The 56,703-nt window shown below is 41.5% G+C and carries 33 protein-coding genes; 7 read left to right on the top strand and 26 right to left on the bottom strand.

The genetic code is table 11. The features are described 5' to 3' along the window. Positions 1 to 56: 56 nt before the first annotated feature. The 15 genes from W7W_RS0121235 to W7W_RS0121315 all read right to left on the bottom strand — a co-directional run bounded on the left by W7W_RS0121235 (position 57) and on the right by W7W_RS0121315 (position 28,904). Positions 57 to 1,070: a SusC/RagA family TonB-linked outer membrane protein gene (locus W7W_RS0121235; RefSeq protein WP_162097983.1), complete on the bottom strand. Its 1,014-nt coding sequence runs from the start codon at positions 1,068 to 1,070 to the stop codon at positions 57 to 59. A gap of 202 nt (positions 1,071 to 1,272) precedes the next feature. Continuing rightward, complete coding sequence (locus W7W_RS0121240; RefSeq protein ID WP_010665624.1) at positions 1,273 to 2,241, bottom strand: FecR family protein; 969 nt, start codon at positions 2,239 to 2,241, stop codon at positions 1,273 to 1,275. 264 nt (positions 2,242 to 2,505) lie between these two features. Next, entirely contained in the window at positions 2,506 to 3,087 is a 582-nt protein-coding gene (locus tag W7W_RS0121250) for an RNA polymerase sigma-70 factor (protein ID WP_010665625.1), read from the bottom strand. Positions 3,088 to 3,161: 74 nt separating this feature from the next. Continuing rightward, positions 3,162 to 6,017 (bottom strand): FAD-binding and (Fe-S)-binding domain-containing protein, encoded by a 2,856-nt coding sequence (locus W7W_RS0121255; protein ID WP_010665626.1) that lies wholly within the window; start codon positions 6,015 to 6,017, stop codon positions 3,162 to 3,164. Positions 6,018 to 6,275: 258 nt separating this feature from the next. Next, positions 6,276 to 7,961 (bottom strand): SusD/RagB family nutrient-binding outer membrane lipoprotein, encoded by a 1,686-nt coding sequence (locus W7W_RS0121260; RefSeq protein ID WP_010665627.1) that lies wholly within the window; start codon positions 7,959 to 7,961, stop codon positions 6,276 to 6,278. A gap of 21 nt (positions 7,962 to 7,982) precedes the next feature. After that, entirely contained in the window at positions 7,983 to 11,087 is a 3,105-nt protein-coding gene (locus tag W7W_RS0121265; RefSeq protein WP_010665628.1) for a SusC/RagA family TonB-linked outer membrane protein, read from the bottom strand. A 275-nt stretch (positions 11,088 to 11,362) separates the two neighbouring features. After that, the gene (locus W7W_RS22665; RefSeq protein WP_010665629.1) at positions 11,363 to 13,225 is read right to left on the bottom strand and encodes a serine hydrolase domain-containing protein; all 1,863 of its coding nucleotides are present in this window, start codon (positions 13,223 to 13,225) and stop codon (positions 11,363 to 11,365) included. Between the two features lie 36 nt (positions 13,226 to 13,261). Next, complete coding sequence (locus W7W_RS0121275; protein WP_010665630.1) at positions 13,262 to 14,431, bottom strand: exo-beta-N-acetylmuramidase NamZ family protein; 1,170 nt, start codon at positions 14,429 to 14,431, stop codon at positions 13,262 to 13,264. A gap of 93 nt (positions 14,432 to 14,524) precedes the next feature. Then, positions 14,525 to 16,303 carry a RagB/SusD family nutrient uptake outer membrane protein gene (locus W7W_RS0121280; protein ID WP_010665631.1) on the bottom strand — a complete coding sequence of 593 codons (1,779 nt, stop codon included), beginning with the start codon at positions 16,301 to 16,303 and terminating at the stop codon, positions 14,525 to 14,527. Between the two features lie 13 nt (positions 16,304 to 16,316). Then, positions 16,317 to 19,553, bottom strand: a complete 3,237-nt coding sequence (locus W7W_RS0121285) for a SusC/RagA family TonB-linked outer membrane protein (protein WP_010665632.1) — start codon at positions 19,551 to 19,553, stop codon at positions 16,317 to 16,319. Positions 19,554 to 19,597: 44 nt separating this feature from the next. Then, positions 19,598 to 21,457: an outer membrane protein assembly factor BamB family protein gene (locus W7W_RS0121290; protein WP_010665633.1), complete on the bottom strand. Its 1,860-nt coding sequence runs from the start codon at positions 21,455 to 21,457 to the stop codon at positions 19,598 to 19,600. Between the two features lie 49 nt (positions 21,458 to 21,506). Next, positions 21,507 to 22,658, bottom strand: coding sequence for a dipeptide epimerase (locus W7W_RS0121295; protein ID WP_010665634.1), 1,152 nt, complete (start codon positions 22,656 to 22,658; stop codon positions 21,507 to 21,509). Between the two features lie 10 nt (positions 22,659 to 22,668). Further along, positions 22,669 to 23,835: a C40 family peptidase gene (locus W7W_RS0121300; RefSeq protein ID WP_010665635.1), complete on the bottom strand. Its 1,167-nt coding sequence runs from the start codon at positions 23,833 to 23,835 to the stop codon at positions 22,669 to 22,671. 457 nt (positions 23,836 to 24,292) lie between these two features. After that, on the bottom strand, positions 24,293 to 25,843 hold the full coding sequence (locus tag W7W_RS0121310) for a RagB/SusD family nutrient uptake outer membrane protein (protein ID WP_148660924.1): 1,551 nt from the start codon (positions 25,841 to 25,843) through the stop codon (positions 24,293 to 24,295). A 28-nt stretch (positions 25,844 to 25,871) separates the two neighbouring features. Then, entirely contained in the window at positions 25,872 to 28,904 is a 3,033-nt protein-coding gene (locus tag W7W_RS0121315; protein WP_010665637.1) for a SusC/RagA family TonB-linked outer membrane protein, read from the bottom strand. An 873-nt stretch (positions 28,905 to 29,777) separates the two neighbouring features. Here W7W_RS0121315 and W7W_RS0121325 point away from each other — a divergent pair. Further along, on the top strand, positions 29,778 to 31,001 hold the full coding sequence (locus W7W_RS0121325; RefSeq protein WP_010665638.1) for an exo-beta-N-acetylmuramidase NamZ family protein: 1,224 nt from the start codon (positions 29,778 to 29,780) through the stop codon (positions 30,999 to 31,001). A 188-nt stretch (positions 31,002 to 31,189) separates the two neighbouring features. Here the strand turns inward: W7W_RS0121325 and W7W_RS0121330 are convergent, their stop codons facing one another. From W7W_RS0121330 to W7W_RS0121380, 10 genes are all read right to left on the bottom strand, one after another. Next, positions 31,190 to 32,299: an acyltransferase family protein gene (locus tag W7W_RS0121330; protein ID WP_010665639.1), complete on the bottom strand. Its 1,110-nt coding sequence runs from the start codon at positions 32,297 to 32,299 to the stop codon at positions 31,190 to 31,192. A 311-nt stretch (positions 32,300 to 32,610) separates the two neighbouring features. Continuing rightward, positions 32,611 to 34,206: a beta-N-acetylhexosaminidase gene (locus tag W7W_RS0121335; RefSeq protein ID WP_029510719.1), complete on the bottom strand. Its 1,596-nt coding sequence runs from the start codon at positions 34,204 to 34,206 to the stop codon at positions 32,611 to 32,613. Between the two features lie 369 nt (positions 34,207 to 34,575). Beyond that, on the bottom strand, positions 34,576 to 36,024 hold the full coding sequence (locus W7W_RS0121340) for a sodium:solute symporter (protein ID WP_010665641.1): 1,449 nt from the start codon (positions 36,022 to 36,024) through the stop codon (positions 34,576 to 34,578). A 238-nt stretch (positions 36,025 to 36,262) separates the two neighbouring features. Continuing rightward, positions 36,263 to 37,780 carry a glycoside hydrolase family 10 protein gene (locus tag W7W_RS0121350; RefSeq protein ID WP_010665642.1) on the bottom strand — a complete coding sequence of 506 codons (1,518 nt, stop codon included), beginning with the start codon at positions 37,778 to 37,780 and terminating at the stop codon, positions 36,263 to 36,265. Positions 37,781 to 37,968: 188 nt separating this feature from the next. Further along, positions 37,969 to 39,831 carry an MFS transporter gene (locus W7W_RS0121355; protein WP_010665643.1) on the bottom strand — a complete coding sequence of 621 codons (1,863 nt, stop codon included), beginning with the start codon at positions 39,829 to 39,831 and terminating at the stop codon, positions 37,969 to 37,971. Between the two features lie 48 nt (positions 39,832 to 39,879). Further along, positions 39,880 to 42,342 carry a glycoside hydrolase family 9 protein gene (locus W7W_RS0121360; RefSeq protein ID WP_010665644.1) on the bottom strand — a complete coding sequence of 821 codons (2,463 nt, stop codon included), beginning with the start codon at positions 42,340 to 42,342 and terminating at the stop codon, positions 39,880 to 39,882. A 316-nt stretch (positions 42,343 to 42,658) separates the two neighbouring features. Next, positions 42,659 to 43,993 (bottom strand): SpoIID/LytB domain-containing protein, encoded by a 1,335-nt coding sequence (locus W7W_RS0121365; protein ID WP_010665645.1) that lies wholly within the window; start codon positions 43,991 to 43,993, stop codon positions 42,659 to 42,661. A 12-nt stretch (positions 43,994 to 44,005) separates the two neighbouring features. Further along, positions 44,006 to 44,971: a DUF4922 domain-containing protein gene (locus tag W7W_RS0121370; RefSeq protein ID WP_010665646.1), complete on the bottom strand. Its 966-nt coding sequence runs from the start codon at positions 44,969 to 44,971 to the stop codon at positions 44,006 to 44,008. A 2-nt stretch (positions 44,972 to 44,973) separates the two neighbouring features. Beyond that, on the bottom strand, positions 44,974 to 46,446 hold the full coding sequence (locus tag W7W_RS0121375; RefSeq protein ID WP_025007127.1) for a glycosyltransferase family 2 protein: 1,473 nt from the start codon (positions 46,444 to 46,446) through the stop codon (positions 44,974 to 44,976). 19 nt (positions 46,447 to 46,465) lie between these two features. Further along, a complete protein-coding gene (locus tag W7W_RS0121380; protein ID WP_025007126.1) occupies positions 46,466 to 49,534 on the bottom strand; it encodes a golvesin C-terminal-like domain-containing protein in 3,069 nt (1,022 codons plus the stop codon). A 570-nt stretch (positions 49,535 to 50,104) separates the two neighbouring features. Here W7W_RS0121380 and W7W_RS0121385 point away from each other — a divergent pair. Next, entirely contained in the window at positions 50,105 to 50,941 is an 837-nt protein-coding gene (locus tag W7W_RS0121385) for a hypothetical protein (RefSeq protein WP_010665649.1), read from the top strand. Between the two features lie 41 nt (positions 50,942 to 50,982). Then, positions 50,983 to 51,816, top strand: a complete 834-nt coding sequence (murQ, locus tag W7W_RS0121390; RefSeq protein WP_010665650.1) for an N-acetylmuramic acid 6-phosphate etherase — start codon at positions 50,983 to 50,985, stop codon at positions 51,814 to 51,816. A gap of 151 nt (positions 51,817 to 51,967) precedes the next feature. On the opposite strand, the gene W7W_RS0121395 is transcribed toward murQ, so the two are convergent. After that, a complete protein-coding gene (locus tag W7W_RS0121395; protein ID WP_010665651.1) occupies positions 51,968 to 52,696 on the bottom strand; it encodes a FadR/GntR family transcriptional regulator in 729 nt (242 codons plus the stop codon). 871 nt (positions 52,697 to 53,567) lie between these two features. Here W7W_RS0121395 and W7W_RS0121400 point away from each other — a divergent pair. From W7W_RS0121400 to W7W_RS22670, 4 genes are all read left to right on the top strand, one after another. Next, positions 53,568 to 54,872 (top strand): site-specific integrase, encoded by a 1,305-nt coding sequence (locus W7W_RS0121400; protein ID WP_010665652.1) that lies wholly within the window; start codon positions 53,568 to 53,570, stop codon positions 54,870 to 54,872. An 89-nt stretch (positions 54,873 to 54,961) separates the two neighbouring features. After that, entirely contained in the window at positions 54,962 to 55,723 is a 762-nt protein-coding gene (locus W7W_RS0121405; protein ID WP_148660990.1) for a hypothetical protein, read from the top strand. A gap of 178 nt (positions 55,724 to 55,901) precedes the next feature. Next, a complete protein-coding gene (locus W7W_RS0121410; protein ID WP_010665654.1) occupies positions 55,902 to 56,213 on the top strand; it encodes a helix-turn-helix transcriptional regulator in 312 nt (103 codons plus the stop codon). Positions 56,214 to 56,303: 90 nt separating this feature from the next. Next, positions 56,304 to 56,703 (top strand): DUF6291 domain-containing protein (locus tag W7W_RS22670; RefSeq protein WP_010665655.1); only part of this gene is annotated, 400 nt, incomplete at its 3' end.

Below are 56,703 nucleotides of genomic sequence, written 5' to 3' on the forward strand. Positions count from 1 at the left end.
ATGAATGCCTTAAATATCAAGGAGTTTAATGATTGTATAAATATTTTGTCATGTACTTAGAAATTTTGTACACCATAATATCCATCATAAGTAATGGTTGGTTTAGACTCAAATTTTCCGGATTTAGTTGTAACCAAAACAACCCCATTGGCAGAACGTGACCCGTAAATGGCAGCCGAAGCAGCATCTTTCAATACATCAATTGACTCAATATCAGAAGGATTGAGAAAATCAATATCCCCGACAGGTATTCCATCAACTATAAATAAAGGAGAAGCATCTCCTGTGGTACCTAATCCCCGAATATTAATTCTGTAGCCAGAGCCCGGCTGACCCGAAGTTTTAACAATCTGCATCCCTGCAGTGTTTGATTTGAGGGCATCTATTGCAGAAACTGTATTCTGTCGAGTCAGTTCTTCTGTATTAACCTGGGAGGTTGCTCCGGTAATTAATTTCTTTTTCTGAGTTCCGTAACCTACAACTACCACTTCATCCAAACCCATAATTTCTTCTTCCATGGTTACTTCCAACCTAGTCTGGTTGCCCAACACAACTTCCTGGCTTTTCATTCCAATAAATGAGAAAACAAGAACGTCTGAATCGACAGGAATGGAAAGTTCAAAAACCCCGGACATATCGGTAATGGTACCAGTTGTAGAACCCTTTACGGTAACGGTTACTCCTGGAATGGACTCTCCTTCAGCATCAACTACAACCCCACTTATGACTTTCTGCTTATCGTCTTGAATCCCGGGCAGTTGAGTCGATTTAACAGGGCTTATAGCTATATACTTATCAAAAACTTTATAAGAAAGATCAACTTCAGATAAAACGATGTTCAATATCTGGAAAATGGTACCTCTTTCAACATTTATATCAAAAGTCTTGTCAAACGTCAAATCTTCACTCCTATAAAAGAAATGAAAATCACTCTCATTCTCTATTTTCTTAAAGATGGTCTCTAATGAAGAATCTTCAATTTTCAGGGATAACTTCTTCTCCTGACCATAAATTGAACTAGCAAACACCTGGGTAACGCCAATAATCATCAGTATAACAACAACTTTCATAATCTTAAATAACCTTTGTAACTCAAAACAGTTACTACAATTCTCTGTTTTTTTCATACATTTGTAATGTTTTGGATTAATGCAATTCGTTTGCTGATGTAAAATTCAAAATGCAAGAAACTCATTGTTTCGTGAGGGAGTTGGGAAATACTGGTACTATTTTCCACTCCCTTTTTAAATTTTTGTTTTTTACCATAGGCAATTATTTTATGAATACTACACTTGGTTCTGTATCATTTATTTTCATCGAATAATCGATGTCGGTAGTGTATTTAAGTATTTCAAAAATCTGATCGATGGGCTTGTTTTTTAAAATAGCCCCGGTGTATCGGACTTCTTTTAAAGTGGGATCCTGAAATACGATATTAAGATTGAACCAATGCTCCAGTTTTTTAGCAATATCTCGCAATTGCTGGTTTTCGAAATATATTATGCCATCTTTCCAGGATGTAAGCATTTTTGTATCAACTTTCTTCTCAATTTTCAATATTTTGCTTTCCCTATCAAATGCTGCATTCTCATTTGGATTTAAATCTGCCAGAATACCTCCGGCACTGTCTTCAATATTTACTTTTCCTTCAACAAGGGTTACATTGATGGTTTCTGCGCCTTCAAATGCTTCTACATTAAAGCTAGTACCCAACACATTGACATTAAGGTGAGAAGTAGAAACAATAAATGGTTTTTTTTCATTTTTCTGAACCTTAAAATAAGCTTCTCCCTCAAGTTCAACTCTGCGATTCCTATTGTCAAAAGCGGTAGGATATTTCAACTTTGACCCCGAGTTTAACCATACATGAGTGTGGTCACTAAGAATCACTTCGGCAGTTTCTCCATACGGAACTACAATTTCATTAAGGGATGAGGCATTTGAAGGAATATTGAGCCAATACAAAAAAAATGATGCCCCACCGGCCATAAATGCAAGAATAATTAAGGCCGCATACCTAACAAAAGTCGAAAGAATAAAACGCCTTGTGTGTTTATTTCTATTCTGGATTTGGAGAATCGTGTTAAAATTTTTGAAACCCAAATACGACCAAGTATTTTTGAGACGGTTGTATTCTTCACGGTTTTTCTCATCCAATTCAATCCAATTAATCACTTCCTCAATCTCCCCACTGTCTGTAAGTGAGTTATCAACAAATTTCTGTAGTTTTTCTCGATCCATTTACTATCCGGTTTTATATAGTAGTACGCTGGGAAAAGAAATACCCTATGATTTTTTTACCTTTTTTTTTAAAAAAAACACCACTTCAAGAAGAAAACAAGAAAAAAAATGAATTCATAAAATATAAATCCAACCACCAACAAGCTAATCAAATTAGCATAATCCAACACATTAACCCACGATAAGGAAAGCTAATCTAATTAAAAAGTCCGGTAAAACACCACAAAAACACTCGTCATACAACATATCTGTTGTATGACACATTTATTGAAGCCAAAAAAAAACTAAGAGTGAAAGATAACCTTTCAGAGCTTCTCTAAATATTTTTAAGCATTTGGAAATGTGTGCCTCCACAGTTTTGAGTGAGACATCCAACTCGACAGCAATTTCTTTGTTCTTCTTATTCTCAAAGCGGCTAAGTTCAAATATTCTTCTGCTGTGAGAAGGTAAAGATTTTAAAGTAGCCTGAATGATTCCACTTATCTCATCAAAAATCATCGGAGAGGTATCAAGTTCATTCAACGAATTCTGATTAACACAAAGTTCACGGTATTTAAGATAATCTGAATGCTTCCTAACCACCTTCAAATGATCCATTTTTTTCAGACAAAGATTCTTCGCAATGGAGTAAAGCCAGGCAGATAAATTCTCAATGTTTTCAAGTTTTTCTTTTTTTTCCCATACTACTGAAAACAAATCCTGCACTACATCTTTCGAGGCCTCATTGTTGTTAAGATAATGTAGTGAAAAATAATACAGGCGCTCATAATAGGACGAAAACAGCAAACCGAAGGCCCTCTCATCACCACAGCTTAATCTTTTCAACAGCTCTTTTTCGCTAAACATATACATCAAACAAGCTTAAAACTCTCAAACATTCAAGTTCTATCAAAAATTTTAAATCCCATCTTAGAACACCTCTAGTCCAAAAATCCTTTTTTATAAATCTGTGTCGCCTCATCCACCAAATAAACAATCGATTTATAGGAAATTCCGCTGTGCAGGGATAAACCTATTTCACAGGTACGACTGGTGCTGTATCCACACTCCACATCATCGGGCAGTTGACGCCTCAGAGGTTTAAGCGCTGATGCATTCAGTTCGGGATGTGTAAACCCACGATCGCCCGCCCAACCACAACAACCAACTTCATCCGGAACAATCACCTCTTCTGCACACATCTGTGCTACCTGAAGCAATTTACTTTCCAACCCCATTTTTGTACTACTGCAGGTAGTGTGTATGGCAATTTTTTTATTTAGTTTTTTAAAATGAAGCCTGTCCGGAAAGTATTTCAAGATAAACTCCACCGGTTCATAAAGATCCAACTCGGAAGAAAGCGTCTCCTTCATCCTCAATAAACAGGGACTCATATCGCAATAAACCGGATATTTCCCGTTTTGGGAAGCTTTAAGCAATGCCTGGTCAAGTTCTCTGGCTTTTCGCAATCCCTGTTCTTTAAAACCTTTACTATCGAAAGCCATTCCGCAGCAAAGATTCTTCAAACCCTCAGGAAAAACTACATTAAACCCGGCTTTCTCCAGTAATTGACGAGTCTTCTCCACCACCGTCATCTCTTTGCCATAATCGACCGACTTACCCATGGTACGATTGATACAGGTGGGAAAATAAACCACTGTATCCTCCGTTAAGTCATGCCCATTAGACTCATAGACTGAAAAAGAGGGTCCTCCATGGGGCATATGCGGGTTCCATAAAGGAATGCGATGCCCCGACACTTTAAACAAAAAACTGGAGACACCAGACATAACCTTAGTCCCCAAAACCCTATGAGCACCACCAACAACTCCCAGAACAAATCTTCCTGACAAAGTAACCGAACTCATATGATTTGCAATCCAGGAGGCAACCTTGTTGCCCGTAGAAGAATTGCCATCAAACCGGAGATCTTTAATTAATTTCCCGGTGTTTATATCCACAGGACATGCCAACTCACAAAGGCCATCGGTAGCACACGTGGCATCGCCATCGTAGTTGTATCTCTTTTTAAGCTCCGAAAGTCTGTCTTTGTCCTTGCCCTCCAAGGACAATCGATGCATTTCGCGATAGGCCACAATGCGTTGTCTGGGCGTAAGTGTGATCCCACGGGAGGGACAATTGATTTCACAAAATCCACACTCTATGCAATTGTCTATTAAATCATGAGCAACAGGAAGAGGTTTCAGATTTTTTAGATGAATCTCCGGATCGTCATTTATTATGACTCCGGGATTAAGTATTCCACGAGGATCAACCACTTCCTTAATCTTTTTCATCAGATCATAAATGTCCTCCCCCCATTCCTCTCTTACAAAAGGAGCCATATTACGTCCGGTACCGTGCTCGGCTTTCAAACTTCCGTCATATTTGTGAACCACCAACTTCACCAAAGCCTCCATAAATTGGCGGTACCTTTCCACACCAGACCGGTTGTTAAAATCGGGCATCATGACAAAATGGATATTGCCATCCAACAAATGCCCCCAAATCACATACCCCTCATACCCGAACTCTTCTATAAGTTTTTTAAGATCTACCAAAGCATCCCCCAGAACATCAGCCCTGAAAGCCAAATCTTCAATAATACAGGCCGTACCTTTGGGACGGGACGCCGCGGCAGAAGTAAAAAGCCCCTTGCGAACTTTCCAGAGCCTGTTATACTCATCCTTATCAGTAGTAAATTCCACCGGGTAAACCGTATCAAAAAAGCTCAGTGCCTTTTCAATTTCCTTCATCCGGATGTTTAGCAAATCCTCCTCTTCCGCAGATGTTTCAACCAACAAGGCAACAACCTCTTCATCCAGCGTTTTGAGCACCGGAGGCATCCCAGACTTATTTTCAACAGAGCGCAAAGCATTACGATCCATCAGTTCGGCAGCACTTACACTACAGCCCCGCAATGGCAGAATAGCCTCACAAGCCGATTTGATATTTTTAAAAAACACCATGGAAGTAGCTTTTAAGCCATATTCTCTGACTGTTTTAAAGCTTACTTCAGAAATAAAGCCCAAAGTCCCCTCCGACCCAACCATCAGATGCTGAAGAACATCAATGGGATCTTCAAAGTCAATGAGTGAATTAACGCCATATCCACAAGTATTTTTTAATTCAAACTTATGCTGGATTTTCTGCCTGACTGCTTCATTTGATTTAGCAGATTTACTAAGAGCCGTTAACTGACTCAACATGTCGGAGTGAGTTTCTTCGAAGCATCTCCGCGATTCAAGATCACCGGTATCAAGCACTGTGCCATCAGCCAAAACCATACGCATGCTTTCAACCGTATTATAACTATTGTACCGTATTCCATAACTGGCTCCACTGGCATTATTGGAAACAATACCCCCGATGCGGGCCGAATTGATTGAAGCCGGACTTGGCCCCAGCTTATGGCCATAGGGTGCTAAACGAGCATTTGCAAGCCCTCCGGAAATTCCGCTTTGAAAACTGGCATATTTTCCGTCCGGGGAAATTTTAAAATCCGAAAAGCCGTCACCAGTATCAATAAGTACTGAGTTGGTTATGGTTTGTCCACTTAAACTGGTGCCCCCTGATTTAAAGGTGACGGGGATATTATACAGAGAACAAAGTTGAAGTACGCCCACCATCTCATATTCTGATTCAACTTTTATTACCATATCCGGAATCAGCCTGTAGAAGCCGGCATCGGTCCCTTTGGTAAGGGTATATAAAGCGTCGGTATAGACTCTGGATGCCGGTAGAATACCGTTTAACTGTTGCCGGAACCTCTGCAAAGTAGTCTTATTATTTCCCATATATTCAAATAGTTAACTAATGCCTTACAGCAAACACATTATTGTTCGAGCTTATTTTGGCCACAAAACAAGGCAGTCAAAACCCCGAAAGAATTACTTTCAATAAATCATTATTGGATTGTCACTAAAAGTTAATCACTTGAACAAAGTTATAATACTTATTATATATTACATCTGTATAAGTTTGTTTTTTTGACCTTAAAGAAAAAAGAGCTGCCTTAAAAAGACAGCTCTCTGTAATCAAACCTTGTTTCAAACTTACTCAGCCCACCATAGCTTGGTGTCTTGTACATCCGGTCCCTGTCGACCAATAGCAACCTCCAGATTGTCTAAATTTCGGGAATACGCATTGGTTCCGTATCGCATACGCTGCGGGTAATGTCCCGAGATATCCCCAAAACCAAATATATCGGAATCTGAGACTCCGTCAGCCAAACTGGCAGGATAGCCCAAATCTCTGACCACTGCCCAGGCATGGAAGCCTTCGGTATAGTAAGCCAGCCATCGTTGAATCGCTATTTTCTCCAGATCATTGGTCCCATCCAGGGTTGCCATGGATGAATTGGCCATGAAATCATCAATCTCAGCAGGATCAACACCCCACAAAAGCATGGCCTGGCGCAGTCCCATCTGGTAGTGAGCATTGGCATCACCAGAGCCCACTCCACGAACAATAGCTTCTGCCTGAAGAAGATGAGATTCTGCCGTTGTGACAACAATCTCAGGCGCAATTGGCTCTTCTTCGCCTTTATTTTGAATAATATATTGGGCAGGTTTACTAAATAAATCATACCGGGCATAGTTGCCCATTTCTCCCCTCAATCGCACAGGCTGCCCAACATAAAAAGTATCAGGATCCATCGAAATTACCGATTCTCCGTTTTCATTGCTGGCTTCGGTATAAACGGCTCCGGCAGCATCAAGAGCTGATAAAATAAAGTTTTTCCGCTTCAAATACAAAGCTTCGTCGTCACTATCTGGCCAAGGAATGGTTATTTCGCCCCCAACCGCCGGTTGGGCATATTTCGACAGCCTGGGGTCATCATAGTTCTGCAAATAATTTATCACTTCCTGGCTAACTGTCCAATCCGACCCTGCACCGAAATTATACCAAACATCTCCATAGGCAGCACTGTTCCACTGACTTATTTCAATATCCTTTGACATAAGCGCATTGTCCCCTTCATCAGCAAGCAAAGGGGCAGATAATGCTTCATTAATTGCAGGTTGAGCAAAGTCAGCACCGGGAGCGCCAAGTGCCTTAAGCGCAATACGTAGTTTAATAGTATTGGCCAGACTTTTCCATTTTTGCAGGTCACCACCATAAAACAAATCATTCTCGCCCAGATCTTCATCGGTCTCCCCCGTACTTGTTGCATCACCAATAGCATTCATCGCAGCATCCAGGTCATTGATTATTCCCTGATAGATGGCCTGATGTGTGTCAAATTTTGGCAATAGAATATCCAATTGCCCCGTTTCGGAATAGGGAATTTCTCCAAAAGTATCGGAAAAATATTCATAGAAAAGACTTTTTAAAACCAAAGCCGTAGCATGCGCCAATGGGTTTTCACGATCGCCTCCGTCACCTGTTACCTGAAGAAAAGTAACAATAGTTCCGGTATAACCCTCGAAATAATCCCAGGCTGCATCGGTATATCCTCCACTGTAGCTATAACCCAACTCACCGGACCACCATGAAGAGGAGTGTCCAAAACAAAAATGACCTGCATATCTGTCGGCATGAATCAAGTGCGCTCTCCAGTAGGGGTACCGATCCGGAGCCATCAACTTAACCTGACTCTTGGTAATAAAATACCGGGCTGAGATATCATCTCCACTAATGGCAGATGGATTTTGGTTAATTTCAGTAAAATCATCTGTACACCGAGGAAGTGTTACACAGGCCAAAATCCCGATTAATATGAACTTATATATTTTCATAATTAATTATTTTAAGCACGATTAAAACTTAAGATTAACATTGAACCCCAAACTTCTGCTTGATGGCAGCGGATTATAAAGGATACCCTGAGAGAAACTACTGGTACTGTAACTCAACTCGGGATCAAAGTTGTCAACCTCTTTGTAAAGGAAGAATAGATTCCGGGCGACGACGCCAACGGAAGCAGACTTAACAAAGCCATTTCCTAACAGAGTGTTTGGCACATTCCAAACCAGAGAGGCCTCTCTCAGTCTTATATTTGTCTGATCATAAACATACTCCGAGCCAATGCCAGCAACACTGCCCCAGTACTGCTGTGCAGTAATTCTGGAATCATTAGCTACATAACTGCCATCTTCCTGTTCAACAACAGCATCTAAAACAACCCCATCTTCACGATACTTCAGGGTGCGCTCGCCAGCACCGCTTGCATCAAGTGAAGCATCGGTTCCTGAATAAACCTCGCCACCTATGCGGGCATCAATTAAAAACCTGAGCGTAATATTTCTGTATTTCAAAGTATTTGTCAATCCACCAACCCAATCAGGCTGATAATTTCCAAGTTTCACTTTTTCGGTAGTGGCTCTTGGACGGCCGATTTCGTCAACAACAAGTTCACCATCATCATTTCTCAGCCAATCGGTTCCGTAAATATCACCAAATCCACCACCAACTGTTCCCTGAACGATAATATTTCCACTATTGGTTTCACCGAAAGGATAAGTTTCTGTCCCTGGAATCAACTCATTAAGTTCATTTTTATTTGTGGAAAAATTAACCGATAGGTCCCACGACAAATCAGGAAGATCCAACGGTGTGCCCCCCAACAAAATCTCAAAACCTCTGTTTTCAATTTCACCTACATTGCTAACACGGGAAGAGTATCCTGTTGATGCTGAAATAGGAACAGCGAAAATCAAATCCTGGGATTTGATATTATAAAAACTAAAATCGGTATAAAGTCTGTTATAGAAAAACCTGAATTCGCCTCCAAATTCAAGAGAGGTAACTTCTTCCGGCCGAAGGTCAGCATTATTTTTTTGACTGCTTCGGCTCATAGTTGTAAGCCCAAGATAAGAACCAGAAGCATCATCAATATAGTAAATATCATTCAGCATATAAGGATCCGTGTCGTTACCTACCTGCGCCCAGCTTAAACGAAGCTTCGAATAGGTAAGTGCAGGTGTTTCTATATCCAGAAGTTCATTTAATAATACAGAGGTACTAAGTGATGGATAAGAATAAGAACGACTGTCCTCAGGTAAGCTGGATGACCAATCATTTCGAAGTGATCCCTCGAGATAAAACCAGTTGTCAAAACCCAAACTGGCAGTACCATAAAGCGAATTAATCTTCTTCTTGCTTAATGGAGAATATCCATAAAAGACCAGCTCAGAAATAGAAACAGGAGGTCCCTCAGGAATCCGGAAATCTTCCCCGTTAATCCGCATACTCCTGTTATCTGTGTACATATGGTTTCCACCAAAAGTAGCATTCAGGTTAATATGTTCAGTAACATCATGTTCGAACATAAATAAAAAGTCGGCATTGGTTTCACTGGTTTGGTATTGATTATAACTAAAGCGTCCCCGATCATAATACCAGTGTCCGTATGCCTCAAGGTTTTCAATATTTTGTTTTACGAAATCGGATCCAACTCTGACGAAGGCAGAGAGCCAATCCGTAAATTCATATTGAACCTTTACAAATCCTGTAAAACGATTCCGCCAGTCCTCTCTGCGGTCGTTGAACATCATCCAGTATGGATTGGCCCCCAAAGAAGAATGAGAAACAGCCCGCAATGTTTCCGGATTCTGATAATCGCGATAGTCGTCAATTGCAGCATTCCGTGGAATGGAATACACATAAGCCATCACCCCTTCGGTACCAAGTTTAGGGCGGTTTTCTCCATGTTGATGAAAATAAGTAGCTTTAGCATCGATGGTCAATTTATCACCCATTTTGGCAAACCCCCTAAGATTGAAATTATGCCGGTCAATGCCGGAGTTAGGCAAAATTGAAGTGGAATGCGTGTTGGTATAAGAAAACCTGACATTTGCGTTTTCCACTCCCCCTTCGAGGGCCAGGTTGGTAATCAAAGTCTGCCCAGTTTCAAAAAAATCTTCAACATTAGACGGCTGTGCAGTATAAGGTTGAGCTTCTCCGGTCCAGTAGAGCTTTTGAGAACCATCCATCATTGGCCCCCAACTGCCTCCGGCCTCTTTCAAGTCCAGAAGATTATCTGGTACATATCCCTGTGTCCCCTGTCCATATTTATTTTGGTATTCAGGCAACACCAATGGACGCTCAAATGTCAGGCTTGAAGAAACTGAAACCCCTAATCCCTTCTGAGCAGAGCCTTTTTTGGTAGTAATCAAGATTACCCCGTTAGCGGCACGGCTACCATAAAGGGCTGCAGCATTTGGCCCCTTCAATACAGAAATGGATGCCACATCGTCCGGGTTAATATCAGAAATCCCGGTACCATAATCTGTTTTCGAATAAGATCCCACATCATTGGAATTAGCTGTCCCATAACCAGAATTGTCAATGGGAACCCCATCCACTACGTAAAGAGGTTGGTTGTTCTGGGAAAGTGAGTTATTCCCACGAATAACTACACGGGAACCTCCTCCCGGGCCAAACGCCCCCTGAGTAATAGTAACACCAGCAACTTTACCAGCCAGGGAATTCATTACGTTTGTTTCTTTTACTGTCGACACTTCATCGCTTTGAACTTCAGTCACAGTATAACCAAGAGATTTTTTTTCACGCGAAAGCCCCAATGCAGTGACAACCACCTCATCCACATCAAAGACAGTGGATTCCATCTGAATATTGTAAGTACCAGGTGTGCCGGGAACAATTTCCTGCTTGGCAAACCCAATAAACGAAAAAACAACGGTTGCTTCTTCGGAAATACTTAATGAATACCTGCCATCCAGATCGGTAATGGTTCCATTGGTGGTACCTTTCTCAACTACCGAAACCCCGGGAATAGGTTCACCGTTGGAACTCTCGGTTACTACTCCTGAAATCTCAATTTGCTGAGCAGCAATAAATCCGGCATACAACAACAAAAGCGTTGTAATGAACCATTTTTTCAAAAAAAGCTTCTTTTTCATAAACCTGATTTTTTAAATTAAGAAAAATCCAGTAGTCAATTTAAGCCTTTTATCAGATACATGTCTTTTTTATTTAACTTTTTTTGTTTTCAGAGTGCTTTTTTTAACATTTTCAATTAATTTGGTCCAAACTCAAGGTCCTACCCTTACAAAACCCCATAACTTCCTCTAGAGCAAGAGTAAATAGGAAAGAAATTTAATATCCGGAGAAAAAAGGAAATAAGAAGATTCACAAAACTTTTCAAATGCACCACTTCTGCAAATGGCACAGAATGTTAATTTGCCTCCTCCAGGACATCATATAATATTTGCTGAATTGCAGTGCGAACATTGAGATCGTAAAGCGCAACATTCTCTCTGGTGGGAAAAACTCTGTTTGAAAGAAATATATACAACACCCGGTAAGCAGGATCCATCCATACAAAAGTGCCTGTAAAACCGCTGTGCCCAAAACTGGCAGCAGAGGCACTTCGGGCTGGATAGGCTTCATCTATTTCCTTTGAATCATTATTCAGCAGAGGTTTATCAAATCCAAGCCCCCGTCGATTTTCATTTTCCGGAAATTGAACACAGGTAAACTCATTCACTACTTGCTCAGGGAGAAGCTGCTGACCACCATAACTGCCTTTATTGAGATACATTTGCATCAACTTTCCCAGATCATTGGCATTGCCAAACAATCCGGCGTTGCCACTTACTCCGCCAAATACAGCAGCCGCTTCATCGTGGACTCGCCCGTGAACCTGACTTTCGCGATAAAACAGATCCATTTCGGTGGGAGGAATCTCACCTTTGGAAAAACCCTTCTCCAGAGGATTGTAAACGAGTCTGGAAGCCCCCAATGGTTTGAAAACCTCAGAGTAAAGAAGTTTTTCGTACGACGTCCCTGTAATTTGAGAGATCATTTCAGGATAGACCAAAAAAGAGAGTCCCGAATAACGGTATTCAACATAAGGAAGGAGTCTTGAACGACGAATCATCCGAAAGATCTTTTCTTGAAACCTTTCTTTTAAATAAAGATGCTCATCGACTTGGTAAGGAAACCCTGGAGAAGCTTCCAACCGATAAAAGCGCCGTTTGAAACGTCCCTCCCGTTTCGTTTCCCGCCAAAAACCAAGATAAGGGACTAATCTGGCCTGATGGGCTAGTATTTGCCGCAATGTAAGTGTATCTTTATTGGAGCGGTGGAAAAGCCTGTTCTTCCAATCTTCCCAATAATTGGAGAACGGCCGGTCAAGATCAAGCACTCCGGTACCAGTCAACTGCATCAGGAGTGGCAGGGGGCCGCTAATTTTGGTAACCGAAGCAAGGTCATACAAATCGGTATCCTGCACTTTTACCCGTTTATTATAGGTGTGATAACCATACGACTTACGGTGGATAACCTTTCCATCAACTGCCATCAGAATCTGGCACCCGGGAAAAGCTTTCAGGGCCATAGCATGCATTACCACACTGTCAATTCGCTCATTCAAACGCTTTCCGTCCAGGCCTAAAGAATCGGGATGCGCATATTCAAAACGGAGGCCACCTCTTTTGTCTATCCCATGCCCTTTAGGATACTTTCCCGCGAGCTCCGTTTGTAATTTTCCATGAATGCCTATGCCCCCAAAAAGTGCCTGGGCAGCATGGTCCTGGCTTATGGAATCGTTCTCTTCACTCAGCAACAGGACTTCAGCGGAAGACAAGCCGTCCCATTTCTCAAGGGCTTCAGCACTTCCAAAAAAGACGACCACTGTCGGATGCTCTTTAACGAAATCTGCAACAGAGTACCTCACGGTTGCATCATCACAGTCAGAATTAATTCCCAGAACCAACCGTTTCTTTTTATTTTCTGATTCACGAAGTAATCTCTTCTCCAGCATACTGTCCAACGGAAAAGAATCCACGTCCATTTCCTGATAATCCAGCATTCGATCACCGAAATGACTCAGTTCCCCTGCAATAAAGCAGGAAAACCAACTTTCTTCCAACCCTGTAAATGGAATAATTTCATCCTTGTTTTTAAGTAAAACTAATTGATAAATAGATTCAGGTATGGAGTCGTTCTTCTCTTCAATAACGATGGTGTCATTCAATGAGAGCAGATTCACAGTAAAATATAAAAAAACAAATACCAGAAGGAGAAGCCGTTTCATCGCAGAAATATTTTAAAAATAAACCAATACAGGTTGCTATTCCTCATAAAGCAAATAGGATCTTCGCTGCTTTTTAAATTGTTCAACATCATCTTTCCACATCGCCTTAATCTCTTTGGCGGATTTTCCCTGCATAATCATTTGTCGAACGTAATCAACACCTATCAGCTTTTCAAAAAAAGGACGAAAGAAATGGCTGCCCATATTCAGATTATTGTAAGCATCAATAACATACGACAAATCTATGCCTTTCTTAAATATTTCCTCATTGGATAAATCCGAAAGATCCACCCCATAGCATTTTTTATCCAACTGGGGAGGATTTTTAGCCCCCGGCACACTTCTGGGGGTGAAGCTAAAATCATATCCTTTCATGTTTGGATGTCCGTAAACCTGGAAAGGTTTGGAAGTCCCGCGTCCGAGGCTGACGGGAGTCGCTTCAAAATAGCAAGTTGAAGGATAAAGATAAATAGATCTCATGTTGGGAAGATTGGGTGATGGCGCAACAGGCAATTCATAGAGCGTTTGGTGGGTATAGTTATCGCAGGCAATGACTTCCAGTTCGCATTCCCGATTTTCAGGCAACCACTTTTCTCCATTTACCATACGCGCAATTTCCCCTAAGGTCATACCATGCACAACAGGAATGGGCAACCAACCGACTCCCGACTTATGTTTCATATCCAGAATTGGTCCATCCACATAATGACCGTTCGGATTTGGCCGGTCAAGAACAATCATTTTCTTTTCATTCCTGGCACACACATCCATTAGCTTTACCATAGTAACATAGTAGGTATAAAATCTAAGCCCTACATCCTGAATGTCAACCAGCAAAACATCGAATCCACCCAAAATCTCCTGATCAATTTCTCCCTTATTCCCTCCATATAAAGAGAAAATGGGGAGTCCGGTTTTTTTATCCACCGAATTGGCCACATGTTCTCCTGCATCAGCTGTTCCTCTGAAACCGTGTTCGGGAGCAAAAATGCCTTTCACATCAAACTCATTTTTCAGTAAAAAATCAACCAGGTGCTCATCTCCGACCAATCCGGTGTGATTGGAAAATACTGCAATGCGCTGATTCTCTAAAAGCGGAAAATACTCAGACGATCGCTCCGCACCTACAACCACCTGACCTATAACAGAGTGATTAGCACAAAGCATAACGAACAACCCCAACAAAATAAAACCTAGTCGTTTCATATAATTTCTTTAAAAACAATCTACCAACAAAAATAAATTAAGGCAGAATCCTGAACTACAGGATTCCACCTTAATAATAATCAATTCATGCTTTTACCAACCTGGATTCTGCTCTAGTGTTACTCCGTTTTCTTTATATAAAGCAATCTCATCAGTAGGCAATGGATATAAATAATCTCGTTCATCATAAGCTCTCACTGCTGAAGGATCATCAGTAGGAATAATATATCCGGCAGTACCTTCCCTGTCAAGATTGACACCATCCAGATCACTTAAATCAATCTGAGTATCCGCATCAGCGACATTTTCATTAAACCACAAAACAAAGGCTTCCTTATCAAGCCATGCTCCCATGTTCAATTTTGTGTTCAGCGTCATGTCGGCATATTCCAGCTTTTTCCAGCGTCGTAAATCATCATAACGTTTTCCTTCCCAGACCATCTCAACTCTCCGTTCGCGTCTGATTTCCCAAAGCAAAGAAGACACATCAGCATCCCTGTTAGGATCATTGATTACCATACCATTCACAGACAAATTATTTCCGTCAAAAGTAACCAAAGGCATATCCACACTTTCTCTCTTTCTCAGCTCATTAAATGAGATGTCAAAGTCATTTTGATTAAGTGAGTATTCACCCAAATCATGCAACTCGGCAGAAGCTTCGATATAATTTAGTAATACTTCACCATACCTCATCACCGGAGCATCGGTTATTGAAAGCTGTCCGGAATACTCTGTTAAATTATAATTTATAAATCTATGAGAATAATAACCTGAGGACGCAAATAGGACATCTACTCCATCCAGGTATTTGCGTGACGAATCAATATTTGCATAAAGTCTTGGATCACGATTGGCCATTTCCAATGAGAAGGTCTTATCTGATTCGAATAAATCATTCTCAGCCTGTTCAATGGGCAAACCATTAGACGAAAGATAACTATCAATCAAATCCTTGGAAGGAGCATTGCGTTGCCCATCCTGAAGCTGAAACCCCATCACAGAATGAGTTACCTCACCGGGCTCATATGCACGATAAAGAATAATTTCCGGATTTCCATCAAGGGTCTCAGATGTTGTGAGGGATAAGTAATCAGGGGCAATGGAATACCTGCCACTTTCAATTAATTCCAGGGCGGCAGTCCGGGCTGCAGAAAGGTACTTTGTAGCTGCAGCATTGTTCTGACCATGATATTTCTGCCAAGTTCCCTCGAACAGCATAATCTGTGAGGTAAAAGCTTTTACCACATCCTGGTTTACTTTCAAGCCGGGCATGCCATCAGATACACGAACATGCTCCATGGCAAACTCCAGGTCTGCCAGAACATTATCCATTACCGTGGTACGAGCATCTCTTTGACGATAAAGTAAATCTTTCTCAGTATCATCAACCACCTGTTCAAACCAAGGTACATCGCCGAATCGTTTAACCAAACGATGATATTCCATCGCCCGGAAGAATCGTGCAACTCCAAGCCAGTGATTCTTTGATTCCTCAAGCATATCAGCATTATCTAATCTATCAATGATTAAATTGATCTGTCTGACATAGCTAAATGACCATCCTGCAGATGACGCAGTAGAAGGGGCATTGTTAATAAAATAAGTTGCAGCTTTTTGAGCCGCATCATCTGTCCATGATGTTTCAGGGGCATCGGCAAGTGTCCAGAAATTAGAGCGGGTCCAGCCACTCTCATAACCCGGAAAAAAATGAGTATAAAAAGCAAACATCCGATTACCTACATTACCTTCATCGTTCCAAAACTCCGGATTATCCACCAGAGTGTCGTTTGGCAGTCGTTCCAGATAATCATCGGAACAGGCGGCAAACAATGAAAGAATAATTCCAAATATTAATATTCTTGTCTTCATAATCTATATCGTTTTAGAAGCTTATTTGTACACCACATGAAATAGTTCGAGAGTAGGGATAACTACGACCGAAAGAAAATCCGGTTGTATTTCCGTTTTTGTTTTCAGTTGATTCCGGATCGACAGGAAGATGCGCATCAGTAAATTCAAATAAGTTTTCACCACTCACATACACTCTTACCTGTTCAAAGGAAGCTCTGGATACCAGCTGACGTGGCAAAGTATATCCAAGAGTCATATTTTTACATCGAAGATATGACAAATCCAAAAGATATCTGCTTTGACGTAAAAAGTTCCTGCCGTTGCTCACCCATGAATGACTCGCAGGCCTGGGATAAAAAGCATTTGTATTTTCAGGTGTCCAGTAATCCATGAAGTGGTCATAATATGCTTCATTGTCGATAAACGACGGAATAGCAATACTCCCAATGGCCCAAATATCTCTTTGTCCCACTCCCTGGAAAAAAGTGCTAAAGTCAAAGCCTTTCCATGCCAGGTCGAGACCAAAACTATATTCATACCGTGGTCGGGTATTACCGATCACTCTCAAATCACCATGGTCGTCCAATGTATTACTTCCATAATTTATTTCTCCATCACCATTAAGATCCTGGTACTTGACATCCCCAGGTCCATACTGAAAGGCTCCTGATTCAAATAAACTTTGTGAAGCAATACCCTCTCTCATTTCGCCATTAACAAAATCGGTTTCCTGGAACAAACGATCGGTTTCATATCCCCAAATCTCTCCAAGTTCTTTGCCTTCATAATTTGAATAAATATTCTCGATACTGTTACTATACTTAACAATCTCTTCCTTAACATCTGAGAATCCGGCTCTCAAACTCATCTGTAAACCGTTAGAAAATTGGTGATTGAAATCAAGCATGATTTCATAGCCTTTTCCTTCAAGTTCTCCATAATTTCTCAATGGCGAGCTTGCGCCAAATGAAGCAGGAAGAGTTTCCCCGGGTGAATGCATATCGGTTGTGGTACGTTTATACCAATCAAAGACAACACCCATTTTATTTCTAAAGAATCGAGCATCAAGTCCAATATCTAATGTTGAAACACGTTCCCAGGTAAGACTGGGGGAAATAATTGTAGGACTTGTAATATATGGAATCTGTCCTCCATCCATAACCCACCCGGAAGATGGACTGTTTGACATTGTGGAAAGGAAAGAATTCGCGGCTACATCCTGGTTCCCAATAGTTCCCCATGAACCTCGTATTTTGAGATCAGACAAGACCGGATCAGTAAAATCCATAAAAGGTTCTTCTGTAACCCTCCATCCCACAGAAGCCGATGGGAAGAAAGCCCACTTATCACCTTCAGGAAATCTGGAAGAACCATCATAACGACCATTTACTTCAATAAGGTATTTTTGTTGGTAATCATAGTTGATCCTTGCAAATGCCCCGGCAGATGCAAACTCATAATCATAAGCATAAGTTGAATTTCTTGCATACTCATCTCCTGTTGTAAGTTGTATGGCAGGAGTTGTTGGATCAATCAATCCGCGAGCTTCAGAATAATGACTAAAATTTCTGCGATCTTCAGCATCCATACCGGCCATTACCTTAAAATTGTGCTGATCATTCAGGTCAAATTCATAGGTTCCATAAGCTTTAAAAACATTACTAACAGTATAACGGCTGGATTCAATTACCCTGTCATGTGTTTGTCCGTAAATGTCACCATAATTCTCGGTAGGGTTGGCTGTAAACATATTATAGGCCATAATGGTACCACCATTTCTTCTCAGGTTTTTATTCAACAAAGAGAAAGTGTAGTCTACATTGATTGCCATTCCATCAATAGGAGTAAAAATACTTCCAAGGTTTAACCTTCCATAATTTTGGGTATCTGATTCATCATTGGCATATTTCATATCTGTAACAGCAGACCTGAAAGGTTTGTCTTCATAGTCGGCATAGGGATACCATCTGGGCCAGCGCAAAAGATAATACCAGGCATCGTACAAACCAGACGTAAAACGATACGGTTGAGTTTCCGTAGACCGTGTAAGCAAAACTCCTGTTTTTACCTCCCACCAATCTCTGACCTGGGTGGTGACATTGGTACTAAAATTATAACGCTCATAAGTATCGGTATTTTCTTTCATCACTCCGGATTGCTCCAGATAACCAAAACTCACATTAAAAGTAGATTTGTCAGAGCCCCCGCTTACAGAGAAGTTATGAGATTGCTGAGGCGTCCATTTTCTGGTAAACTCTTTAAAGGGATCAAAAGAACGATAAAAATAAGTTTTTCCTCCTCTGATCTCAAAATCACGTCCCATCTGCATTTCTCCTAATTCATTCTGAGACATATGGCCATACTGTTCTTCCCAGTCCTTTATTTTGCCTAATGCCTCCTGATCCACATTATAACCGATACTGGAGATACTATTTGCACCACTTGTTCGTTCGGCGATGTCCAGTAAAACCTTAGCATTCTCGTATGCAGAAGTTTGTTCGGGCATCATAGTGGGCGTATTCCACGCAATATTGTTTCTATAAGTAACCCTAACTTTGTCATCCTTACTTCCTTTTTTAGTGGTAATCAGAATAACACCCCATGTTGCTCTGGTACCATATATGGCTGCTGATGCAGCATCTTTAAGAACTGATATTTCTGCAATATCATCAGGATTAACAAGATTCAAACTTGGGATTTCAACGTTATCTACAAGAATAAGCGGTGATGTACCTCCCGAAGCATTGAGCGAACCGGTTGAACCACGTAAGCGAATTGTGGACTCGGTACCAACACCACCTTGTTGATTCGTAATTGTCAGACCCGGAGAAATTCCCTGCAATGCTTTACCAACATCAGTAACGGGACGACTGCTAATAGCCTTCTCCACATCAATACTTGAAACAGCACCGGTCAGGTTCTCTTTCCGTTGTGAACCATAACCAACCACCACCACATCATCCAACATCATATCGCTGGGAACAAGATTAATGGTGTAATTTTCTCCTGCCTGGGCTTCAAGAATAAAATTATCATAGCCAATGAACGAAAACCGAACATTAGCAGATTCCTGACCAAGGTCAAGCTCAAATTCTCCTTCCATATTGGTAATGGTACCGCTACCGGAGCCCACAACCACTATGTTTACACCGGGAATTGGATCACTGTTTTCAGAATCCAGAACTGTCCCCGTAATGCTTTGCCCTATTGCATGGCCTGTTAACACACAGAACAGAGCTAAGAGTAACGAGATTTTTTTTGTCATCATAATCGTTGAATTAACTGATTTAAAAATTAATGAACTGTTTCTATTTATTTACTCATGGGATGTTTAATCTTTAATAATCTACCTTCCATCAATGATACCCAGAGGTGCCCCTGGCTGTCAGTGACAATTTTATTAATCGATGAATTTCCCGGCTTATGTTTCCACAGAACTTTATTTCCATTAGCAGAAACGGCAGTAATAAGACCGTTTTTAGTAGCAGCAGCAACCCACGCGTCTTTAGAAACGACAGGACAAGGATTGTGGTCGTACTCAATACCGGCATCAATAGCCCAAAGCGTTTTGGGAAAAAATGTACGGGAGGATATGGCGATTATGGAATCGTTCATCAACTTGGCATATACCTGCATCCCATCCGGACTAATGCCCATGGACTCACGTACCTGGTGTTTTTGGGTTCGCCAAACTTCTTTTCCGGTTTTCAGTTCAATAGCAGTCATAAACCTGTCTGGGGCAACGATAAATACTTTTCCTTGAGAAATCACAGGCTTTACGTTTCCGGGAGAGAAAAGCTGAACACTATTACCGTTATTCCATGTCCATTGAACCGCTCCGGTATCTTTGTCAAGACAATAAAGATGTCTGTCCCAGGCACCAAAGACCACTTCTTTGTCTGCGAGCACTGGTTTTCCCTGAACAAGACCATCGATGCCATCATATCTCCAGATGACACTGCCATCAGACATATCGATCTTGTAGAAGGCTGTTTGTCCGCCTCCTATATACAAAGCATTGTCTTCAACAATCCCTTCGGCAAGCACGGGTGTTCCCACATTAACCTTCCACACTTCCCTTCCATTTTTGGCATCCAGGCCGATTATCTCTCCTCGCACATTCCCAAAAGCAACCACTTTCTTATTTGTCACCGGAGTGGAAAAAAGGGCTCCTTCATAACGGCGTTCCCAGAGAATTGATTTATCAGAAGTTCTCACTCCTTTAACATACCCCAGCGAATTACCGTAAACCAGAAGAGAATCATGGACCAGACAAGGCCCCGTAAAAATGGAAGCCGTATCTCTCAATTCAAACACCACTTCAACCCCCGGATACTGTGAATTGACCGAGTAATTCGGTCTCGAAGAAATCGGTAATGTTTTAATCGTATCCGGAGAAAATAAACTCAGAGAAATAATCGGGTCACCTATATCCTCCGAGGGTTGTTTATTAAAAATCAATGCACTGTCGTTTCGAAGTTCCAATAGGGTATAGCCCGGTGCATCAAATTGAGGGCTGGAAAGAGATCGTCCCATGACCCCGGGAATTCCGTCAAAATTTAACAACTTAATTCTGTGACCATGGCCGCACAAAGTGAGTCGGCAATCATGCTCTTTAAGTAAACCTACTACATGGGTCCAATTGTCCAATCCTTCAGCCAATGGATAATGAGCCATAATTACCAATGTTTTATCCTTATTTTCAAGGTTATTCAAGACACGCTTCAGCCATTTCAGATCTTCCTGTTTCACATGCCCGTCCCCCATTTTCATATACGGACCGGTATTGAAACCAACAAAAAGAAAATCGTCCGTGGTGAAGATAAATCTGTCATTTCCCCATAGTTCATTAAACTTAAGACCTGCCGATTCAGACCAATTGGTTTCGTGATTCCCGGGAATCGCATAATATGGAACATTCAACCGATCCAGAACTTTCTTAACAGCCATCAATTCAGCATTTGATCCCGTATTGGTTAAATCGCCCGTTACTACAACAAAATCAGGTTTAGCAGCATTGATATCATCTATTACTTCAATAAGATTCGCTTCTGCTTCCGAACCGGGAGAAACGTGAATGTCCGTCAGGTGAGCAATGCTCAAACTCTCAGAAGCAGGCTTGCAGGCAGAAAAAGCTACTACTGAAACGAAAACAAAGAACAAAACTCTCATAAAATCTACTTTAAATAATTAAATCACAGAAAAAATTGTACTACTCCCTTCAACACCCTAGCACCCCTATTCCGGGTCTTTCAGGCAATACCAAGCGACCATCCTCTATTATCAGTCCATCAAACACATCATTGGTGATAAGCAAGTTCCCATCCAGGTCAGCCCAGTCAGCCATGGGAGATAATTGTGCGGCAGCAGTAACTGCACAGGATGTTTCAGTCATACATCCAAACATCACTTTCATACCCAGGCCTTTTGCGGCTAGCGCCATCTGTCGTGCTGCACGCATTCCGCCGCATTTCATCAGTTTAATATTCACACCACTGTAAACACCAAATACGTTTTTGATATCGTCAACAGTTTGTAGCGCTTCATCGGCGATAATGGGTAGCGGACTATTCTGAGTGAGCCAGGCAATATCTTCAACCGAAGTCTTGGGCATGGGCTGTTCCACAAAAACAATTCCCTGATCTTTGAGCCAGTGTATCATCTCCAGTGCTTCGTTGCGGTCTTTCCAACCCTGATTCACATCCACGCAAAGGGGCTTGTCTGTAACCGATCGCACACTATTGATCATCTCCCGGTCGTTACCTCCGCCCATTTTTACTTTCAGAATATTGTAAGGCGCTGCTTCGCGGGTTTTTTCTTTGACAAGATCAGGCTTGTCAATACCTATGGTGTAAGAAGTATCCGGCGTATCTTCGGGGTTAAATCCCCAAATGCGGTACCAGGGTTGCTCCATGAGTTTCCCGACCAAATCATGCAGCGCAATATCTACAGATGCTTTAGCAGCATAGTTTCCCGGGGCAATTTGATCCACATAATCCAGAATGTCTTCCATCAAAAAAGGATCGTTAAAACAAGACAGATCAACCTTTGAGAGGAACTTCCGCACAGACTCATGACTTTCTCCAAGGTAAGGCGGCATGGAAGCCTCCCCATATCCTACCGTACCGTCCAATTCTATTTCGGTCAACATAACCGGGGTGGTGGTTCTGCTACCTGATGCCAGCGTAAACGCATGTTTCAGCTGCAATTCATAGGGGGTAAATTTCAAATTCATAGTATTACTCACCATCGATCTGCTTCGGTTGTTTATATTGACACACCCTTTTGTTCCCATTGATATAAATGCCGACCCGGCAATAATTCCGGCTGTTTTCAGAAAATCCCTTCTGTTATTGAATCTGTTATTTCTCATAAATCCTCAATTAATTGCAAACATACCACGGGTGTTCCGGCAGGTAAACGATTCCTTTATCAGTAAGCTGCCCTTCAATCCTACGAGCTTTTACAAGAGTCTTCTCCCGGAAACGACTGTAGTTAACGCGAGTACTGTCCAGACTATTTATCTTAACTTTTCCTGCTTCATGAATGAATTCTGAACTTTCCAGATATATTCCTACGTGCGTTATGCGATCACTTTTTTCATCGGGAGAGAAGAAAAGCAGATCTCCCGTTTTAAATACTTCCCATCCCTTATCAACCGGCAGGTCTTTCCCATATTCTGCCTGAAGAGATGCATCCCTGGCCAACACAATTCCGTGTTGTCGGAAAACCGTTTTTGTGAAACCACTACAATCAAGAGCCCCCATTGAAGTTCCTCCCCACAAGTACGGCGTTCGAATAAGCTCCAGGGCAGTTGCCGCCAGATCATGACAATCCAACATCTCAGGGAAATGATTTCGATCAAATGACTTAATATCGTTGACATTTACAAGCCCTTCAATCCCACCAGGGGTTTTTACTTTTATTTGAATTTTGTCCATTCCTGTTTTCTCCAAAAGACATCCGGCAACTAAATCGCCAAGAATCTTCCCGGTTTCAGAATCCCTAATTTCTGAAAAACGTCTGGTCACAAAAACCCTGGGACTTTGTTTCCATTCCTCCCATTCTCCATCTGAAATAAAACAGAGTGCCGAAACATCACACCATCCCAGATAATGGTCAGGGGTTTGAATAAAAGCCCAACCTCCCTTTTGTTTTAGCACCCTCACAGGCATCCCCATCAAAGCCTGACTGACAATAGGAGCTAAATGAGATGGAGATGAGCGCATGGTAGCAACACTTAAATCAATCAAAGCACGGGTGGAAGGCACTCCATATGGTAAGACTCTTACACTATCATGAACATGCAACCCTTCAGCTTTGAGCGAATCCAATAACATGTTTTTCAGATCCGGATCATCTACTTCGCCCCTAACTATATAGGTACTTCTGGCAACACGCTCGCATGAAATGTCAAAAACATTCTCTCTTAGATCTCCTGCTTTTTGGTCTTGAAAAAAACCAACAACTTTTTCAATTTTCTGATTATTTACGCACCCGGTGAGAAACACTGACAGGAAAATAAAAAAGGAATAAAAAACTGTTCTCATTCGTTTAAAACTTTTTAGTCATCTGATAAAAAAGAAGATTTAAAACCCAAAAGCAGATGGAACTGCTTTTCACTAATTTAAAGAACAAAAAACCCACCTGTTTTTTTGTATTACATCTTACCGAGTTCAAAATTAATGTTAATATTTATATGTGCAAACATTTTTTAAATTTTTTATACCATATAACATGTATTACATCTTATAGTGTAAAAAAAATGGTCCTTTTTATAAGAAAAACAGATCGCCACAAATGCCTAACCCTCTAACCTAAAGTGCCATTCACCCCAAAATAAGATGTCAGACGTTTTACCACCCAAATCAACCAGACCTGTTTCTTCCAATCAAATTCTAAACATTTGGTACAGATTAGGTAACCCGGAAAATCTTCCCCGGGTAAAGACACAAAAAAGGAGGCTACCAAAAGCAGCCTCCTCAATTAAAAATTCAGATTAAACGGTTAGTTCGATCCTGAATATCCGTCGTTTTGCTCAATCTCGCCGGTAGTCACATCAATCTCGGCCTGGGGCACAGGCCAATACTTGCGCGACTCGCTCCATCCGGTTAGTTTATCAGCTTTATTCAATCTGATCAGATCGTGATATCGGTCGTTCTCCCCTGCAAGTTCAAGTCTTCGTTCTGCATAGATAGCTTCTAACAGAGCCTGACCGGTAGCTGTAACATCTTCCAGACCAGCTCTGTCACGCACCCAATTCAATTTTTCCCGGGCTTCATCTTCCGCATTTGTATGGGCACAAGCCTCAGCATAAATCAAAAGCACATCAGCATATCTCATCAAACGAATATTATTTGCATTGTTACGAATTTGGGAGGATCTGTTCTCAGGTGAAACATACATCTTTTCATTATAGAAACCAGTTCGATTAAAGGTCAGTCGATCCTTTCCCTCTTCCAGATCTGCTTCTGCATCAGCAATAGCTTCTGGATCACCTGACTCTTCTGCAGTCTCAAGTGCAGCATAAAGATCCGCAAGTTCTATTTCAAACACCTCATCGGTAGTCAGCAGAGTGGCATCCCGTCTTATCTCATCTCCCTGCGATTCAAAAGCCTCAAACAAATCCTGAGTGGGTTGATTAATCCCATAACCATAAGTTATATTCCTGGGCAACATAAACAATGTCTGAAAGTTTCCATTATTCGTAAAAGCCCCCGATTCAGTCTCTGAATCATGGTAAACGATCTCAAAAATCGATTCTACTCCATGTTCTCCCTCAAAAGAGAAGATGTGAGCAAAATCAGGATCCAAGTCATACTCATCGGACTTAATTACTTCCATGGCCCAATCACGCGCAGCCTCCCAGTTTTCCACATACATATTTGCCTTTGCCAGATAAGCATGAGCCGTCCCACGAGTAACGCGGCCCAAATCTGCGTCGGCATATTCACTTTTAAGCGGAAGGTCTTCCGCTGCCATGGTCAACTCATCAATGATAAAAGCATATACATCATCTATCTCAGATTGTCCAATCTTCTCACTGGCGCTCTGCACCCAATGATCCACCACCGGCACCCGTCCAAAAGCTCTTACCAGCTCATAATGAAAGAAAGCGCGAAGAAAACGGGCTTCTGCAATCAGCCGATTCTTGAATCCAACTGAGGAGAATAAGTCATCATCCATCGAGGCAATCCCTTCAATCGCCTGAGAGGCCTTATTAATTCCCCGATAACACAACCTCCACTTATTAGTTACATAGTGCATGTCGGGTGTCCCGTTAAAATTCTTCAACAACTCGAAACCAGCATTATCTGCATCACTTCCACTATAAACAGCATTGTCACTTAATGTTTCTCCAAAGGCCCAAAGTGTCCATCCAAACCGATAGTCTTTCACATCTGAATAGGCTGCAGTAACACTATGGACAGCTTTCTCCTCACTATTAAAATAAACATCGAAAGTTTCTTCCCCCAATTTTTCCCTTTCCAGAAAGTCCTCGCAGGAAATAACCAACGGAAGAAGCATCACTATGACTATATATTTTATTTTTTTCATAACTCTATTCTATAAAAGGTTCCCTAAATTAAAACTGAATCTTTACACCAACAGTATATACCTGCGCCTGGGGATAGGTTCCAATATCAACCCCCCGGCTGAGATAATTGGTAGTAGAAACCTGACCGATTTCAGGATCAGCACCACTATAATCCGTTTTGGTCCATAAATTCTGCCCCGATACATAAAACTTTAAGGACTCAATACCAACCCGTTCAGTGAAACGACCCGGGACATTGTATCCCAAAGTGAGATTTTTCAACCTGACATAACTACCATCTTCCACGAATCGATCTGAAGTTCTATTGGTATTATTATCATCGCTCCCATTTAAACGAGGCATGCTTGTATTCGTATTTTGTGGAGTCCAGGAATTCAGCATATCTTTATGCTTATTCGTCTCATCAAAAGCATAAAGGTGTGTCTTCATGGCATTGAAAACATCATTTCCCTGCGATCCCTGAAAGAATGCATCTATTTGAAAACCCTTGAATGTCAAACCTGCATTAATGCCATAAGTAAAATCAGGAATCGGATTTCCAATTCGTGTACGGTCTTCATCATTAATAACACCATCCTCATTGGTATCTACGAACTTTAAGTCTCCCGGCTCCAATTCTGAATTGTCATCTCCCAATTGGGCGGCATGATTATCTATTTCAGCCTGAGACTGAAAAACGCCATCAGTTTTGTAACCATAGAAGTAACCAATAGGCTCTCCTTCTTCGGTCCGGGTTGCTGAACCACCATAATAAGATCCTCCTGTAATAGGCTGACCAGTCCCAAGAGACAACACCTCGTTGTTGTAGGTAGATATGTTAAAGCCAACATTATATTGAAAATCATTCGTTACCCGATCCCGATAATTTACAGACCACTCAATTCCACTGTTCCGGACAGATCCAACATTGGCTACAGGTCCGCCTTCATATCCAAAATAAATTGGAATGGGAACACTTACCAACATATCTTTAGTGTCTTTCTGGTACCAGTCCAAAGTTGTTTCAATCCTCCCGTCAAACAGCAAAGCATCGATCCCCACATTAAATGATTCCACAGTCTCCCATTTAATATTCTGATCTCTCATATTCACAACCGCATACCCCTGATCAATACTTTCATCAGGACCAAACAGATAACGGTACTGGGCATTTCCACTCATGGTTGTCTGGTAAGGATAATAACCAATATTATTATTCCCTATCTGCCCCCAACCTGCGCGTAATTTAAAAGAGGTGAGCCAGTCAAGATTACTCATAAAATTTTCCTCTGAAACTTTCCACCCAAGGGCAACGGACGGGAAATTACCCCATTTCTTACCATCAGGAAAACGGGAAGAGCCATCGGCCCTAAAGTTTATCGTGGCCAGATATTTATTATCGAAGCTATAATTCAAACGGCCCAATCCGGACGTCAATGCAACTTCTGAAGCATTTCCGGAAACATTATCCGCATCCGCAGCAGCATCAAAATACCATAAAGCTTCATCTTCATTAGGAATATTCTTTTTAGAAGCATTGATCCATTCATAAGTTCCTTCCTCCATGGTATAACCGACCATCACTCCAACTGAGTGCTTTTCACCAAAAGTTTTCTGAAAGTTCAGAACATTTTCCCATGTCCAGTAATCTCCCTTATTATACCCCCGACTCACCTCATTTTCCACATTTTGCTGATTGACATTTACAAAGTAAACCGGCTCAAAATCATATGTATCGTTTCGATAGCTATTCTGACTGTAAGAAGTTTTAAAAGTCAGCCCGGGTATAAATTCATACTGCGCATAAACATTCCCCAACAGGTTAAGTTTCTCATTCCTGGAGTTTTCATATTCAATTTGTGCTACAGGATTAGGATAGTCAGTAAACCTCGAATAATCATACTCTCCTGCAGCCTCATCTCTCCATACCGGAATCAATGGCTCAATTTTAATGGCAGTATTAATTACGCCGGTATGATAAGACCCTTCAAGAATGGATTCCTGTTCACTGGTTTGAACATTTATATTGGATCCAATAGAAAACTTTTCGGAAACATTGTAATCTGTATTCACCTTAAGGGTCCTTCGCTGAAATTCACTCCCTTTCACAGTACCTTCTTGTCCAAACCCACCCACGCTCAAAGAATAAGTGAGTTTTTCAGATCCACCCGCAACATTTAAGTTCATATCATAAATAGGAGCAACCTGTGTAATTTCGTCAAACCAATCGGTATTTTGATTTGGGTCAACTACGGAAAGATCTAACGGAGAAGTACGTGTTGCATTCATCTGCTCCTGAATGCCATACCATTCCGGACCACTGGTCGTCTCCCACTGATTAATCACTCGCTGGGTTCCATAATAAGCATTAAAAGAAACCCTGGCCTCCTGGTTTAGCTCTCCCTTTTTAGTAGAAACCAGCACCACACCATTGGCTCCCCGGGAGCCATAAATAGCTGAAGCTGATGCATCCTTCAACACTTCTATGGATTTAATATCATTGGCATTAAGAAAATCAATGTTCGGGACAGGCATTCCGTCCACTACATACAAGGGGTCGGAATTGTTAATGGTTCCAATACCGCGAACACGAACAGCCAATGATCCACCAGGCGCACCGCTATTCGAAACAATTTGTACTCCTGCAACTCTTCCCTGAAGTGCCTGATCCAAATTTGAGACAGGTTGGTCTTCAAGTTTAGAAAAATCCACCGAAGCCACTGAACCTGTTACATCACTTTTTCGCTGAACACCATATCCAACTGCAACCACCTCATCCAGATTTACAAATGCTTCTTCCATCACAACATTTATTCTCGTCTGCCCATCCACTGGAACCTCTGTCGATTTCATCCCGATGAATTGAAATACCAAAACATCATTTTCTTCAACGCTAAGCTGGAAAGAACCTTCGGAATCAGTAATTGTCCCAACAGTTTGATCAGCTTTTAAATAGACATTTACACCTGGAATCGGAACACCCTGGGGGTCATTCACTACCCCTGAGACATTTATCTGCTGGGCAAACCCCAATTGACCAAAAAGGAAGGTCAATAAAGAATACAAAAATAATTTTCTCATAAATACTTGGATTTTAATGATTAACAATGTACTACCTAAAAAACAGAATTAGTCTTACCAACGGAGTGAGTTGGCTTAACAGTCCGTTTTCAAACATTCATTTTTATTTTAAAGCAGGAATTCCATTAGCCTGAAACACCTTCTTAATCTTAAAAAGTAAAAACAAGTGTATTCTTATATTACATATTACAAAAATATAAAACTAATGTTAATTATTCAAAGCACAAATAGTTTTAAAGACTTTATGAAAAAAAACACAGTTATTGAGATAGTATTCTACAAAAGCCCTTTAGACTGCAAAACAAGCCCAAGAACAAACAAGAACTTCCGGCTCGATATCCTTAATAATTAGAGAATAGTAATTTCCACCAAGACCCAAAGCACTCCATCGCAGCCTATTTCACACCATTCATGAAGATTAATACATCAGGAATGGAGCATCCATCCACCTTGCCAGCATGTGGAAATGCCTTTCTGACGGACTGTGACGATGAATATTATTTTCGAGCGTGCTCCCCATATTAAACAAGACAGCTTATTAACACTGCCCGATTTTAAGTAATGGGTTTCTCAAACACAGAAATTTATCTTTCCAATTCGGCAAAACTGCAATCCCTTAATAATTAATCAACTTCACCTGGAAGTGTTGCATTCACCTTACTATCAACCCATGGCATCAAGATCAACATTAACAATTGGATTATCCTTTTTTATGCTTACTATCAACATTACGTATGAGATATAAGTTTCTTAAAAATCTTATTACATTTACAACTTGTATTATATGTTACAAACACACGGTTCGTTTTTTAAGAAAACAACAACAAAATTAACGCAGAAGGACTTTAACAATCGCATAAAAAGAATGAATACATGAAAAAATTAGTATTTATCCTGCTTGCATCACTGGTTACAACCGCGCAGGCCCAGGTAAAACCCGGAATTGAAGTTTTAAAAGAGCAAAACTTTGAGATACTGAAAGGGAAAAGAGTGGGACTTATCACAAATCCGACAGGGATTGATGCCCAACTGAATTCTACCATCGATATTTTATTTGAGGCCCCCAAGGTGAACCTTGTTGCACTCTATGGCCCTGAACATGGTGTAAGAGGGAATATCGCAGCAGGAGAAAAAGTTAAAAATGCCACCGACAGTGCTACCGGAATCCCTGTTTACAGTCTATATGGAAAAACACGAAAACCTACACCTGAGATGCTCGAAGGAATCGACGTTCTGGTTTACGACATTCAGGATATCGGCTCCAGATCATACACCTACATCAGCACGCTTACTTTAGCCATGGAGGCTGCTGCAGAAAATGACATTGAATTCGTGGTATTAGACAGACCGAATCCCCTTGGAGGAAATAAATTTGAGGGACCAATGACAGAACAGGATTTTATCTCTTTTGTTAGTCAGCTGCCAATAACCTATGTGCATGGTTTTACTGTTGGGGAACTGGCAATACACATCAATAACAACAATCTTCTTCACGGAGGCATAACAAGCAACCTCACCGTAATAGAAATGGAGGGTTGGAAACGCAACATGAACTTCGAAGAAACAGGACTTCCATGGGTTCCATCCTCTCCCCACATCCCCCACGCACATTCTGCCTATTATTATCCGGCATCTGGCATTTTGGGCGAATTATATGTTTACAATATTGGCGTGGGCTACACTTTGCCCTTTCAGTTATTTGGAGCCAACTGGCTGGATGCTAACCAACTTGCCAAAAAGCTACAGGCCCTGGAATTACCAGGGGTTATGTTTCGCCCGGTCTACTTCAAACCTTACTACAGTACTTATAAAGGCGAAGAAATTGAAGGTGTTCAGGTTCATCTCACCGATATTGAAAAAGCCCCTCTGTCGCTTATTCAGTTTTATGTGCTTCAGGAAGCCTACAAGATGAACCCCGGAAAAAATGTTTTCAAAATGTGTGATCCATCGCGCCTGGGTATGTTCGACAAGGTTTGTGGAACCGATAAAGTACGAAAGGCATTCTCCAAAAACTTCAAAGTAGAAGATATGATTGAAATATGGAATAAAGATATAGATCATTTCAGGAAATTAGCGGAAAAGAGCTTTTTATATTAAACAAAAGTCATAAAGACCTTCCTATTAGCAACTATTAGAAAGAGGGGCAGTTTTCGATAAATACGAAAACTACCCCTCTTTTTCTATCCTATTTAACTTTAAACCCAACAAGCCAGTCAATGACCCCTGCTATAATACAAAATTTCATCGTACCAGGTCTCCCACCACTCTAAGCCAAACTTTCGACATCAGACTTTAATAAAAATCTTCCTTTTGTAAAGTACGTAACCGATCAGCCAGAAGAAAAATATGTGTGTAAGTGCATACAACAACGATCCGTTCATATTACCGGCAATGGGCACAAAAATATTCTGATAGAGCCATGCACTTCCCCTAACAACTGAGCCGTCAGCGGTTTCAACTTTTATTAGTATGCCCAGCGTTCGTGCCCATAAGCCAGACAGGGCATAAATAAACAAAGGATTCACACCAAATACCACAAAAAATGATGTCCATTTTTTATATCCCTTAATATCGATGATGAAAACCAAAAGCGCCAAAAACAAAGCGGCCAACCCGGCAGTATAGAGCACATATGAACTTGTCCACAATGGCTTGTTGATGGGAAAAATGACTCCCCAAAAACGGCCAATAACGGTTGTTATCAAACCATACAATGCCAGGCGACCAGGAACCTTTGCGCGCTCGGTATTTTTTATAATCACCCCTGTCAGATATCCCAACAAAACGGTAACAATGGCAGGAACGGTACTCAGCAAACCTTCAGGGTCAAAAGGAATTCCAAACCCGGTATAAAGATGTTGCTCACCTAATATCGCCTTATCAAAAGGAATTACTGCATTGCCTTCCAGGCTGTAAGGTTCAGCTCCGCCAAACCAGGCCAGGATACCCCAATAAATCAGCAATATTCCCCCTCCGATGAAGGGGATATATTTGCGGGGAGCAGACAAGACTATCAGAGAGCCGATGCCATAGGCCAGAGCAATCCTCTGCAACACCCCCATTATACGCAAAGTGCTGAAATCGTGCGACCATTGTGGAAAGGAGTTAAGAAATAATCCGATGACAAAAATCAGGAGGGTTCTTCGCCCCAGTCGTTTTAATGATTCGGAGTTTAAAGCCCCTCCATATTTCCCGAACGAAAAAAACATGGAAACACCTGCAACAAAAAGAAAAAACGGGAATACAAGGTCGGTGGGAGTACACCCATGCCAACTGGCATGACGCAAAGGCGCGTAAATATACTGCCAGCTTCCTGGTGTATTTACGGTAATCATTAATGCGATGGTCATCCCCCTCAATACATCAAGGGCCAAATATCTTTGTGATTGTTTCATTCGTTTAAAATTTTGTAATTAACTGACAAAAACCTAATTATAAATCTGAGAACGAATGGAATCGCTTCGCTCTCCCATAATATTTTTTAAACAGATTCTTGGACCTCCCATCGGCCGCCAAAGGCTTGTCGACGGCCCGGCGCTAAAGCTTCAGCGACACGTGGTTTGTGAAATTTATGCTTAAAAAATATCATGCTCGTTTCATCAATAATTATTTTGATAACGATTTATTTTTAAAAGCTCAATATCAGTAAGATTTTATCACAACTAATAAAAGAGCAGAAAATAAACCATCCTACTTTCTTATTAATTTATTCCTTCTCAACAAAAAAATCATGTTCGTCCTGCCATGGAACCAAAGGAGATTGATAAAAGTCAATCCCAAGTGCTTTGAAACGATTTTCATGGCGACCCAGTCGTTCTTTATATTCATCCCAGGATCTCTTTGAAGGATCTGTCCACGCAACCTCGGCATAACCTGGCAATCTTGGAAAAATCAAAAACTCCACGTCATCCAGGTCCTCTACTGTTTCAGACCACAAAGGTGCTTCAACTCCTAAAATATCCTTTGAATTAATATCGTCGATAAGTGTATCCGGAGACCAGATATAGGCATCATCCACTTCTGTAAATCCGGCCCAGGTCAAACCTAGTACAGTGGTAGAATCGTACTTCATATCCATATAGGCATGTTTTGAAGGCGACATTATGATGCTAGCCCCTTTTTTAACACCCATCGAAGCATTCTTTTCCCTGGCCCAAAACTGAACCACATCTTCTGAGTTAATGTCGGCGTGAGCTACCTCATCCCATCCAATCATTTGCTTACCATAGGATTTAACAATCTCTCTGGCACGATTTACAAAATAAACATAATCGTCTTGTTTCGTGGAATGAGATTCATCACCTCCGATATGAAAATAGCGTCCGGGGGTAATTTCTGAAATTTCACGAACCACATCATCTACAAATTCATAAACCACTTCTTTATCGGTACACAGGGTACTGAATCCTACCTTTATGCCTGTATAAAGCTCTGTCACTTTTCCATCACAATTCAATTCAGGATAAGAGGCTAAAGCTGCATTAGTATGACCAGGCATATCTACTTCCGGTACAATCATAATATAGTGCTCTTCAGCATACCGGACAATCTCCTTATAATCCTCTTTTGAAAAATAACCTCCTTCGCCACCTCCCACTTCCGTGCTGCCTCCATGACTGGTAAGATTCGGCCATGATTCTATTTCAATACGCCAACCCTGATCATCAGTAAGGTGAAGATGCAAAACATTCATTTTATACAAAGCCAGATAATCAACAACACGCTTAACCGACTCAACATCAAAAAAGTGACGAGCAACATCAAGCATTGCACCTCTATAACCGTATTGAGGCGAATCTATAATGGTTCCAGTGGGTAAAAGCAGCGGTTCCTCAAATATTCCTTCAGTCTCAATGTTTGAGGGCAACAATTGACGAAGGGTCTGAATTCCATAAAAGTTTCCCTCTTCTCCAGAGGAGGCAATGGTCACTAACTTTTCTGTGATACTAAGTTCGTAAAACTCATTCGAAGGGTTGTTTTCTTTTTCTTCCACTATGGTCAAAAAAATATTGCCCTCCCGGGGTTTACGATTTGTTTCATTTATTTCTATTTCAAACCCTGTAGCATTTCTCAGCATTTCGGCCAGAAAAATGGCATTTTTCATTAACCTCTCGTTTCCACTCTGAACGTAAATGGAGGTGCCATCGTCCAAAACAAATGTACCACTTGTTGCAGCCACCGAGTCGGGTCTGGGAATCACACTGTTTATTGACATATCCGTAGTAGGATATGCCTTCTTGCAGGAAGGCGCAAATAATAACACCCCGCCCAAAGTCAAGATTGCAAAAAATAAAAACTTCATTTTCATCCGTTTAAAATTTGTTTATTAAGGTCGGATGGAACTCGCATGCAAGAACTTATAAATGCTCTCTCATAGCAATCGTTGCCATGCTCGTTTCAGCCGATTAAAAATATATACTACTCCCGGATCTAACAGTCTGCCTCCGACACACTGAAAAAACCACTGTTAGAACACTAGTGTCAAGTCAAGCATAGTCTGACGGGCCAAACCTTGCTCTTTCTACCTTGTGCTTCTCAAAAAAAAGACTCACGTAGCTATGGCTATGCTTACTTTTTTGTTGATTTGCATAAGGTGAAAAATAGCGGCGGCTTACCCGATATTCTTCACTTGACTTGGCACTAGTACTAAATAAATTGAAAACCTGACAAATCAAGATTCACTATCTTTTCGTCTTGAAAACATCAGCAGTCCTAAAAACACCAAAAGTCCATTAAGCATCAACAGTTCGAAACCAAATTTATAGCCTCCGAGCCATTGTTCCGAATTGGAACTGATAATGTAACACAATATGGGAGAGAGCACGCTAATAAAAGGGACAAACCGGTCTCTGGTGCTGCGCTTTGTCAGAATACCAAATGTAAACAACCCAAGCAGAGGCCCATAAGTATATCCGGCAGCTGTAAAAACTGAGTTCACAACACTCTCATCGTTAATAATCCGGAAAGCCACAATTACCAGAAACATAATGAAGGAGAAAGCTATATGCACTTTGATCCTCATTTTTTCGGTGGAAGGTAATTTGGGATCAACTTTAAGAAAATCTATGCAAAACGCAGTGGTCAATGCTGTAAGGGCCGAATCGGCACTGGAATAAGCTGCAGCTGTTATCCCCAACAGGAAGAACACTCCCACGACCGTTCCAAAATATTTTATGGCCAGAAGCGGAAAAACATCATCCGTTCGTTGAGGCAATTCAATGCCCATATCTGCGGCATAATGATAAAGCATTACCCCGAGACCCAGAAACATCAGGTTGGTTAAGACAAATGCCAGACTGAACCAAAAAAGGTTCTTCTGAGCCTCTTTCTGGTTTTTACAGGTTAGGTTTTTCTGCATCATATTCTGATCCAGGCCGGTCATCACAATGGTAATACCTATTCCTGCAATAAACTGCTTAAAAAAGTTTGTGCCCGAACGCCAGTCCCAGTCAAAAATTTCACTATGGGGATGATGGTCAATAGCCTGAACCATCTCTCCAAAACTCATATTCAGTTGCTGAAGAATAACGACTATGGTCACAATCACCGACAGCAAAATAAAAAAAGTCTGCAGAGTATCGGTCCAGACAACGGTTTTAATACCTGCCTTGAAGGTGTAAAGCCAGATGAGTGTTATGGTGGTAAGCACTGTTACCCAAAAGGGAACCCCAAGCGCATCGAAAAAGGAAATCTGCAAAACCCCGGCAACCAGGTAAAGCCTAAAAGAAGCTCCAATCGTCTGGGATACAATGAAAAAGAAAGACCCTGTTTTGTAGGATCTCAGTCCAAACCGTTGATCGAGATAAGTATAAATCGAAACCAAATTACGCTTATAGTAAAGTGGCAAAAGCACCAGAGCAATAATCCAGTAACCCACAAAATTACCCAGGATAAACTGGAAATAGCTCCAGCCACTGTTGCCAACTTCACCCGGAACAGATATAAAGGTGACGCCCGAAATGGTGGCTCCAATCATTCCAAAAGCCACAAGATACCAGGGCGATTTTCGATTCCCTGTAAAAAAGGTCTCGCTATCACTGTTGCGTGAAGAAAACCAGGATATTAGAAACAAGGCTGTAAAAAAGCCCAGAATGACCAGTAAAACAAGTGATGTGCTCATAGTTTTTAGTAATGAGATTGAGAATGAGATTGAGGCTGTGGTTAAGATTAAAAAAGGAAGCTGTCTCAAAAGTACAAAACATTAATGGCTTGTCATGTTGATCGTAAGCGAAACATCTGTATATCAAACAAAAAGATTCTTCGACAAGCTCAGAATGACATCAAATTTGGACTCTGGTGGCTGCCTCTTGCCAAACACCGCAGAGACTGTGTCTCACTTCTCAACCTTAACCTAAGATTTATTTCTTTAGACTTACATCTTTAAAAAACTCCGTAACCGACTCTAAATTGGTATGACTCATGGCCGAAATCACAAAATAATACTTTCGGGGATGTGTTTTACAAGACACTTCAAACGTCATTTCATTGCCACCGGTAACGGCAAAAATATTCTCAGGATTCCCGGTATTGGCCTGTTTCCTTCGCTTAAACTTATAGACAACAAAAGTTTCATTATTGGATCCCGGTTCCCAGGTCATCTGAATAGAATCACCCACCAACTTGATTTCCGGATTTTGTGGGACCTCAGGAGTCACTTGTGCTACTCTGGGGTTAACAGGAGGTAAAGCTTCATAACGAAAAGCTCTTCTCAGCAATTTCTCCTTTAATCTGCGGGGATTATTGCGCAGCGATTTCGCACTGAAAAACATACTCCCATCGATATTGGGATAAGTACGATTCAGGTTAATTTGCTTAAGAATCTGCCGGGAAGAGCGCCATTCCCGATCTTTTGAATCCCTATTGATGCGGTAAAAAGCCTGTCCGATGTAAAGCCGGCACCCGAGGGCATTTTTACTCCACCAATCGGCAATTATGGCATAATCGGCCACCTCTTTCCCAATGTGCCAGTATATCTGTGGTGTAATATAATCAATCCATCCTTCCTCTTGCCAGCGCAGGATATTGGCATACAAATCATCATAATTGGTTTGTCCGGCTCTGGTGGCAGACCCTTTTGGATCCACCGATTGGTTGCGCCAAACCCCGAAAGGACTGATTCCAAAGGCTACAGATGGGTTTACATGTTCTATGGTGTCATGCAATTGCTCAATAATCAGGTCCACATTGTCCCGACGCCAATCATCCTTTTGGTCGGTTGTAAAACCGCGGGGATACATTTCAAATGCTTTCTGATCAGGGAACTCTTCCCCGGAAATACGATATGGATAGAAATAATCATCAAAATGAAGGGCATCCACATCATATCTTTTCAGGACGTCAGCCACCACCGTTGCCACATGATTGCGGGTCTCAGGCAAACCGGGATTGAAATACCTTGCTTTACCATAAGTTACAAAACACCCGGGATGTTGATTAACGGGATGATCCACAGCAATGGAAGCTTTTGCTGTATCAACCACGGCCCGGTAAGGGTTTAACCAGAGATGTATCTCAAGTCCCCTCTTTCTCCCCTCTTCGATGGCAAACTCCAGCGGATCGTAATATGGTTCAGGAGCCTGCCCCTGCTCTCCGGTAAGCCACTGCGACCATGGCTCCAGATCGGATGGATAAAAAGCATCGGTGGATGGACGAACCTGAAATATTATTGTATTGAGATTGTATTCCTTGGCCAGATCAAACAGCTCCAGCATTTCGTCTTGTTGAATATCAACAGAAAGCCCGGATTTCGAAGGCCAGTCTATATTTGCCACTGTGGCAATCCAGATGGCGCGCATCTCGCGCTTTGGATATTCTCTGGCTTGCAGTGAAGCAACAAAAAGCGACAGGATGAAAAGAAGTGTTAGTTTACGTAACATAGTATTATGGATATTGGCCCCCTATAAACAAGCCCCCTAAATCCCCCCAAGGGAGACTTCAAAAAGGGTCTGAAAGCTTAGAAGGCCTGTTTTGAGATTTTATTTAGGACAAATCCTCAGAAATTTATTTTTCACATATGATAATTTAACCTCATCCCCACAGTCCCCCTCCAGGGGGATTTAGGGGGCTATTCTCCCTTTGGGGGATTTAGGGGGCTCTTCTTAATACCAAAAGTGGGATCAATTTTCAGGAACTTAAGAACAATAAAACCGGGGATGGTACATATCACAACCCAGATAAAGAAATTCTCATAGCCCACAATTTCCTGGATCCAACCAGAAATCATTCCCGGAATCATCATGCCAAGAGCCATGAGTCCTGTACAAATAGCATAATGGGCAGTTTTATGATTACCGGCCGCAAAATAGATCATGTACAGCATATACGCAGTAAAACCAAATCCATATCCAAATTGCTCAACAGCTACAGATGCAGAGATGAGCCACATGCTCTGTGGAGTAGTATATGAGAGATACACAAATACAAGGTTGGGCAAATTCATTGCAAAAGCCATTGGCCAAAGCCAGAATTTGAGTCCGTGCTTAGAGGCAACCAAACCACCCAGAATACCACCCAGGGTAAGGGCAAGGATTCCGATTGTACCGTATATGAGGCCTACATCTCCGGTGGTTAGTCCTAAACCACCCACTTCGCGTGCATCCAGCATAAACGGAGAAGCAAGCTTTACAATTTGAGACTCTCCCAGACGGAACAACAAGAGGAATGCCAGTGCAGGACCTATATTCTCTTTGGTAAAAAAAGATTTGAAAGTGGCAAAAAATTCAGAAAACAGGTTTTCACCTTCTGCATGAACAGTGGCATTGTCTGATGCAGGACGTGGCAAGATAAACCGATGATAAAGAAAAAATACCAAAAACATACCAGCCAGAATCACAAAAGTAATGGTCCAGGCCAAAGGAATATTACCCGAACGCCCCTCGTAAAAAGCAGTCGTTGCCTCGTCCAGTTTGGAATCCAGCTGAACCACTACCCAGGCCGTCTCCTGCCAGTTAGAGGGATTTACCTCAATGCGTTCTCCTTCTATTAACTTAATACTCTCATCGCCTCTGCGAATACCGGTATTCAGGACAACTGTTTCACCTGTTTCAGGTTTTTTGGTTAACCGCACACCCACAATTCCAATATTCCCGGGATTTAATGTAGATTCTACCACCTCATCCCTCCCAAAAGCAGACTTCAGCTTCTCCTTTAGAGGACCGGACACATAGGTGGCAAACAATCCATCGTCTTGCTTCACCTCTTTTGACTTTTCTGGCAATACAAAACCATTGGCAAGGTTTTCGCTTTCTGTCCATTGAATGAGACTATCAATGGTCGCTCTTTCTGCTTTCTTGGTAGGAATCTGAAAATCATCAGAAGTCAGCACAAATGCCATTTCATCACTTTTGACTTCCTTCCCGAATTCAGGAACCCTAATTTCAGCCGGTTGATCGGGCCTGGCATGCACGGTAAACTCGATGGGATCCAGTCCTGTATGAGTTTCAAAAAACCCGGCCAGGATAATGAGTAATCCTTGTCCGGTAATCATCGCAACGCGGTAAAAGGTACTGCGAATTCCGATAAAATAGGCCTGTTTGTGTTCATCCAGCGCCAGCATATAAAACCCGTCAGCAGCAATATCATGCGTAGCCGAACTGAATGCCAACAGCCAGAAAAATGCCAGCGTATATTGGAAAAAATCAGGCACAGGAATGGTAAAGGCCACACCAGCCAATCCTGCACCCACCAGTATCTGCATGATCACAATCCACCAACGTTTGGTCTTCAGCAGATCCACCACCGGACTCCACAGCGGTTTAATGACCCATGGCAGATAAAGCCAACTGGTGTACAAAGCAATATCGGCATTAGATATCCCCAGGCGCTTATACATAATGACCGAAACGGTCATCACAATTACATAAGGAATACCTTGCGCAAAGTAAAGAGTAGGCACCCAACTCCAGGGTGAACGGTTTTTTGAACCCATAGTACCAAAAGTTTATCTGTCACGCCCGATACGACCGTGATCGCACATTTATAATTTCTCAAATCGATAGCCACGACTTCGAAGCTCATCTATAATATCTCCAATATAATTGTAAAATTTATCCTCCCTGTCGACATGCACCCCAGGGTGCATCAATAACAAGGTCCCATTCAGACCATTCTCTTCTTCAAAACTCCAGAGCCTTTCAAGCAATTCCCGGCTGCTTTTGTAATTCGGCATATCTGGAGTTGTGTAATCGGCATTGGTGCCAATACCCGGAGTAAACGACACTACCTGCATTCCATAATTTCTGCTCCAGGCAACAATGTCCCTGTTGTACCATTCATAAGGCGGCATAAACCACCGGACAACTTTTCTGGAAACCCCTTTTTCTTCGATGGCTTTAAGATTCTCCTCCAAATCGTTTTTAAATTGCTCGTAAGAAACCAGTAAAGAATCTCTTTTCTCCCAATCTGCATATAATAAGTGATCATTGGAATGAGGTCCAAGATAGTGGTTTGAGCCAATAATACGAGCGATTACCTCTGAGTTTCCCGGCTTTTTTAAACAATTACCGGTAAGAAAGAAAGAGCCCTTCACATCCCTTTGCTCCAAAACACCCAAAATATGAGAAGCCCCTTCGAAATACTCATCCGCAGGAAATACAAGATAGACCAAAGGTTGGGTCGCATCCAAACGGACAACCGCACCTTGTGAATCTCTATCTAATTCAGGTGTATTGTAAGTTTCCATCGACGACAGGTAATAAACCAAAGATGCGGTGCCGTCCATAGTTGGTTCATTCGTGGAGTAATCGCCAATATCATCGTGATAAACTGCTTTCCCGTTTTGGAAAGGTGCATATTCGTCCTCTTCCAATAAACCAACCCCTCTCAGACCCTCAAATATGGTTTTATAAACAGGTCCGTCAACCAAACCGCCAACGGTATTTTCCTGCAGCAACAAAGGAAAAGCAGAATGCGGCTGAGTTGGAGCGTCCGCAACCCCTGGAAATTCGCAAATCATCGCCGTGCCCCAGGGATTACAACCAAACAGCCAGTCACGCAAAGCAGCCTCCATTTCCAAAAACTGCTGATCCCCGGATACTTCGTGATACAATCTGGCCTGGGTCAAAGCGGCCGTCACCAAATTGTTGGAACACCAAATAAAGGGAATGCCAATCCTGAACGGATCGGAGGCTGCTTCTTTTTCCAAAGCCAACAACCCTTTCCTCATAAAGTCTGTATATTTCTTTTGTAAATGCTCATTGCCCTGGCTGGCCATCATGTAATGCCCCACATTCACAAATGGATAAAACTGATAGTGGCGAGCCCCGTGAAATTCAATCCAGGGCGTAACGGGCTCCACCTCTCCCCAGAAATCACCGACTTCCAGCCATTTTTCCAGGCTGTCATTCTCGGCAAAAGCTAACGCAGAAGCTCCCAGCTCCATGTCATCCACATAGTTCTGCTCTTCATAAAAATAAGGCGAAACATAACAGGCGGTCTGTACAGCTCCGGGAAACTGTTCCCCAAAAGATAAAGCCTCTTTTGCTTTTTGCAGCATCTCGGCAGCCCAACCAGGATGTTCCTCCTTAAAAACTTTAGCAGCCAGTGCAAAGGCAGAAGCAAATTTACCAGCCGTAGAAGCAACTCCGGTGGTACGATTCAGGTGCGGGCCCAACCCCTGTCGCTTGCCTGTAACATAATAAACAGGTCTTCCTATCGGGACATCATAGTCCACTGAGTCCATATTTGGCAACCGGTAACCTGCATGATCCCGGTCATCTGCAATCTGATTGTACATCTCCCCGGGTGCAGGATTCATGCGCATGAGCCACTCCAATCCCCAAACGGTTTCATCCAACACATCGGGCCGACCATTGGGGCCTTTATGTCCATTGGCATCGTATACATCCTTAAAGACTCCGGGATTCTTTTCATATGCAAACAACATTTGAAAAACCGCGTTGGCCGAAGTGTTGGTGTATTGCAGATAGTCAGAAGCATCGTGCCAGCCACCATGCACATCAATATATTCACCGCTTTTTTCGGGATGATCCACAATGGTGCCATCGTGCACATGACAACTGTCTTTCAAAAACGGATTGTATCCACATCGCTGCTGTCGCATATAGTTCAGTAGAAAATCAGCCGCCCCTTCATAAACGTCATATCCGATGCGGAATTCAGGTGAACGAAATTCTGAAGATTCGATAAAATAATTTCCCGGTTGAGTCACCTCTGAAAAACTGAGTCTAAAAGCCGTTTTCATGCCCCACACAGAACCGTCTTCAATTCGTGGGGTTCCACTAAAAACAACCTCCCCCGATCCCGAGGCCTTTACCTGGAAACTTTCCGGCGAAACTGCTTCATCTGAAATCATTACTGCCACTTTAGGCGTATTGGGAATATACCCAAGCTGATTTACACGAATCCACCCTTCTGCAAGCAGGGTACCTGTAGAAAGACAATAAATCGCAACCGGAAGTAAAATTCGTTTCAGACTCATAATGACTGATTGTTAATTAGTTTATGGCTAACATATGATGCACTTTTCGTTTCTCCTCGCTGGTGCGAAACTGATTTCAACTACAATCTACCACCTCGCTGGTGCGGATTTCTTTGCTTAACAAAGCGTCAGAGCCGAGCGGTAATTCGCACCTTCTCTTAAAAGTGGATATGCAATCCACTTTTGGGTAAAAATTTAGATTTTTGATTTCTTTTAAACAGGAATACAAATCCTGAACTATTAAGACGCGGATTGCAAATCCGCGTCAGCGAAGGGATCTGACATCCGCATCAGCTTCGACCTACAAATAAGGAAATCAATAACGCTTTTCCAACGCAGCCCCTCTGAAATAATGAGTCAAAATCTCCTGATAGGAATAACCTTTAGCTCCCATCACCGCAGCTCCAATCTGACACAAACCAACACCATGGCCCCAACCTGCACCAATCAGAGTAAAAGACTTTGGAAGGCCCCCTTCTCCCGCTTCTTTCTCAACCACAAAAGCAGAGCTGTAAAGGTGAGATTCTGATAGCGCTTTACGGATTTCCAATTCTTTTCCAATGGTCAATTCTCCTTTGGTTCCAACAATTTTAAGGCGAATCAGGCGACCAGATTCACCCCGCTCTACCGGAATCAGATCCATAACATCTCCCAGGTCCAAATCAATTTTCTTCTTTAAAAGCCGCTTCACATCTTCCTGACTCAGAGTTACTCTCCAACGGTAAAAATCGGCGGTTTCCTGATCGTAATCGTTAAGCACCTGCGACAGCACTTCTTTATTCTGAGTATTACAGAAAGCCGGGGGATTACCGGTAATCCACTCCTGAGCAGCATCTTCCTGCTTTAAATCCAACTTGAAGCCCTCGGGTGTAAAATCATTGTCAATCACCTTGGTGAGGTATGGGTGATTGACAGGCTCCCAAACATTCTCAAAAACTTCGGCAATACCTCCGCAAGCTTTAGAGAACCGGGCATCGCAGATTGCATTATCGTAGATTAATACTTCTCCGAAAGTATCAGCAATGGACGCCTCCACTTCTTTAGTAGAAGCCCTGGTTATTCCCTGATATCGCTGACAGTGATCATCGGCACAAACGTCAAAGTTGATGTGATCCTCCCGGTCGTACCATTTGATCTTTTCGCCTTCTCTTTCGATAACCGTTTCGTAGGTTCCGGTCTCTTTCAGCTTTTGCTCTTTTTCCTTCTGTGCCATCAACCAACTGCGCGAAATTACAGCATGGGCCCGCAACAGCTGCGGTGAAGATGTAGCACTCATCTCGGAAGATATAACACTTACCAGGTAATCCTCCATCGGAAGCCGGTTAACCGCGGTTAAATGCCCATCCTCACTAATGATGCGCAATGTCCCCTTAAACCGCTGGTCTTCTTTTCGTTCCCAGTGAAAATTAATTCCAATCACCACATCTTTCAGTTCAAAGCTGGCCTCCTCATAATTCACAGGTTCAAATTCTACCGGCAAGTCGGATGAAATGGCCTCTCCATTGATCATTATGGTAATGGTTCCATCCTCCAGGAAAGCTTCACCTTTACCCTCAACCACTTCACCGGTGGCCTTCAACTTATAATCCCCATCCAACAAAAATGAAAATTCAGGCGCAAAAAGCACCCCTACTTCTATATTAGGTTGCATAATCTTCAGATTTTATTCTTGAAATATCTTCTTTACCAATTCCCAGTCGTTTTTATTCAAGGTTACCTGCTTAAAGATATCCTCTACAAGATCGGTGTTTAATTTTTCAAAATCTTCCTCTCTTGGCGTAATGAGGACTCCCCCAAAATCAACAGAAGCCGGGCTCAACACAATTTGCTCCCCGCCTTCAGCATAAAACTGACGCGGACGGTGTCCCTGACGGGGAAACACAACCAAACGCCAGGTGCCTTTATCCCACGAACACAGAATATTAAGCATAGGTTCCTCCTCATTTCGTTGAATTGTATCCAGAAAACGGTAAACCCGGTTAAACCAACATTCTATCTCATCGGGTTGCTCTCCTTCAAAAACCAACGTCTTACGCAAATAGTTATCCACGCAGAATACACGTACATCCCTGCGATCAATCAACAATGACTTTCGTGGATGAAGCTGAAACTCTTCCTCAATGGGCATAAAGCCTTTATTGCCCGCCTGAAAGTGAAAATGATCAGGAGCACTGGCACCACATCTGGGGCCATTATAGAAAAGAACGAATCCAGGGAGTTCCCGGGCCAGCATCATCATATCCGACAACCTTCCTTTGATACGCTGGTCGGTATGCCTCACATGAGGAATGGTAAGATGCCTTGGAAAGATGGGAAAGGGATTCACCAAAATGAGGTAATCATCCCGAAAAGCCACTTTATTTTGTTCCGGAGGTAAATTGTCCTCGCAAAGAAAACATTTCCGTTCCTGAATAGATTTGGCATCCACTTTGGCAGCTGAAGACCTGATGCGTGCTGGATTGAACTGCACTCTCATCTCTGTCGCAGAACCAAATTCAAGAGAACGAATTTTTACTTCACTCAACCCTTCATAATTCCCTTTGGCCATTGGCCAGTTGACCATCTGTTCATCAATCAGTTGATCAACTTTTTCCTGCAAAGAGGCATTCATGGAAACATCTTTCGACATATCTACTTTCTGTTTTTAGCAATCCGGGCCCACAATTCCATGGTTCTCACCCTGTCTTTGTACAAATTATGGTTGTTCATTTTAACAATATCCAAAGAAGCATCTGAGTTATCTTCCCAGCGGCGACACATATAAAGTGACCTGTATATGCGTCCGATTTGATAATCACGTGAAATCGCCAATCCTACTGCGTAGTCTTCTCCGTAGCTCACATTAGGCACCCGGATTTCTCTCAACGCAGGCGTATAAAAAGCACGGGGAGCACCCAGTCCGTTGATGCGCAAAGCATTGTTCCGCCCATTATCGGGGGTCCATTCTTTGTGGTCGATCAATCCGGGAGGTATCTCTTCCAGTTTAAAATTCACCATCTGATAGGAACCGATTACCATAGCGCAGTTTTGTTCATAAAATGCATCAACAACAGTTTGCATAACGGAGTCATCAGCATATAAGTCATCACTATCAAGCTGGATGGCGAACTTACCACAAGACTCATGCATAATGGCCATATTCCAGCAGCCTCCAATGCCAAGGTCTTTGCGATCGGGAATAACATGAATCAAACGATCGTCTTCATCCGCCAGTTTTTTCAATATGTCGGTTGTCCCATCATCCGAATGGTTGTCGACAATAATTAAATTGAATTTAAACGAAGTGTTTTGGCTGAAAACAGATCTTACCGCATCTTCGATGGTTTTGGCGCGATTACGCACCGGAACAATCACTGAGGCCTCCACCGGGAAATCCGATTCATCAAACTTTACTTCTTCGAATTCCGGCTTAAGATATCCGCCTATAGCTTTTAGATGTTCGGTACAGGCAACTTCCATTTCAATCTGAACGTCCCGGTTTTTAGGATCCACATAGTCGAAAATCTTTTCCCCTGATTTACGTGTATCCGTTTCCATTTCGGTATATAGAAATTCCGGCAAACGGAAGAGCTTATGATTCTGAGACACTTTGAGTCGAAGGTCATACAGTCCCGCAAATTTATAGTCGGCTTTCATTTTGTCTGCGGCTTCTTTTACCACTGCCGACGGGAAAAGCAGCAACGAACCAAAGTTAAAGTCGTCTCTTAAACTTCCGTCCTGATAATCAATTACCGGATTTTGCATCCTATTACCTTCCTTCAATGCAAAGTAATCGGAGTAGATCATTCCCGCCCCGGTATATTCAGCAGCCTGAATCATGCGTTCCAGGGACAAAGCACCCAATTTCAAAGGAAGCGATTTGGCATACAGCAAAACATGTGAAGAAGCCTCAGCTCTTTTTGCTATTTCTTTCACCATATGAGTGGAATTAAGAACCGGCACTTCAAACGAGTCAACGCCTTCCGGCAACTCTGCTCCCTTACTTTCAGGGGTGATCATTACATAAATTCCGTCAACCAGACCAACTGCTTTCAGTTCATCAATGGTTTGCTTAAGATCGGCCGGTTCGGCCACCGGCAAAAAACATGAAATCTTGTTATGCATATCTTGATTTTTTTCGTTTTTAATTATTCTCATTCTGAAAAAACTGTAAGATCTGTTTCATCAATTCAGCCCTCTTCTTTTCTGATGGAATGGCTTCAAAGGGAAACCCAAGGATAACACTCTGATAATCGCCTGAAAAGCCTACTCCTGCACAGACATTGTTACCATCGTACCTGAAAATTCTGAAAGCATCGTCTCCCACGGGCTCAATGCCGTCGGGCGATTCAACTTTATAAATATCGGGATGATATTCTACATTATAGCTGAGCGATGGCAGGAACAGAGAAGAAGCTTTATCTGTCACTTTCAGATTTCCCACATTGTCAGCATGATTGGTCATCCAACGAAAGTGCAAAACTTCTTTTAAAAATTCGATGGTGGTTGAATCATTGTTTTCCACAGCGTCAGTGCCTATGTATGCTCCGGAGATCAGGACATTTCCTCCGGACAAGAGGTATTTTTTCAATACCTCCCTTGTTCCCTGGCAAAAAAGCCTGTATTGTTTTTCATCTGAGTTGAATAGAGATTCGGTCCCTCTCTCTTCGCCATAGAGCAAATCAACAGCTTTGTAAGGTTCAACCTCAAAACCATCAGAAGCAAACACTTCATCACTTACCGAAACAAAGGAATAACCGGCATCGCGGATCGCTTTTCCGTGTGTAAATACAAAGTCGAAGTTATTACCGGGAATTATTTTCCCTTCCATGTCGGCATGACTGGCTCCATGCCCCGGACTGTCATCATCAAGCCACGGAGAGGAGCGGTCATAATCGTATTGTTTGCCTGTGTGGCTCATATCTCTGTTCCTGGGTACACCTTCATCCTCCCACCATGCTACTCCGGCAGTTTCTCCATCCACAAATGCGGGTGGCCCCACTCGGTCAAATCCGTTGACTACCAAGACCAAATCATCAGAAGAGGAGTTCAGTGATACAGACAATGTTTCGCACGGAAAACTCTCTCCTCCCTCGTTTAAAGCAGTAACCTTAAAGCTATAAATAGTATCCCAATCAGGTAATTCAAGAACCATCGATGTATCTGAAGTAAACACCCCATTGGAAAAACCATTGCCTTCAATTCTTTGGTAAACCTTGTAGCCGGAAGGAACTGCACTCTCTTCCAGAGGATCCATTACAGGTCTCCAGCTTAATCTTACACTTTTTCCTCCTGGGTGTGTCAGAGAAAGATGATCGGGAGCCAGAGGCTTTATGATCGCCAGGCTCCCCTCTCGCACTGACAGGAAGCGCACCATCCCTTTATATATAGCTCTGGCAACGGTAAATTGAAACCGGGGATCAAGCCCGTATTTCATATCAGCCAGGTTTTGGTGAGACAACAACTCCAGCAACATGGTGGGCACATTAGGCCGATAAGCTTCGGAATACTGTTTGTCCCACATGGCCCGGCGCGTCCATTCATCGTTAAAGGTTAATCTGATATCAGACACAATTTGAGATTGAACCAAATCTGTCAAGTCGCGACTGGCCAGTTTTGATTTTCCATCCGGAAACCGGCCTTCATTCGTAACTGAACTGTAAATTCCAAGCGTTCCGACAACGGAATCTCCCGGGGTAGTTCCGGCATCTGTATGAAAAGCAAAGGCCAGATCAATCGGAATATTCAACCCCTGGCATTCAGTCGCTTTGGTAGGCCCGTTGGGATTGCCCATCAGGTAATTCACCCATTCACCTCGCGACTGATAATCATCGTTGTAGTCATTCTTTTGCTCATTTAGGCTGTAAACAATTGAATCAGGCACTCCTGCATATTGTAACCAATACCTTCCGGCTTCCATCCACCGTGGCTTGCCACTTAGCTTATAAACGTAGGATACCGAATCGTTTATCTCCACCTCTGAATTTTCCGCATGATTATCATCCAGTGACCATTTTCTTTTGGTATAAGACTCTTCGGGACGCCTGGCAACATTGCCCATCCCTCCGCCAAAGCGAATGGCATCAGTTGTCACCACCCCGATGGAATTGGATGGAACTTCTATCACGACAGATCCCGATTGTATATTTTTCCCTTTGGAAAAGTGGAAAGTTCCAAGGTAAACCCAAGTCCCGTAACCCATTTGCTGATTAAGTAAAAACCGGGTACTCCCTCCAGAATGATTAACACGATATGAAACATTGTCAAGTGCGCTCTCTATTTTCCCATACGAAACATAAACAGCATACTCCCCTGCTTCAGGAATATTGGGTAAATAGGTGATGCTTGAAGAATTTTCATCCGAAGCTTGAACTTGCATCCAGGTTCCCATTTTAAAAGGATTATCTCCATTAAATAAAGTATCCTTAATGGCAAAACCTTTTTCGCCAGAGCTCTCTATTTGACGGATTCCCTTGCCTATGATTATCTCACTTCCTCCAGATGCCCCATCATTATCTACAATGACTTCATGAATTTGAGTATCTCTTTCCCTGGGCACAAAAACGTTCGCCCCGGCATCCTCCAACATAGGCACAAGATAATTGCGCGTAAAAGCAAATGGGTAAATGTCCTCCACGGTTCCAAACAACCTGGCTCTTTGCCATTCCCACCGATCCAGTTCTGACTCATAATAATAACCATGACTCGCCCACAAAGCAATATTGTGATTGGTCAATCCAGAGTTAAAAACTCCCTGATTTACCCTTTTTACCAGGGGATCTCTTAATCCTATATCTTTCATCCGGAAGGAGTCCACCGAAATATGTTCCCTGAAGTACAACGGAACATATTTTTCAAGAGTCTCCCCCTTACAAAACAATTGAATTTCATAATCTTTGAACCTCCTGCCTGTAAGATTTCTAAGAGCGTATTTCAAAGAAGTTATCCATGCCTCTCTTACCGGAATCATTGCAACATTGGGAGAAAGAAAAACATCCAGTTCTTCATCGGATGCATTTACTTCAACTGAATCAACATGCATTGGCCCCATGTACTGATACGGATGTAAAAGATCAAATCTTTCATTGATTCTTTTCATCGCTTTATTTTCCAGCCGGTGTTCTTTTCTTTCCGACTGAGAAATCAATTCAAATGGAAAAACCATTAATAATATAAGAATTAACACACTCTTAAGTATCAAAAAATTCTTCATCTTTTCATCCTTATAAAATTTACTTCTTAAAGTCAGATGGATCTCGAAATCCTTTTAAAAATTGCACTTTTGTGGCATCTTTAAAGAATCAAAGTTCCATGCTCGTTTCATTGTGTTTAAAATCATCGGTTCTGTTATTTTGTCCAACATCCGATTTCAGAACGTCTATTCAAACAAACTGACTTCTGCTGAAGTCCAGACTACCTTATAGGAAATTGAATAAATACATCTAAATTCACCCGCCTCAGGAAAAAACGACCAGCTCCTGAATCAAAATCAACCCTCAACAAGCCACTAAAAACATAACTATAAACGATTTATCAAGCTCAAGAGACTCACTCAACATAAAAGACTGTCAATTTTTGTTTTCAAATGTAGAAACATTTTTTCAAGAAACAAAAATTTGTAATACATCTTATATAATATCAAAAACCAAACTTTTTTTATATATTTGCGTTTAACAAAAACAACAACAAACAGGGATCTTAAACCAATGGAATTATATAAGAGAATCCATAATCCATCAAGAACAAAAACTCAAAAACACAACCTATAATACATCATTCTATTATGATATTAGTGGCCGACAGCGGATCAACCAAAACAACATGGTGCCTCCTGGACAAAAAAACAGGAAAGAAAGAACTAATTCAAACACCAGGAATAAACCCTTTCTACCAGGATGAAGATACTATTATAAAGGCGCTCGAAAAGGATTTTACATCCTCACAAAGAAATTTCGAAGCTATCTATTTTTATAGTGCCGGATGCAGCAATCCGGTTATCAGCAAAGTTGCATACGGAGCGCTCAACAATTTCTTCTGTGCATCAACCATAGAGGTGGCAAGCGACCTCATGGCCGCCGCCCACGCACTGTGTGGGACTACCGAAGGAATTGCGTGCATTTTAGGAACCGGCTCCAACTCATGTCATTACAATGGTAAAGAGGTCATCGAAAACACACCTCCCCTGGGATTTATTCTTGGAGATGAAGGCAGCGGTGCAGTTATTGGCAAAAAGCTACTTTCAGACATCCTGAAAAAACAACTCCCTGAACATGTTTGTAACAAATTCTTTAACAAATATAAAACAGACAGCATTGATATTCTGAATAACATCTACAAAAAACCCTTTCCAAACCGATACGCAGCAGGTTTTACAAGATTTATCGCTGAACACATCAGTGAACCTTCCCTACAAAAACTGGTACTTGCATCCTTTGAAGAATTCATAACCAGAAACATATTACAATACCAGATGGCCACAAAACTACCAGTGCATTTTACCGGCAGCATAGCCTACTACTTCAAAGATCTGTTGTATGAAATTCTTGAAAAGCACCAATTAAAACGAGGAACAATTATTAAAGATCCAATAGACGGATTAATTGATTTCCATCTCAAATAACCTCATCATACAAGTAAAGAACCTCAAAAAGAACAAAAGAAATGTCGGATAATAAATATACCCTGAGCATTACAGAATCACCTTCCAGATTTCAAAATCTTGAAAAAATGGAAGTCGCCGACCTGATTCAAAACATCAACCGGGAAGACGCAAAAGTACATGAAGCGGTAAAAAAAGCATTGCCACAAATTGAAAAATTAATCGTTCGAATTGTGGAAAGAATGAAAAAAGGAGGAAGAGTATTTTACCTTGGAGCAGGGACAAGCGGCCGCCTGGGCGTACTGGATGCATCTGAACTCCCCCCCACCTTTGGTGTCCCTGACACATTGGTAATCGGATTAATTGCAGGAGGCGATATTGCACTAAGGAATGCCGTGGAAGATGCAGAGGATGATCCCAAAATGGCCTGGCAGGAACTCAACAAACATAACATAACCCAGCTAGACACAGTTATTGGGATCGCAGCTTCAGGAACCACCCCCTATGTCATAGGTGGCATCATGGAAGCAAGAAAAAGCGGAATACTCACAGGCTGCATCACCTGCAATCCGAATTCTGAGATTGCCAAAGCTGCAGAATTTCCTATTGAAGCAATTGTAGGACCTGAATTCATTACTGGCAGCACCCGTCTTAAAGCAGGAACCGCTCAGAAGATGATTCTCAACATGATAACAACCACCCTGATGATAAAGCTGGGTAAAGTAAAGGGAAACAAAATGATTAATATGCAGTTGACCAACAAAAAATTAATTCAGAGAGGAACCATAATGCTAATGGAAGAACTTGGTCTGAAAAAAGAAGATGCTCAGGCACTCCTGATTAAAAATGGTTCCGTAAAAAAGGCCATTGATGCACACAACAAAACCAAAAAATAAAATCATTGGCCGCCACATTTATTTCCATACTTCCTGTTATCAACTGCTACTATCTGTGGAGTCAATGAAAGCGATGAATCAAACTTGCCTGGTCATCAGGCAAGTTTTAAAGTATCAGGAAAAATAATTTCCAGTAGTGAAGCCACGGTGGTTATTTAAAAACTTTTTTAAGATAACGCTCATATACTTCATGATTCCTAATCACAAGCTTTTCTGTTTCAGCAAAAGCATCATCTTCATCCCTCTCCTTAACCGCCTCCAGAATTTTTTTCTGGGCCTCAATAGTAAATTCTTTTTCTCCTTCAACATTCGCATAAATAAAATTACGCATACGGGGTAAAAGAGAATAAATGGGCTCCAGACTAATTATAATAATTGGATTCCCGGTTGATTTGGCCAGGCTCATGTGGAAACGGTTGATGATATCCACTTCCTGCTGAGTGTTGTCGGGATCACAACTTACGAGCTCTTCAATTATCTGTTCCAGAATTTTTATATCCTCATCTGTCCTATTCCTCGCAGCCAGTCGTGAAATTTGCGGCTCAAAAATACGACGAACATCAATAATCTGAGAAATAAGATCGGAATCGAAACTCAGGTCATAGTATAGATTAAGAGATTTAATTGCATCCTCTATCTTTATCTCAGACACATACATCCCACTTCCTTTTCTAATCTCTATCAAACCACGGGCACTTAAACGCCTCAATGCCTCCCTAAGTGCCGTTCTACTAACTCCAAAGAGTTCGCAAAGTTCCTTTTCAGAAGGCAACTTGGCTCCCGAAAGCAGTTTCTTCTGCCGGATAGCCTCTTCAACTTTTCTTTCGATCTTCTGACTTAAGGTTTGCGTAGTACCTATCTTGCTAAAAATATCGTCCATTTAAACCATTTAATATTATATACAACTATATGCTAAACCCTTATGCTTAAACATTACTAAACCTTGCAGCACACAAAATGCCAATCAAAACAAATCAACCAGTGAAAATTTAAGTAAACCTTTCCAAAAAGAAAAAGTCACAAATCACCTATAAAAACATCAAACCATCTGCAAAATCAAAGTGTCCTCACCAAATTCGACCTGCATGAACACCTCACTACGATAATTTAAGAATAAAACCCGGTAAAAACAAAAAAAAGAGAAAGACACTAATCTCACTAAAGAACATACAAATATAGGTCTTTTCTTTCGTTTTTGTAGTGAATAAAGTGAACTTTTACTTTTAACCGACATAGGATGTATGATCACACCGCATTTTCGCAACTTTCTCAACTCGGTTGAAAAAGCGAGCCATAATCTTCGTTAATTCCAATATTAACACATCATTATGACTAACTCCTTCCTTCTAACAAATTATCTCATAAAACAACATTGATAAATATTGTTAAAAAAAAGGATGAAGACTCCAGGAAAATCTTATCTCAACTATAAAAATCATCCCCAAAAAGGATCCTATAGAAAAATTCCAGATTCAACCATACAATAAAGGCCACAGCAAATTAAATCATTTTGCTGTGGCCTTTCTGTGATCCCGGGAGGACTTATTTTGTGAAACAAAGATGTTTTTTGCAAGTGCTTAAATCATCGAAAAACACCATAGGATGCAACAATATAGAGGCATTTGATAATATTCTGTTTTTTCGCTTGGTTTCTTTACTTTTCATTTTGTGAATGCAAATAGGGTGCAAATATTGTAAAGTTGCACCCTATTTCATATCTTTGTTTGTGTAAATTCTAAACTGCTTAAAGGATGGCTTCATTAAAATTTTTTATTCGCACACAACTAAGCGACACTTCCAAAAAACCTGTTAATATACGGGTAAGGCTTCGGGATAGTCAAAAGGACATCTATTCAAAAACTCATCTAAGCATCCCCCCAAAATTTTGGAACCAGAAAGCACGGACAACCCGTGCAAAGATTTCCAATTCCGGAGACTTCAAAGAAAGAGACTTCTATAAAAACCAGCTGGAAGCATTGGAGAGGCACATCCTAAAAGATTACCAGGGAGGCGGGCAATTTTCCAAAGAATGGCTTTCTGAATGTATTGAGAAATTCAGGAACCCGGAGAACTTTGAGAAAAAGCCCGTCACTTTGTTTGATTACATTGCCCACTTTATAGAACAATCAGAACACAGCTTAAACCCCAAAACTGGCCAGCCATTACACTACCGTATAAAGCGCGATTACATACGGACGTTTGAACTACTCAAAGAATTTGCCGGTGGTCGGAAAATAGACTTTCAGGATATTGATTTGGATTTTTACAACGACTGGATAACTTTTTTACAGACAAAAGATATCGGATCCAAAAAAGAGCCGAAATACTATGCCGGAAATACAGTTGGGAAATTTATTAAAAACCTGAAAGTATTTCTTAACAAAGCAACGGAGGACGGAATTAATACAAATCTGCGGTACAAATCACACCGCTTTGTTAAAATTCAGGTAGAGACAGACAGCATCTATCTAAATGAAGCCGAATTGAGCCGCATTCAACAAATTGACCTTTCAAATAGGCCATATTTGGAACGGGTAAGAGATTTGTTTTTGGTCGGTTGCTGGACTGGCTTAAGATTTGGCGACCTTTCACGAGTGAGGCCGGAAAATATTCAGGACGGGTTTATCCGTGTTATACAATCCAAAACAGGTGACAGGGTTGTAATTCCATTACACCCGGTTGTTACTTCCATTCTGGAAAAATATGAAGGTCAACTTCCAGCGGCCATAAGCAACCAAAAAACAAACGACTTTCTTAAAGAAATTGTAAAACTGGCAGAACTAAATGATGAGCTTCATATCTCAGAGACCCGCGGAGGCATCAAAAGAACTGTAAAACGGCAAAAGTGGGAATTAGTATCCAGCCACACGGCCCGGCGGTCATTTGCCACTAATTTATACAAATCGGGCTTTCCTTCTCAGTCAATTATGCGGATCACTGGTCACAAAAGCGAATCAGCTTTTCTTAAATATCTGAAAGTATCTGAAGAGGAACACGCTAAACTATTACAGCAGCACTGGACAAAGAACGCTAATCATTTGAAAATTGTAGGATAATGGACAAAATACCTTCTCAATTAATATACCACCTTAGGCAAAAGTTTGGAACCTCTAATATGTTTAATTTCCTTTTATCTGTTGATCTTATGGAAAATGATGAAGAGTTAAAAGAACTCATTAGAGAAGAAATTCAGAACACAAAAAAAGAAATTCAGAAACTGCCTGTTGCGATCCGATGGGCTATTGCAGAAGTTAATGCAAAAAGGAAAAACGACCCCAAAGCCAGATCTGTATTGTTTGATGAAGTTATTGGCAGAAATTTGGGCAATGACATTACCAAACAATACAAAGATATTTTTAAGCGAAGTTTGCTAACGGGAAAAACCCACGTATTACACATAGAAAGCAGATTAAGGGAGCCGGAAGAAACCAAAGAAGAGCCCAGCAACTTAATTCATGAATTGGAAAACCTTCCTTTCTCCAAGGAAATAGGGGAAGCATCTGAGTTACTTAATTATTTAGACTTTCTATATGAAAAGACTTTCAAAAAAGATCATTCTATTTTAATGCTAAAATTGGCAGATAGCAAATATATCTCCAATGAAAACCCGGAACGATTTAACAATGCAATTAACAAAGGATCGATACCAGAGAAGGAGGAAAACAAAATTGTATGGACAGGTCCACCTGCAGAGGCAATAAGATTTTGCGATCATTTAGGAATGATTGACAATGGGCATGGCAAATATAGGACGTGGAATAACTACTTTATGCTTCCTGATGGGAAAAGACTTTATGATAATTCTCGAACTAAGGATAACCCGGGCGGTGACATCATAGATATTCTTGAAAATCTTGGTTACAGTGAAGGCTATTTTATTAACAAAAAATCAGGAATCAGAAATTAACGAAAAACTCATCTAAAATATAAGTAATTGAAGGCCATTAATTTGGCCTTTTTTTATGCCATAAATCTAAATTCATCTAAAACAGTTTAGATATAATACTGTCTTTCAATTTGTTACGATAATATTTCATTTCTAATTTTGTTGTGTTCAACAATAAATAACTGAAAAACTGGAAAACATGGAAACTATTCAAACACTAATTAACGAACGAAATTTAAATGTAAGTATTCCCGTAACTCCAAAAGACCTTCAGGAATTTGCTACCAGCGTAGCCAAGTCTGTATTGGCTAATTATCAGCCGAAAGATAAAGATGAAGAAGAGTTATTAACGGTTGACGAAGCAATGGCCTTGCTCAAAATAAGCCGGACAGCTCTTTGGCGCTGGGAGCAAAAAGAATTCCTTAAGCCTGTAAAGCTGGGACGCTTTGTCCGTTACCGGAAATCGGACATTGATAACTTAATAAGGAAAAAGGAGGTTAACCATGCTTAAGGATAACACCTACGGCGTAGCAGTTGACCCCGACACCGGGAAAATTAAAATAATTGAAAGGATATTTCAACCAATAACAGGTTATTGATAATGAAAGACGGGTTTCTCTTATACAAGGGCTTTTGGGAGCCTATAAAAGACCTTTCAGATGAACAGCTGGGAAGACTTTTTCGAGCTATTTACGAATATCAAGTCAAAGGAGCAACCGAAACCGACCCAGACATTAAAATGGCCTTCATGTTCTTTTTAAATCAATTTCATTTAGATGAAAAAAAGTATCAAGCCATAGTTGAAAGGAACAGAGGCAACGGAACCAAGGGAGGAAGACCAAAGAAAAACCCAAGCGAACCCAAAAAACCCACTGGGTTAATTGAAAACCCAAAAAACCCAAGCGAACCCAAAAAAGCCGATAAAGAGAAGGAGAAAGATAAAGATAAGGATAAGGGAAAAGATATCTGCGATAATGATTTAAGTTTTGTTAATGATGGTT

The organism is Marinilabilia salmonicolor JCM 21150 (genome assembly GCF_000259075.1).
GTDB classification, from domain to species: Bacteria; Bacteroidota; Bacteroidia; order Bacteroidales; family Marinilabiliaceae; genus Marinilabilia; species Marinilabilia salmonicolor.

What these genes read in the sequence shown, in the direction of transcription:
- W7W_RS0121235 (WP_162097983.1), bottom strand. Translation starts at nt 1,070, where the DNA reads ATGAAAGTTGTTGTTATACTGATGATTATTGGCGTTACCCAGGTGTTT.
- W7W_RS0121240 (WP_010665624.1), bottom strand. Translation starts at nt 2,241, where the DNA reads ATGGATCGAGAAAAACTACAGAAATTTGTTGATAACTCACTTACAGAC.
- W7W_RS0121250 (WP_010665625.1), bottom strand. Translation starts at nt 3,087, where the DNA reads ATGTTTAGCGAAAAAGAGCTGTTGAAAAGATTAAGCTGTGGTGATGAG.
- W7W_RS0121255 (WP_010665626.1), bottom strand. Translation starts at nt 6,017, where the DNA reads ATGGGAAATAATAAGACTACTTTGCAGAGGTTCCGGCAACAGTTAAAC.
- W7W_RS0121260 (WP_010665627.1), bottom strand. Translation starts at nt 7,961, where the DNA reads ATGAAAATATATAAGTTCATATTAATCGGGATTTTGGCCTGTGTAACA.
- W7W_RS0121265 (WP_010665628.1), bottom strand. Translation starts at nt 11,087, where the DNA reads ATGAAAAAGAAGCTTTTTTTGAAAAAATGGTTCATTACAACGCTTTTG.
- W7W_RS22665 (WP_010665629.1), bottom strand. Translation starts at nt 13,225, where the DNA reads ATGAAACGGCTTCTCCTTCTGGTATTTGTTTTTTTATATTTTACTGTG.
- W7W_RS0121275 (WP_010665630.1), bottom strand. Translation starts at nt 14,431, where the DNA reads ATGAAACGACTAGGTTTTATTTTGTTGGGGTTGTTCGTTATGCTTTGT.
- W7W_RS0121280 (WP_010665631.1), bottom strand. Translation starts at nt 16,303, where the DNA reads ATGAAGACAAGAATATTAATATTTGGAATTATTCTTTCATTGTTTGCC.
- W7W_RS0121285 (WP_010665632.1), bottom strand. Translation starts at nt 19,553, where the DNA reads ATGATGACAAAAAAAATCTCGTTACTCTTAGCTCTGTTCTGTGTGTTA.
- W7W_RS0121290 (WP_010665633.1), bottom strand. Translation starts at nt 21,457, where the DNA reads ATGAGAGTTTTGTTCTTTGTTTTCGTTTCAGTAGTAGCTTTTTCTGCC.
- W7W_RS0121295 (WP_010665634.1), bottom strand. Translation starts at nt 22,658, where the DNA reads ATGAGAAATAACAGATTCAATAACAGAAGGGATTTTCTGAAAACAGCC.
- W7W_RS0121300 (WP_010665635.1), bottom strand. Translation starts at nt 23,835, where the DNA reads ATGAGAACAGTTTTTTATTCCTTTTTTATTTTCCTGTCAGTGTTTCTC.
- W7W_RS0121310 (WP_148660924.1), bottom strand. Translation starts at nt 25,843, where the DNA reads ATGAAAAAAATAAAATATATAGTCATAGTGATGCTTCTTCCGTTGGTT.
- W7W_RS0121315 (WP_010665637.1), bottom strand. Translation starts at nt 28,904, where the DNA reads ATGAGAAAATTATTTTTGTATTCTTTATTGACCTTCCTTTTTGGTCAA.
- W7W_RS0121325 (WP_010665638.1), top strand. Translation starts at nt 29,778, where the DNA reads ATGAAAAAATTAGTATTTATCCTGCTTGCATCACTGGTTACAACCGCG.
- W7W_RS0121330 (WP_010665639.1), bottom strand. Translation starts at nt 32,299, where the DNA reads ATGAAACAATCACAAAGATATTTGGCCCTTGATGTATTGAGGGGGATG.
- W7W_RS0121335 (WP_029510719.1), bottom strand. Translation starts at nt 34,206, where the DNA reads ATGAAGTTTTTATTTTTTGCAATCTTGACTTTGGGCGGGGTGTTATTA.
- W7W_RS0121340 (WP_010665641.1), bottom strand. Translation starts at nt 36,024, where the DNA reads ATGAGCACATCACTTGTTTTACTGGTCATTCTGGGCTTTTTTACAGCC.
- W7W_RS0121350 (WP_010665642.1), bottom strand. Translation starts at nt 37,780, where the DNA reads ATGTTACGTAAACTAACACTTCTTTTCATCCTGTCGCTTTTTGTTGCT.
- W7W_RS0121355 (WP_010665643.1), bottom strand. Translation starts at nt 39,831, where the DNA reads ATGGGTTCAAAAAACCGTTCACCCTGGAGTTGGGTGCCTACTCTTTAC.
- W7W_RS0121360 (WP_010665644.1), bottom strand. Translation starts at nt 42,342, where the DNA reads ATGAGTCTGAAACGAATTTTACTTCCGGTTGCGATTTATTGTCTTTCT.
- W7W_RS0121365 (WP_010665645.1), bottom strand. Translation starts at nt 43,993, where the DNA reads ATGCAACCTAATATAGAAGTAGGGGTGCTTTTTGCGCCTGAATTTTCA.
- W7W_RS0121370 (WP_010665646.1), bottom strand. Translation starts at nt 44,971, where the DNA reads ATGTCGAAAGATGTTTCCATGAATGCCTCTTTGCAGGAAAAAGTTGAT.
- W7W_RS0121375 (WP_025007127.1), bottom strand. Translation starts at nt 46,446, where the DNA reads ATGCATAACAAGATTTCATGTTTTTTGCCGGTGGCCGAACCGGCCGAT.
- W7W_RS0121380 (WP_025007126.1), bottom strand. Translation starts at nt 49,534, where the DNA reads ATGAAGAATTTTTTGATACTTAAGAGTGTGTTAATTCTTATATTATTA.
- W7W_RS0121385 (WP_010665649.1), top strand. Translation starts at nt 50,105, where the DNA reads ATGATATTAGTGGCCGACAGCGGATCAACCAAAACAACATGGTGCCTC.
- murQ (WP_010665650.1), top strand. Translation starts at nt 50,983, where the DNA reads ATGTCGGATAATAAATATACCCTGAGCATTACAGAATCACCTTCCAGA.
- W7W_RS0121395 (WP_010665651.1), bottom strand. Translation starts at nt 52,696, where the DNA reads ATGGACGATATTTTTAGCAAGATAGGTACTACGCAAACCTTAAGTCAG.
- W7W_RS0121400 (WP_010665652.1), top strand. Translation starts at nt 53,568, where the DNA reads ATGGCTTCATTAAAATTTTTTATTCGCACACAACTAAGCGACACTTCC.
- W7W_RS0121405 (WP_148660990.1), top strand. Translation starts at nt 54,962, where the DNA reads ATGGAAAATGATGAAGAGTTAAAAGAACTCATTAGAGAAGAAATTCAG.
- W7W_RS0121410 (WP_010665654.1), top strand. Translation starts at nt 55,902, where the DNA reads ATGGAAACTATTCAAACACTAATTAACGAACGAAATTTAAATGTAAGT.